The organism is Terasakiella sediminum (genome assembly GCF_033100395.1).
Taxonomy (GTDB): Bacteria; Pseudomonadota; Alphaproteobacteria; order Rhodospirillales; family Terasakiellaceae; genus Terasakiella.
The window spans coordinates 57,672-113,144 of sequence record NZ_JAWLVJ010000010.1 but is presented as its reverse complement, the minus strand read 5'-3'; the positions used below and the strand labels follow the sequence as shown (position 1 = coordinate 113,144).

Here is a 55,473-nt window from a genome sequence, read left to right as displayed (position 1 = left end):
CAAAAACTAAGGTTTCCTTCGATCCAATCTAAAAAAGCCCGCCTCAAACTTTGAAGCGGGCTTTTTTATTGTTTATTTTTTGAAATTAATGAGCAACCAGAGCCTTGGCTCGTTTACTCTTTTCCCCATGCCAGCTTTCAGGCTCGGTTGGCGCCACATGGTCATGATGAACGACAGTGCCGACATTTTCTTTGTCCAGCAAAACTTCACCGCCGTGGTTTTTCACATGCACGCCGCCACCCGACCAATGGGCCACATGCAGTTTATCATCCATTTCCCCGATAAAGAATTTGGTGCCACGAATGCCGATAGTCGCCGTGCGCGCCAGAACTTTCATGCCTTCAGGCTTGGCTTTGGCAATTTGACCAGACACGCCATCTAAAGCACCTGTCAGCAATTCGGTAATCACGTTGTCTTCCGCACCTTTGCCAAAGGTGTAATCAATTACAACAAAAGACGTCTTGGCCCCAAGCTGAAAACTGCCGTCATCAATCATGGTAATCTCAAGGCGACTTTCATCCCCGGTGGACAGGATATCCCCGATCAGGACTTTATCGCCGATATTCAGCACACGCACTTGTGCATTCTGAACCGCCAAAGCTGATCCTTTCATGCGTTTGACCGTGCCTGCCACCTGTTCATCGGGCAAAGCAGCCTGAGCCACAAAAGAAATCGCAACCAGACAGGCGATAATTACGAAGGACAGTTTTTTCATATCAATTGCTTTCTTCTACGTTGGCAAGCCAGATGGGGTCTTTGATTTTTTCAAGAAAGGCCGCGTGATGTGCCAGTTCTTCTTCAGATGCGTGGTGGGGGCGCGGTTCACGAAAGACCCGTTCGGTCTTGGCGATATCATCTGCGCCTTTGGCTTCTTTTGCCAGCAACAGACCAGGCTGGCGCCCACCAATCAATTCCAGATAAACTTCGGCCAGAAGTTCACTATCCAATAACGCGCCGTGCTTTTCCCGGTTAGAGTTATCAATGCCGTAGCGACGACAAAGCGCATCCAGGTTCGCAGGGGAGCCGGGGAATTTTTTACGTGCAACGATTAACGTATCGATCACATCATTTTCCATTTCCGCCAGGCCATGTTCTTTCAGTTCCCAATTCAAAAAGGGCACGTCAAAACCTGCGTTGTGGATGATCAGTTTGGAATCGCCAATAAAATCGATAAATTCCTGGGCAACTTCTTTAAAGATCGGAAAATCGCGCAGATATTCTTCAGACAAACCATGAACCCGAAAAGCCCCTTCGGGCATATCACGTTCCGGGTTGATATATTGATGATAAGTATTACCGGTGGGCATATGGTTCATCAATTCAACACAGCCGATTTCCACAATGCGGTGGCCCTGTTTATATTCAAAGCCCGTGGTTTCTGTATCGAGGACAATCTCGCGCATTTTAATCCGATTTCTTTAATCTGTTTCTGAACAAGGCATTGATTGTAGCATCCGGCATGGCATCGCGGGAATATTCAAATGTGCCGTCATCCAGGATTTCTGAAAAAGCAGTTTCCAACATAGCAAAACAACGGCGCATCAAAGATCCACCCGTTGAGACCCGTTTCACACCCAGATCGGCATATTCTTTCAACGTCAGCTGCTCGCCTTTAAGCCCCGCAACTATATTGATCGGCCCGTTGATTTCGCGCACCAAGGTTTCAATGTCGCTTTTACTTTTGGCACCGGGCACAAAGATACAATCAGCGCCTGCTTCCATAAAAGCATTGCCCCGTTCAATCGATAATTCAAGGGCGTTGGGCTGGTCAGTCAGATAGGTATCGGTGCGCGCATTGAGGACAAAATCAGGACCTGCTGCGTTTCTGGCCTCCATAATTGTCGCTACTGCCTCACTTAAGGGAAGTAATTCACTGATATTGCTACCAGGTAAATCTTCGATATTCGCCCCGACAACACCCATATCTTTCAATCGCTTGACGCTACCTGCAATATCGCCATAGCCACTTTCGATATCCGCTGTGACCGGAACATCAACGACAGAAACGATCTTTTCCACCGTTTCAAAAATCAGGTTTGGATCAACAACCGATCCATCAGGCAGACCATTGGAAAAAGCAATCCCTGCACTGGTGGTCGCAATGGCTTTGAACCCCATATTTTGTGCCAGATAGGCCCCACCTGCATCCCAGACATTGGGCAGCAAAAGCGGATCGTTCTGAAAATGTAAATCTTTAAAGAGAGACGCCTTATCCATCATGATCCTTTTTATGATCTGATTTGTTTGAGAATCTTTTTAACCTGATTTCGCGCAGAACGAAAGCCTGCACCTGAGAATATCACGTAATCCGCGCGTTTTCTTTTTTCAGCATCTGCCATTTGTTTTTTCAAAATAGCCTGAAACTTTTCCCGCGTCATTTGCGGACGTTTCAGGACGCGCTTTTCCTGAAGGGTTTTGGAAGCTGACACTACCGCCACCGCATCACATCGGTCCTGCCCCTTGGTCTCATATAATAAGGGAATATCCAGAACCACGATCGGTTCTTTGTGAAGCTGACATAATCGCAAGAATTTCTGTTCTTCAGCGCGCACCATCGGATGGAGAATGGCTTCCAGTTTTTTTAAAGCATCAGCATCTTTAAAGACATAGCTTCCCAGTTTTACCCGGTCCACTGCCCCTGTTTCATCCAGACAATCGCCAAAAGCATCATTAATCAACGCGGTCGCTGCGCCATTTGGGGCCATCAGTTTATGAACGGTCGCATCAGCATCATGCACAGGCACGCCAAAATCACGAAACAACTGGGCGGTTGCACTTTTGCCCATGCCAATAGAACCCGTCAGACCGAGGATAAACATTTAGTCTTCCAATACAAACTGACGCAGATCTTCATCCACTTCCGGATCGGTGCCAAACCAGGCTTTAAATCCAGGGCGTGCCTGATGCAGCAACATACCAAGCCCGTCTACATAGTCACAACCATGGGCATGAGCTTTTTCTAGAAGGTTGGTATGAAGCGGCGCATAGACAATATCATTGACCAGCGCTGATTTGGGCAGATCAAACAGTTCAATTTCCAACAAACCTTGCCCTGTCATCCCTAATGTCGTCGTGTTGGTCAGAAGATTTGTGCCCGCCAAAGCTTCGTTTCGTTCTTCCCAATCCACAACCGTGATAGGTGCATTCAGTTCACCTGCCAGATTTTCAGCACGCGCACGCGTCCGGTTGGTTAAGCGAATTTCCGGCACGCCAGCTTCCGCCAACGCAATCAGGATGGCGCGGGCTGCGCCGCCAGCGCCTAACACAACAGCAGGCCCGGCCTCAGCTTTCCAGCCAGGTGCGCCTTTAACCAGATTTTCGAAGAATCCATACCCATCTGTATTATCAGCATAAATTGATCCGTCTTCTTTAAAGATCAACGTGTTTGAAGCCCCGATTTTAGCAGCCCGGTCACTTACCTCATCCGCAATTTTCAGCGCATTTTCTTTATGGGGAACCGTAACATTAACACCTGCAAAACCTGCAGCCTGCAATCCATGGACGGCTTTTGCAAAATCATCTGGTTTGACAGCCAGCGGAACGTAAGTTCCATCAATGCCGTATTTTTCGAGCCAGAAACCATGAAGACGTGGGGATTTGGAATGGGAAATCGGCCATCCCATAACGCCTGCGAGTTTTGCTTTGCCGCTTAAAATCATATTTCACCTAAAATCCGAAATTTGCTTTATTGTTCAATCATATCCAGAGAGCGCAAAAAGTCCAGAGCAGCCAAAAGGGGCAGACCCAGGATAGTAAAATAGTCGCCCTCTATCCGATTAAACAACTGCACCCCAATAGATTCCAGACGATAACCGCCGACCGTGGTCAACACATCATCCCCCACCTGATCCAGATAGCCTTCCAGAAATGCATCACTGAAATCGCGCATTTCAAGTTCTGCGATTTGATAATGGGACCAAAGACATGTATCGCCTTTTAAAATGGCAACGGCTGAAATCAATCGATGGGTTTTACCGCGCAAAGCCTTTAACTGATCGCGTGCCTGATCGATGGTCGCTGGTTTATCAAAACGCTGCCCATTACATTCCATCATCTGATCTGCGCCAATGACCAATTGGTCGGGCCGTTTTTCTGACAGGACACGGGCTTTGGCCTCCGACAGACGCAGGGCTGTTTCGATAACAGAATAACCTTCTGCCTTGATGATATCTTCATCCAGATCGGTGGCTATGGCCTCTATCTCAAGACCCGCACCACGCAATAGATCAGCGCGTGATTTAGAAGCTGAAGCCAGAATGATAGTCATTTTTCATCCCAATTACTGTCTTCATAGGCCTGATCGCGTTTCATTTTCATATTTAAAATGGCGGTCGCGGTTTCTTCGATGGATTTTCGGGTCACATCAATCATTGGCCAGCTGTTTTTATTGCAAAGCTTGCGGGCATACTTCACCTCTTCCGCTACTTTATCCAAATCAATGTAGTTGGTATGAGCTGTTTCATTTAACATATTTAGGCGATTTTTTCGTACCTGAACCAAACGTCGCGGATCTTTCGTCAACCCCACAATCAGACATTTGGAAAATTTGGGATCTGTCAGATCAAACGGCAAGCGACATTCCGGGACCAGTGGCACATTGGCCGTGCGCAATCCTTTATTGGCAAGATAAACGCAAGTCGGCGTTTTAGAAGTGCGCGAAACCCCTAACAATATAATGTCAGCCTTATGAATTTCATGAGACGACTGACCATCATCGTGGGCCAGGGCGAAATGCATCGCTTCTATCCGATCAAAATACTGTTCATCCATCTCATGTTGAAGACCCGGTTTAAAAATTGCTTCTGCATGAAAATAATTTTTCAAAGACGCCATGATTGGGTCTAGCACTGCAATACAAGGCACACCTAAAGATTCACATCCTTTTTCTAACTGGGTACGCAGCCCTTTATCGACCATGGTAAAAATGACCACGCCTGGACGATCCTTAATGGCATTCAAAATTTTGGAAACTTGCCCCGCCGTTCGCACCAATGTCCAAACATTTTCTGTCACAGAAATCCCGGTAAACTGCGCGATACAGGCGCGTGCCAGGGTTTCGATGGTTTCCCCCGTCGAATCGGAGACCAGATGAATGTGATAGTTGTTCATAACTCTGCCAAACCTGGGGATAAGTCACCATTTTAATCACAAGCGCAAAATATACCCCTCTATTCCCGCTTTTTATCCGTTCCCTTATAGGGGGAGGGATAAGTCTTTGTACTTTGTGCAGGGTTGGGGACAAAAGCTTTTTTTTGAAAAGTTATCCCCACTATCCCCATTATTCATGTGAAAAAGAGCGACTCGCCAGAAATTTTAAATCGACTCCGCAGGCAAAAATTCCAAATCCACAGGCACGACTCCAAATCAGCCTTATTTAGGACAAAAACATCCGTCATATGGGGACAGCTTGTGGATGAAATTTGATCCCCGTTATCCACAGGCCCAACATCAACAACATCCTAAAGAAAATAACCTTTACTATTGTTATTGAACTGTGAATAACTCTTCGCAAACTTAAAAGGGATCAAAGGGAAGAACTGAAACATGGCCTCATCAGACAAACTGTTTTTACGCGCACTTAAAGGTGAAACAACCGAACGTCCACCGATCTGGCTAATGCGCCAGGCAGGACGCTATCTTCCCGAATATTTAGAAACACGCAGCCAATCGAAAAACTTCCTGCATTTCTGCTATTCACCTGATCTCGCAACCGAAGTAACTTTACAGCCTTTGCGCCGTTATGGATTTGACGCAGCCATCCTTTTTGCAGATATCCTGACAATCCCAGATGCATTGGGTCAAAAAGTTGAATTTGTAAAAGGTGAAGGTCCAAAGCTTGAAGCCATCCAGGATATGGAAGGGCTATCAAAACTGAGCATGGACGGGTTACATGACCATCTTGCCCCCGTCTATGAAACTGTCAGCAGGTTAAGTAAGGAAATCCCGGAAACGACAGCGCTTATTGGTTTTGCAGGGGCACCCTGGACGAATGCCACTTATATGGTCGAAGGCCAAGGATCCAAGACATATGAGACCATTCGATTAATCGCTTACAAAGATCCAGAGTTCTTCCGATCTCTAATCAATCTGCTGGTTGAATCGACAACGGAATATTTATCCAAACAAATCGAAGCCGGCGCCGAGGCTGTTCAATTGTTCGATAGCTGGGCAGGGGTTCTCCCGGAAGATCAATTTGATCGCTGGGTGATTGAACCGAATAAAGAAATCACATCACGCCTGAAAGATGCGTACCCTGACATTCCGGTAATCGGCTTTCCACGTGGTGCCGGGGAACTTTATAAAAAGTTTGTGATTGAAACAGGGGTTGACGGCGTCAGTATTGACCAAACCGTACCGCTTGAATGGGCCGCAAAAGAACTGCAGCCGCTTTGTACCGTTCAGGGCAACCTTGATAATCTTTGTGTGGTTGCGGGCGGCGAACAAATGGAAGCTCAAGTCGATAAGATTTTGAAAACAATGACCAATGGTCCCTTTATTTTCAATTTAGGCCATGGCATTGTGCCACAAACACCGCCAGAAAATGTCGGGCGTGTGGTTGAAATGGTTCAGAATTTTAAAAAATAAACGCTTAAGCAGGGAAGACCATCATGAAACTCGCTATTGTGTTGTTCAATCTAGGTGGCCCGGATAGTGTCGAGGCAATTGAACCTTTCCTATTTAATTTGTTTAATGACAAGGCGATTATTGGCGCGCCGCAGCCCATTCGCTGGATGCTCGCGCGCTATATTTCCATGAAACGTGCGCCGATTGCGCAGGAAATTTATGCAAATCTGGGCGGGAAGTCACCGTTGCTGGAAATGACCCAGAAACAGGCCGATGCATTAAAAGTGTCTGTTACTGAAAAATTTGACAATAAAGTTGAAGTTCAGACCTTTATTTCCATGCGTTATTGGTATCCAATGAGTGATGATTGCGCAGAAAAAGTAAAAGCGTTTGAACCGGATCACATTGTTTTACTGCCGCTTTATCCGCAATTTTCAACAACAACCAGTGAGTCATCCATTAATGATTGGCACCGTGCCGCCAAAAAGGCGAAAATCAAAGCCAAGACATCCACAATCTGTTGTTACCCGACAAATGAAGGTTTTGTAGATGCCATTGTTGAAAAACTCTGGCCGCAAATTGAACAAACCTGTTTTCTGGATAAGCCACGCGTTCTGTTTTCTGCCCATGGTCTGCCGAAAAAGATCGTTGATGGCGGCGATCCTTACCAATGGCAGGTGGAACAGACGGCTTTGGCTGTGATCAAAAAGCTTAATCTGCCTGCCCTTGACTGGTGGGTGAGCTATCAAAGCCGGGTGGGGCCACTGGAATGGATTGGGCCAAATACGGAAGATGAAATTATTCGCGCCGGTAAAGAAAAAGTGCCACTGATTATTGTGCCGATCGCTTTTGTGTCTGAACATTCAGAAACATTGGTTGAGCTGGATATCGAATATAAAGAACTGGCTGATAAAAATGGCGTACCGTCTTACATGCGCACACCGACCGTTCAGACGCATCCAAGTTTTATCAAGGGATTGAGCGACCTGGTCTTTGATCATATCGAAAATGAAGGATGTGTTCTGCCAGAAGGGAAAGAACGGATCTGTCCCAACAAACATAGCCGTTGCATTTGTAAAGGATAAGCCATGTTTGAAGATAGTTATCTTTGGTTCAAGGCCTTACATATCATTTCAGTCATTGCATGGATGGCGGGATTATTTTATTTGCCGCGCCTTTATGTGTATCACACCAATGCAGAAGTGGGATCGGAGCTGTCTGAAACCTTCAAAGTGATGGAACGGCGCTTGCTTCGCGCGATTATGAACCCAGCGATGATTTCATCGCTGATTTTTGGAATTTTATTGCTGGCAGAAATTGATGCCTGGGATCAGGGCTGGCTGCATGTGAAGCTAACCTGTATCGTTCTGATGATTGTGTTTCATATGTTTTTGGGGAAATATCGCAAGGATTTCCTCAATGACAACAATCAGAAGTCTGAAAAATTCTATCGTATGATCAATGAAGTCCCGACGCTTTTGATGATTCTGTTGGTTATCATGGTGGTGGTGAAGCCGTTTTAAGAAAAAGAGGAAGCAGTTTCAGACTTTCTTTTTTCTATTTCCCAGCAGCTGTATCCATATCGGCTTTTTTAGAAATTACACCTGCACAATCGGTCAGTGAAACATCGGCCAATTCTTTAGGTGGGTTTGCCAATCCACGTGACCCATTATAAACATAGATGCTTGTGAAATATTCAAGCTTTGTTTTCAGCGCTTTTTTAATCGCTTTGCGCACACCTTTATCCATTCCTGTGGTGTCTGCACGCCCTTTACGGTCTAATTCTGGCGGCTCGTTAAAGAGATATGCGTTGATATGATCGCGAATGCGCCGCGATTTTGTACAGGCGCGGTGCCCCAGCAGGAATTTGCGTGGTTCCCCATAAATGGTCAGGCGCGCATTATATTTACGGCTTGGGATATAAGTCTCAAAACTGCCGAGGAAAATAATATCGTTAATCCCCGCAGGGCCAGATCCCATGCGGCCACCGTTAACACCACCACCTTCAGATTTATCACCACTACCCCCGGTGCTTTCGTTGACCCCTTGCTGGATCTGTTGAAAACGTGATTGGGCATTTGCCTGGTCAAAAACAAAGACGGAAAGAACAAAGGCTGTTGCGATGGAAAGTGGCTTGATCATGTGTCTGGCTCTTATTTGGATTTCCCTTGAAAGGATAGTAAACTGAATGCGTGTCCTTAAAGCAACAGTAGAAATGAAAGAATTTTGCATCTCTTGACTTGAAGTCCGGTTTTACGCTACATACGTTTCATTCGAAGACATGATAGATGTGTCTTTGAAACTCCTTCCTTATCTTTTTCGGATCAAGCGGCGCATCCCTTATTCGAACGCCGATCAAATCTGAAAATTTATCAAATAAATCAATAAAGAAGACGAATTTTAAGCTTCGATATCTTTACTATATTTGACCTTATCTCCCACAAATCAAGTTGCAGATCACTTATGAATCTTCAAGAACTCAAAGAAAAATCACCCGCTGATCTTCTGGCCTATGCCGAAGAATTGGAAATTGAAAACGCCGGAAACATGCGCAAGCAAGAACTGTTGTTTGCGATTTTAAAAAATTTAGCTGAAAATGACGTCACCATTTATGGCGGTGGTGTTCTGGAAGTGCTGCAGGATGGCTTCGGTTTCTTGCGCTCCCCTGAAGCAAACTATTTGCCGGGCCCGGACGATATTTATGTCAGCCCAAATCAGGTGCGTAAATTCTCATTGCGTACAGGCGATACCATCGAAGGTCAGATCCGTTCCCCTAAAGATGGCGAACGTTATTTTGCCTTGCTGAAGGTTGAAAACATCAACTTTGAAGAAGCAGGTAAAGCGCGTCACCGTGTGCATTTTGACAACCTGACACCACTGTACCCGGATGAGCGTCTCAAGATGGAGATCGAAAATCCGGAAGCCAAAGATATGACACCGCGTGTGATTGACTTGGTTTCCCCAATCGGTAAAGGCCAGCGGGCGCTTTTGGTTGCGCCACCACGTACAGGTAAGACGGTAATGCTGCAAAACATTGCGCATTCTATCGCGGAAAATCACCCTGAATGTTACCTGATCGTTCTTCTAATCGATGAACGCCCGGAAGAGGTCACCGACATGGACCGTTCGGTAAAAGGGGAGGTCATTTCCTCCACCTTTGACGAACCGGCATCACGTCACGTCCAGGTTGCTGAAATGGTGATCTCTAAAGCCAAGCGTCTGGTGGAACATAAAAAGGATGTTGTCATCCTGCTTGATTCTATTACGCGTCTGGCGCGTGCTTACAACACTTGTGTACCTTCCTCCGGTAAGGTTCTGACAGGTGGTGTGGATGCAAACGCCCTGCAACGCCCAAAACGTTTCTTCGGTGCGGCACGTAACATTGAAGAAGGCGGCTCGCTCACCATTATCTCTACAGCGTTGATCGATACAGGGTCACGGATGGACGAAGTGATCTTTGAAGAATTCAAAGGGACAGGTAACTCCGAGATTATCATGGATCGTAAACTGGCCGATAAGCGGACATTCCCGGCGATTGATATCACCAAGTCCGGTACCCGTAAGGAAGACCTGCTGGTCGAGAAAGATACACTTTCCAAAATGTGGGTGCTGCGTCGTATTCTCGATCCGATGGGCACAACGGATGGTCTGGAATTCCTGCTGGATAAGCTGAAATATTCCAAAAATAACGATGATTTCTTCGATGCGATGAATTCTCGTTAATCAAGATCAAGTCATCCCGGCCATCGCGCCGGGATGTCTTTTTGTGTTTCACGTGAAACGATGAAGTAAAATGATGAAGTAAAATTATGACAGCTGTTTCCTACGTCATTACCGTTTTCAATAAAGAAGAATATCTCCCCGAAGTCATCCGCTCCTTGGAAGCCCAGGTGGATATTGATACCCGCGAATATATTTTTGTGGATGATGGATCAACCGATAATTCTGTTCAGGTGATTAAGGACTGCACCAAAGATTTGGATGCAACCACCATCATTATTGAACAGGAAAATCTCGGGGCATCCTGGGGGACAAATGCGGGGGTAGAAGCTGCCAGTCATGACTGGATCAAGTTGTGTGACGGGGATGATCTTCTGACACCGCATTCATCGACCTGGCTGATTGATGCCTGTGAAAAATTGAATGTGGATCATGCCTGGGGGCATTCAGCTTATTTTGAATGGCAGGGCGCGGAAGACCCGTTGACGCGTGCAGCGCCTTATCCAAAGATGGAAGTGATGGAAGATGGTCTGAAGTTTTTCATCCGCAATAACCCGGCCAATTCCACCTGCATGCTGTTTAAAAAGAAGTTTTATCAGAAGGTGGGGGGATGTGATCCTCGTCTTGTGTCGCCTGATCAAATGTTGTTCCTACGTCTGTTTGCCAATGGTCCGGGCGCCCGTGTCTTTGGTGATGTGGGCTTGTTGCCAGATGCCGCACCGGACCGTCTGAGTGCACAAAAAGGGCGATCGCGATATGAGTCCGTTTTGGCCATGTATTTCCTGATTATGGAAAAACCGGACCTGAATGCGGCTTATATTGACTATGCCTACAAGCGCGCAATATCGCGTGCAGAACGGTTCCATCGCAAAGTCTATGGGGGTTTGTTTAACCGTTTTCTCGTCTCCCACGTTCGCACCAAACTCTGGCCCCATGCCAGCCGGATCGAAGCCATCCGGGACTGTCTGGCTGCCTTTACCCCGGACGGTAAGATTGAACGCCCCCAGGATTGGAAACCGGGGGCGGGGAAGACGGGGAAAGCCGGGCCTGATTTTTAATTATTTTTTTGCGCTTTCAGATAGTCCAGGATCTCATCCGTATCTTTATCGACCTTGTGATTTAGTTCCAGGATCATCCGGTTGAGTTCTTTATTTTCTGAAGCGATATTTTTGATAGTTTCGTTCAGGTCTTGGTTTTGTTTGGATAACACTTCAATGCGTCTGTTTTGTTCGTGCAGCATATCGGTGGAAGCTTGGCGCACCACCTTGTCCAGAATGATGGAACCAAAATACCCAGCCAATGTTCCGAAAACACCGATGCCTGTCGCAGCCAAGGGGACAGCGGTGAGACGGCCGATCAGGCTGACGGGATAATAATCGCCAAAGCCGATGGTGGTGACAATCATAAAACAAAGCCAGACGGCATCCGCAAAAGACTTGATATTGGCATCCGGGTGACTGTTTTCCGCCCAAAAGAGCAGGGGGGAGCAGAGCGAAATTACCAGAGCTGTTACCCCGCCCAAGGTGATAAAGACGCTGACAAAATCCATTTTCGAAATAGAGAGATAGCGAAAACAGACACGGATAAAATGGAAATTCATGGCTTACTGACCAAAGACGGTTTTTAAAATCTCAGTGGTGCGCTTTGCCGGGTTTTCGCGAATAGCGGCTTCTTCCTGTGCCAGATAATGGAAAATTCCCCGAATGGCGAGGCTGGTTGTATGATCTACCAGATCAGCTTTGACATCCGGCACAAAGGGCATGGATTTATATTGTCCCATCAAACTGTCATAGGCCTGAATGGCACCCACATCTTTCAGGCTGCTTTCCGCAATGGGCTGGATGGCAGAACGAAGGTTTTGGGTGGAGACTTTTTTGAAGTATTCTGTTGCCGCATTTTGGGGGCCGTCATAGATCGCACGGGCATCAGACAGGCTCATGCTGGAAATGGCGTTTACGATGATGTTTTTGGCCTGTGGGGCAGCTTGTTCTGCTGCGCGGTTCAGGCGCAGCTCAACATCATCGGCCAGGGCAGACAGGCCAAATTTGTTCAGCAGTTTTTGCACTTGTTGTAGTTCATCGGGCAGGGGGATATGGATATTCTGATCCAGATTATATCCATCAACCGCCCCGATTTGTGAGACAACGCGTTCGGTTCCCACTTTCAAAGCTTCGCGCAACCCATCGATAATTTGATTTTCTGTCAGGGATGAAAGGCTGGTACCGCTTGATTTTTGTGTCTGTTTGTTGATGGCTTCAGTCGCTTTATTGACGATATTGTTGAGGTCAAAAGCCTGAGTAGAAGGGGCCGTCAAAAGGAGACCGCCTGCAAATAATGTATAAAGAACCGAACGCATTTACTTCCCTATTTTTTCTTAAGTTCCCATCGACGCGTAACAGGATCACATTTAATCCGTCCTGTTTCGCAGCTATTGAAAATATGTTTGAAAACAACGCCAGGACTGCCTTTGGTACCATTTGTTTTCAGAAAATAACTATGGCCCTTGGGGCGGTCATATTTGTTGTTCACATTGTCACAGTCGATAGCGTAAACATTGTCTGAAACTTTGTCCATGCGTTCCGGACCTGTATGACCTAATCTTCGGGTTGCAACGCGATTTTTGAGATTGGCAACTTTGCTGGCAGACATGGCCAGATCATCATTGGCATAATAAACAGCGACATTACGGGCTGCTTGTGTGATGAAATATCCAGAATTTCCTTTTTCCAGAGTTTCGTTTGCAACGTCTGGGGCGACCATGAAGATGTTGCGAAAGAGGGCAGGGAGCATACCTTTGTCATTTGCCCAGTTCTTTAACGTCAGTCTCAAAACCCGATTTCCCATAGAATGGGCCAAAATATTAATAGGGCGAAAACAGGTTCCGTTATTTTCTGATCGCCAATCCATGAATCGTTCAAGCATACGACTGAAACCAAAGGAACTCATTTCACTGGATTTTTGATCATCCCAGTATTTTCTTGCCATTCCCAGGCTTGCATCACAGGGCCAGAGCAAGACAACAACTTCATAACTGATATCCTCTTTTGAGGCAGCGGCAGCATCATTGAAAAGTTTTTGCAAAGCTTCAGCACGCGGAAAAACATCTGGTTCAGGCATATTGTTAAAGCCATGAATATATAAAATGATTTGTTGGTTAAGGTCCCCTCTTAGATTTTCAAGGAAAGTCTGGCTGCCGATTTCCGTATATTTTCCTTTGCCTGTACGTTCACAGAAATAAATTGATTGATCTGGCGTGGGGTCGCTTTCATCCAATGTAATGGGTCGCGTTTTTTCTGTCGCCGTCGGTTCCCAATTCTTGTCGCCATCAATTTGATAGTTTGTAATAAAATACATGTTTTCCCTCCAAAGTATATGAAGGGAGTAGATAGTTACGATTACATCTTTTGCAAGTATTGATGTGTGTTTTTCTTTTTGTCCTGTTTCACGTGAAACACTTTGTTTCCAAATGGATGTCTAATCAATTTTGTATTTCAGGCTTATCTTATCTGCAACGAGTGAAATTCAAACAAGGATGATGGATATGAAACAACGCACCATTGATCAAATTGTTTCCCCGATTGCCACCTCCGATGGGGCAGGGGTTAAAATGTTACGTGCCATCGGTACGCCCACTTTGGATCACCTTGATCCGTTCTTGCTGCTGGATTGCTTTGGATCAGAAGACGGCGCGGATTACATCGCGGGCTTTCCCGACCATCCGCACCGTGGATTTGAGACCGTGACTTATATGTTGGATGGCAAGATGCGCCACCGCGATAATGCCGGCAACGAAGGTTTGCTGGAAAGTGGCGGGGCACAATGGATGACCGCCGGGCGGGGTATTGTTCATAGCGAAATGCCGGAACAAACCGATGGGCTGATGAAAGGATTTCAGCTTTGGGTGAACCTGCCTGCCGATCAGAAAATGACGGCACCGCGCTATCAGGATCTGGCACCTGGTGATATTCCGACTTCCGATCTGAAAGGCATCGGCCATTTGAAAGTAATCGCCGGGGAAGCCTTTGGCGTGACGGGCCCAGTTTCTGAGATTGTCACCAAACCTTTGTTTATTGATCTGGATATGGAAGCCAATGCGTCGGTTGATATTCCAATTCCGGCCGGGCAGACGGCTTTCTTATATATTTTTGAAGGCAAGCTGCATCTGGATGGTGAAACGGTGGAGACCAATCGTCTGGTGATTTTGGAAGATGGCGATGTGCTGTCGCTTCAGACCGGAAATCAAAACGGGAGATTTATTCTGCTGGCGGCTGATCCGATCAATGAACCGGTTGCCCGCTATGGTCCGTTTGTGATGAATACCCAGCAGGAACTGCAGCAGGCTTTTGATGATTTTCGTGCCGGGAAATTTTAAATCTTAGATAAGATAAAATCAGGAAGGGAAAGGATGGCAACGTCCTTTCCCTTTTTGTCTGTCAGGGTTAAATCCATCTGATAGTGATTTGATGATTTTAGCTGAAAATCAGTTTTGAGATAATCACCATGCAGGGCAGGGCCGCTTACAGAAATCTTGTTGATTTCTGAAAAAGAAGATTGTAGCGGGACCTTTTTATCCTTGGCCCAAACATCGGGTCGTTTGGAACCGGGCGATAAAAACAGAAATGGCTGGGTCAGATCATCACTGCTTTTGGCATAAGGCAGGCTGAAGTCGTCGGGGAAGTACGGCGCGTGATAAAGGTGATGATCAAAGGGGAAGGGCTGATTATCCCGGATGGCAATGCCAAACGGGTTACCTTTGCCAAATCCCCGTTGATCAAATTGTAACGGGGCAACCGCATCCGATCTGGTTTCTGTGAGGTTATTGACCCAGAGAACTTCCAGATAACAGTTATCAAAACAGTAACAAATATTTTCTGTACCCTGACCCGGGTGTTTACGGCGATAGCTTTCTGTAAAGCCAAGGGCTGTCATCTTTTGTTCAATCGCTTCGGGATTATTCACGAAGACGAAGAGATGACAGATTTCAAGTTTTGTCATGATTAGATCAAGGTGCTGCCCGCGATGGCTTCTTCCATGCGCAGCAACTGAATTTTGGTTTCGATCCCTTCACCGCCGGAAAACCCGGTCAGTTTGCCGTTGGATCCAACGACGCGATGACAGGGGATAATGATCGGGATCGGATTTTTCCCACAGGCCCCGCCAATGGCACGTGGTGCACTGTTAATTTCTTTTGCGATATCGCCATAGGTGATGGTTTTCCCAAAGGGGATTTTCGCCATCACCTGCCAGACTTTCTTTTGATGTTCGGTGCCTTGTGGATCAAGGGGAAGGTCAAAATCCTGAAGTTTGCCACTGAAATAAGCGGACAGTTGTGCTTTGGCTTCTTTCAGCAAAGGGGTTTCGATGCCTTTGGGGGCTTGCCCCCATTCCACCACCACAATTTTCCCATCATCTTCAAACAAAGACAGGGTGCCGACAGGAGACATGATGGAGGTGCAGGTAATATCCATGGGGAAACTCTTTATCAGGATTCAATCGTAGTTATTTGTAACGCTGTGAAAACGAGATGGACAGAAAAAACTAAAGGGGATGTTTTTTACTAGGGAAGGAAATGCTTTTCTATAAGGGCAACTGACTAAGCGTATCTTCCAGACTGTCCACATCTGTCACCGGGGCAGAGCAGCTTCCCAAGCGGCAGACGTAAGCGGTGGCTTTGTCCTCTACCATGGTCTTGCCCGCTAGTGTATGACCGTCTGAAAAGGGTTTTTGACCATCTGCTAGTAGAAGTTTTCGCTGCGGCGATGGATAACCAGAAGCCTTATGTATCAAGGATTTGGTGTCTTTTTTGTCCCGCTCACCGATAATTGCGATGGTTTCCATTTTTTCAAACCGGATCAGCGCGGTGCAAAGGCCAGCCATTCCGAAGATTTCGTTGGGGTTTGCATTGCCAAAAGCGGTGATCAATTGATTGAATTTGTCTTTATAGGCACCTTGTCCGGTAAGATGATAGAGGTCCGCCAGCACATTGGCCATGATTCCATTGCCTGACGGGGTGGCATGGTCATGGATGGGTTTAGGCTGAATGTCCAATCCTTCAACCGTTTGGGTGCTGGCAAAGTTATAACCGCCAAGATCGCCATCCCAGAAATGTTCATCCAGATGGGCGACCCAGTCTTTCGCTTGATCAAGATAGGTTTCAAGCCCTGTCACTTCATAAAGAGCAAGAGTTGCAGAAGACAGATTGGCGTAATCTTCCAGATAGGCCGCAGAGACATGTTTGCCGTCACACCAGCTGTGATGCAGTACATCGCCTTTCATCATCAAGGTCGTGATCTGGGTCATGATGGTTTGAGCGGCTGTGATCCAGTCTTTGCGATCAAAAACCAGTCCGGCCTCACAAAGCGCTTTGACCATCATGGCGTTCCAGTCTGTCAGGACTTTATCATCGCGACCGGGGCGGATACGGCTGTTACGGGCTTCATACAGTTTTTGGCGACAGGCGTTTAACATGTCTTCACCTTCCTGTGTGGCAAAGTCCGTTACACGGCGCAGGATATTATGACCTTCCCAATTGCCATAGTCACTGACGTCATAGGCTTTTTTAAATCCATGGGCTTTATCGCCCAGAATTTCATCGATCTCAGCTTCAGACCAGACATAGAATTTTCCTTCCACCCCCTCGCTATCTGCATCAAGGGCAGAGGCCAGGGCAAAGCCATCCCCGCTTTCTACCTTCATTTCCTTGAAAGCCCAGTCGATGGTTTCTTCAATGGTGCGTTTAAACAGGGGGGAAGGGTGCTTGCGCCAGACCATGGTCAGCAGAGAAATCAACAGTGCATTGTCATAAAGCATCTTTTCAAAATGCGGGGCGAGCCATTCTTCATCTGTTGAATAACGCGCAAAGCCGCCACCCACATGATCATAAATTCCACCCAAGCACATTTTCTTCAGACTGAGGTGAATAAGGTCAGCGAGCTTTTGGTCCTTTTTGATCCAGCTTGTACGCCAGAGGAAATCCATCAAAACAGGTTGGGGGAATTTTGGGGCACCCTGTAAACCGCCATTTACCGGATCAAAGCTTTGGATGATATATCCAACAGCCGTTTTAATATGGGGCAGGGTGAGGCTGCCGTCGCCTTTGGGTTCAGATTCTGCGGCAAGATTATCCGCAATGGCCTGGACATTTTGGGCGACTTCTTCTTTTTGGGTGTCATAGATATCGGCAATGCTGTTCAGTACCTGGGTGAAAGACGGTCGGCCATAGGCTTCATCTTTGGGGAAATATGTCCCGCCCCAAAAAGGCTGTCCTGATGGGGTCAAAAACATGGTCAACGGCCAACCGCCCTGTTGACCCAGAATGGTCAGTGCTTTTTGATAAATGGCATCCACATCCGGATGTTCTTCCCGGTCTACTTTGACATTGATGAACAGGTCATTCATCACATCGGCTGTCTTTTGATCTTCAAACGATTCATGGGCCATGACGTGGCACCAGTGACAGGCCGCATATCCGATAGACAGCAAGATGGGTTTGTCGTCGCGTTTGGCCTGATCAAACACATCATCTGACCAAGGCTGCCAGTGCACCGGATTATCAGCATGTTGCAAAAGATAAGGACTGGTGAGCTGGCCAAGGAGATTTTGGGACATGGGACGCTTTCATTACTTATTATCCCTTTCAGATTTCGCTTTTTTCGCAAAAATAACAACCCTTTTTTCCGATGACGCTGGACCTTGAGACAAAAGCTTGTCACATTAGGGAAAAGTCGATGCCATCAGATCGGGACAAAGAGTATGAAAATCACCATCAATATTGATTGTACACCGGAAGAAGCCCGTAACTTCATGGGGCTGCCAGATGTCAAACCCATGCAGGAAATGATGATGAAAGAAGTCGAAGAACGCATGAAGGCCAATCTGTCTGCCATGGATCCGGAAACTATGTTTAAAACATGGCTCCCTGCCGGGATTTCAAATATGGAGCAACTGCAGAAAATGTTCTGGGCGCAGTTTGGTAAAAACGGCATGGGCAACAGCTCAGACGATTAAAGACGAAATCCATGAATTTTGATCAAACCATATATGCACTTGCCAGTGGGGCAGGGCGCTGCGGCGTGGCTGTTATTCGCCTCTCTGGTCCTCATGCGCTGGATGTATTGTGTAAACTTTCCAACAAAGACATTTTCAAACCGCGCTATGCCCATCGGGTAAATCTGGTTGATCCTTTGACGGGTGATCAGCTGGATGACGGTCTTGCACTTTATTTTCCCGGGCCCAACAGCTTTACGGGCGAAGACGTGGTGGAACTGCAAATCCATGGGGGGCGTGCAGTCGTGCAATCAGTGCAGGAAGCGTTGGCGAGCTTTGATGGTTTGCGTCTCGCCGAACCGGGGGAATTCACCCGTCGTGCCTTTGAAAATGACAAGATGGATTTAACTGCGGCTGAGGGTCTGGCGGATTTGATCCATGCGGAAACTCGTGCCCAGGCCAAACAGGCTTTGCGTCAGATGGATGGCGCGTTGGGGTCTCTCTATAATGACTGGGCCGATCGCATCCTTCATGTGTTGGCGCATTTCGAAGCGGTGATTGATTTTCCCGATGAAGATTTGCCGGAAGAGGTTGAACAGGGCGTACGCGCCAAGGTCGATGTCCTGAAGGGTGAAATCGAGGATCACTTAAAAGATGGTCACCGTGGTGAGATGCTGCGTGACGGTGTTCGCCTCGCCATCGTCGGACCGCCCAATGCAGGAAAATCCAGTCTGCTTAATCATTTGGCCAAACGCGAAGTGGCGATTGTGTCCGATATTGCCGGAACGACGCGCGATGTCATTGAAAGCCATCTGGACATTGGTGGCTATCCGGTGGTGGTGTCGGATACCGCAGGCATTCGTCATAGCGACGATGTGATCGAGGTTGAGGGCATTCGCCGTGCCCAGACCACCGCGCAGCAGGCTGATTTGAAAGTTGTCTTATTTGATAGTTCTGACTGGCCTGATCTGGATGGAAAGACGCTGGATCTGATTGATGAAGACTGCCTACTGGTCTTTAATAAAATTGATAAAGCGGACAAGCCGGACATCACGGACGTTAAAGGCATCACTCCTTTATATATGTCCGCCAAATCGGGGGAGGGGCTTTCGGACTTTTTCAAAGCCCTGGAAAAAGAAGTGGCGGAGCGCTGCATGATGACGGGTGCGCCGGCCTTGACCCGGGCGCGTCACCGCGAAGCTTTGGAAGATTGTGTTGAGGCGCTCAATCGATTTGACCAGATCGATCTGCCAGAACTGGCCGCAGAAGATTTGCGCATGGCGACCCGATCATTGGGTCGCATCACCGGGCGAATCGATGTTGAAGATGTGCTGGATATTGTTTTTAGCGATTTCTGCATCGGCAAATAAGATGTTTCACGTGAAACACCGGGACGATTTTCTGCAAATAAGGTGAATGGAAAAATCCAAATACCCTTTGTCGGCAGGTTATGAACGGGCTTATCCCCTCATTTATCCACAAGGCCAAAAAAGCTTCATTTTGTAAATTGACTTCATAAAGCGTGATACATACATTGCGCCCTATGAAGACATATGATGTGATTGTAATTGGTGGCGGGCATGCAGGCTGCGAAGCAGCGGCCGCAAGTGCGCGAATGGGGGCAAAGACCCTTCTTCTTACTCAAAGACTGGACGCGATTGGAGAGATGTCGTGCAATCCGGCCATTGGCGGATTGGCGAAAGGTCATCTGGTGCGCGAAGTCGATGCGCTTGACGGCATCATGGGTCGTGCCATCGATGAAGGCGGTATCCAGTTTCGTATGCTGAACCAATCGAAAGGTCCAGCCGTTCGTGGACCACGCGCCCAGGCCGATCGTAAACTTTATAAACAGGCCGTACAGGGCCTGATGTCTTCGCAAGAAAATCTGGACCTGATGGAAGGCACGGCGGAAGACCTGATCCTGTCTTCTGATGATAAGCGCGTTACGGGTGTCATTACCGGGGCAGGGGAAAGCTTGCAGGCAGGTTCTGTTATCCTGACGACCGGGACGTTCCTGAATGGTCTGATTCATATCGGCAAAGAAACCTGGTCGGCAGGTCGTATGGGTGATGAACCTTCCATTGGTCTGGCTGATACACTTGCCCGTTTAAAGTTTGATCTCGGTCGATTAAAAACCGGAACACCTGCACGACTGGATGGCAAGACCATTGATTGGAATGCCTTGCAGCGTCAGGATGGCGATACACCACCCCAGCCGTTTTCCTTTATGACCGACAAGATCACAACACCGCAAATTCCGTGCTACATCACCCGCACGACCGAAGAAACCCACGAGATCATCCGATCCAATATGGATCAGGCCCCGGTCTATTCCGGACAGATTCAGGGACGCGGCCCCCGTTATTGCCCGTCGATTGAAGACAAAGTAGTGCGCTTTGCAGAAAAGACCAGCCACCAGATTTTCCTGGAACCGGAAGGGCTGGATACGGATAGTGTCTATCCAAACGGGATTTCAACCTCTTTACCGGTTGATGTACAAATGGCCTTTATGCGCTCCATCCCTGGCCTAGAAAAAGTGGAAGCGTTAAAACCCGCATACGCCATTGAATATGATTTCGTTGATCCGCGCGAACTTTATGAGACGTTTGAAACTCGCAAAGTCTCTCACCTCTATTTCGCAGGTCAGATCAACGGCACGACCGGATATGAAGAAGCCGCAGCCCAAGGACTGATGGCCGGGGTAAACGCCGCGCTGAAAGCATCGGGTAGCGAGAAAGATTTCGTCTTTGATCGCGCCACTGCCTATATCGGGGTTCTAGCAGACGATCTGGTGACCAAAGGAACAAACGAGCCATACCGGATGTTTACCTCGCGGGCAGAATATCGATTAATTTTGCGTGCCGATAACGCCGATCAACGCCTGACACGTCTGGGCACCGAAATCGGTTGTGTATCTGCTGCGCGCGCCAAAGCTTTTGAAGAAAAGGCCGCAGCGATTGCAGCGGCCAAAGAACGCATGCAAAAGCTCAGTGCCACGCCGCAGGAGTTGGGAAAATACGGTATCAAGGTCAATATGGACGGCCAACGCCGCACAGCCATGGCTTTGCTGGGATATAGAGAAGCCCCGCTGACAAAGGTTCAGGAAATTTGGCCGGAACTTAATGATATTCAGGGCGCGGTTGCCGAACAGGTGGAAATTGAAGGGCGCTACGCCGGATATCTGGAACGCCAGGAAGCCGACATTCGTGCTTTCCGCCGCGATGAAAGTCTGAGTTTGCCGGAAGATCTGGATTATCTGTCTATCGAAGGCATGTCGATGGAAGTACGTAGCAAACTGGCTGAGCATAAACCCTCCACACTGGGAGCGGCGGCTAGAATCTCGGGGATCACACCGGCAGCATTGACGGCCTTGCTGAGTTACGTCAAGCGCAACAAATCAAACAAAGTTGCTTAAGCTTAATTTTTTAACCTTGTTTCACGTGAAACAGGGAGACGAGATCGAAAAAATAGGGTAAATTTGTAGCCAAGCTATATTTTAGGGGTAAAAATGGGATTTGCAGCACAACAAGATCAATGGAAGTCGCTTGATGTTTCACGTGAAACATTGGACAAGCTTCAGGCTTATGGTGATCTGTTGGTCAAATGGCAGGCCAAAATCAATCTGGTGAGCAAGTCCACACTGGATGATCTCTGGACTCGCCACTTGTTGGATTCCGCACAAGTTTTTCCCTATTTGCCAAAAGAGACAAAGACATTGGTCGATATCGGATGTGGGGCAGGGTTCCCCGGTCTGGTGTTGGCAATTATGGGCGTGCCGGATGTGCATATGGTCGATTCTGACATGCGCAAGATGGCCTTCGTGCGCGAAGCTGCGCGGGTGACTGAAACCCCGGTGACCATCCATAACTGCCGAATCAACGATGTAAAAGAAATTGAATTTGCAGATGTTGTCACATCACGCGCCTTAGCGACTCTGGAGAAACTCTTGGGTTTTTCTGAACGCTTGCGCAAAAGTGATGGGACCTGCATTTTCCTCAAAGGCCGAAAGACCCAGGAAGAGGTTTTAGAGGCCCAAAAAAGCTGGGATTTTGATTATCAAAGCCACGGGAGCCTGTCTGATCCAGAAGGGCAGGTCGTAATCATCGAAAGGATGACACGAAAATGACGGACCAAACGACTGTAGAAGTCACGCCGCGCATTATCGCGATTGCAAACCAGAAAGGCGGGGTGGGGAAAACCACAACCACCATCAATCTGGCAACCGCACTGGCCGCTGTCGGCAAAAAGACCCTTGTTCTGGACCTTGATCCACAAGGCAACGCCAGCACGGGCCTGGGGATCGACCATGATATGCGTTCTCGCAACGCCTATCATGTCATGATGGGTGATATTGAAGCCGACGGCGCCATTCAGAAAAGCAATATCCCGAATTTATCCGTCATTCCGTCTGGTCCTGACCTGGCCGGGGCTGAGATTGAAATCCCTGAACTGGATCGTCCGCAGTTTTGCCTGCGCGAATCGCTTTCAACCATCAAAGGCTATGACTATATCCTGATCGACTGCCCACCGGCTCTCGGGATGTTGACGATCAATGCGTTGGTCGGATCCCACGCTGTCATGGTGCCACTGCAATGTGAATTCTTTGCTCTGGAAGGAATTACCGCCCTGGTGAAAACCATTGAGCGGGTGAAAAAGAACTTTAATCCGAGCCTGGACATTCAGGGCATCGTTTTGACCATGTTCGATAAGCGCAATAATTTGAGCGATATGGTCGCAGACGATGTGCGAGAGTTCTTTGGGGAAAAAGTATATGAGACCGTGATCCCGCGGAACGTACGGGTATCGGAAGCGCCGTCGCACGGCAAGCCGGTCCTTCTTTATGATCACAAATGTGCAGGCTCTAAAGCCTATCTTCACCTCGCCAGTGAAGTTCTAAGACGCGAAAACAGGAAAGCAGCATAACAATGGCAAAAGAAAAGAAACGCAAAAGTCTGGGCCGTGGCCTGTCCGCTCTACTTGGGGATGAAACCGCAAGTGTTGTGGAAGAACAACCGCTTAACGCAGAAGCTTCAAGTGCTGCAGGCACAATAGGTGCCGAAGTGGTCCAACTTAATGCAGGAAATCAAAAAACGGTGCCTATCTCCTTGTTAATTCCGGGGAAATACCAGCCGCGCCATATTTTTGAAGAAGAAGCCATCGAAGGTTTGGCCGAATCCATTAAAGAGAAAGGGATTTTGCAGCCGATCCTAGTTCGCCCGCACCCAAATCACACGGGCGAATATGAAATTATCGCAGGCGAACGTCGCTGGCAGGCCTCTCAACGTGCCCAGCTTCATGAAGTTCCGGTCATCGTTAAAGAAATGGATGACCGGGATGCAGCTGAAATTGCTTTGGTGGAAAACCTGCAGCGCCAGGACCTGTCGCCCCTGGAAGAAGCCGAAGGCTATAACCGTCTGATGGAAGAATTCAGCCATACACAAGAAGCACTTTCAAAAGCGCTTGGCAAAAGCCGTTCCCACGTGGCCAATATGATGCGTCTTCTGGCTTTGCCGGATGATGTAAAAGGCTTTTTGGAAGATGGCTTGCTTTCGACCGGACATGCGCGTGCCTTGTTGAACTGTGATGCACCGGGGGATGTTGCAAAACAGATCATTAAAAAGGGCTTAAATGTTCGCCAGACTGAAAGCCTGGTAAAAACAGCAGGTGTAAAGGCCCGTCCAGCTGCGAAGAAAGAGAAAGATGCCGATACGGTTGCTCTGGAACGCGACCTGACAGACCTGTTAGGGGTTAAAGTCGGGATCTCTAGTGGGGTGAAAGGCGGAACCTTGACGCTGCAATATACAACATTGGAGCAACTGGATGATCTTCTTCACCGTTTGAGCCATGGCCATCACGGTAAAACAGGTCAGGATCAGGCAAATGATCTTGATCCGGTGAGTGAACAGGATGTGGAAGCGGAATTGAACAAGCTGTAAGCTTCCAGTTATCGCTGAAAATCAAAAAGGCCCACGCATCCGCGGGGCCTTTTTTTGTGGAATGGGCAGGGTTAAAGCTTTAGGCGATATTTCACTTCCCCCAAATCCTGCCCCCAACGGCGGGTGACTTCTTTGGCCTCGATCTTAAAGCCGCAAGATTCATAAAGTGTAGCGGCAGGTTCTAATCCTTCCAACGTATGAAGATAAATTGATTTAAAGCTGCGATCGCGGGCGAAGGCGATGGCCGTTTCCAAAAGCAGGCGACCAAATCCCTGGCCACGGGCTTTGGGGTCAAGAATGAACCATCTCAAATGCGCACCGTCTTGATTGGCGTGACTGCCGTCCAGAGTGATCGATCCATAAAATTTCCCATCTTTTTGCAAAGACCAAATCTGTGAATTGAGCGGTTGATGACTGTCCATAAAATCGCAGAGTTCACGCGCGACAAGAATTTCAAAACTCTCACCCAGGTTCCATCCATCTTGATAGGTTTGACCGTGAAGGGAGGAAACCCAGCCGACCAGGCCGTTTTGATAGCCGGTTTTCAGTGTAAATCCGTTTTTTATCGTCTTCATCGCACACCTTGCAAAAAAGCATTATCACCTGTATTTTTTAGTAGTATATCTTGCAAATTTTGGGCTATAAATAGGGAATGTTGCAATATCGGAATGCAAAAATGCAGAACTGGGATGATTTACGCTATTTCTTATCGGTCGCGCGTAACGGGAGCTTCTCTTCGGCAGCTGAGAGCCTGTTTGTAAATGGCTCTACAGTGGGGCGACGTATCGATCAGCTGGAACGTGACCTCAAATGTAAACTGTTTGATCGCCAACGCCATGGCATGACCTTAACGCCGGATGGTCGTCGTCTGCTGGATCACGTTCAGCAGATGGAAAAATCGGCCGATCAGCTGGAACAGACGCTCGCCGGATCGGATGAAGCTTTAAATGGCCGGGTCAAGATTTCGGTGACCGATGGCATTGGCTCTTTCTGGCTGACGCCCAATCTGGCGGATTTTCAAAAGGCCTATCCGCAAATCGGTCTGGACGTGATGAGTGAGGGACAGTTTGCTGATTTATCGGCCCGCGAAGCCGATATCGCAATTCGATTGAAAGAGCCGACCCAGAATGATCTGATCGTGCGCAAAGTCGGCATGGTCAAATTCCTTGTCTTTGCTTCGCCCGGCTATGTGGATAAATTTGGCACGCCTGCCGATTGGGCTGATCTGGAAGGCCACAAGATCGTGGATTACTTGGGGTATCAGGAAAGCCGCGCCCTTTCATTGTGGCAGGAAACGGTGAAAAACCACGATCAGGTCGCCTTTCAAACCAACAGCGCTATGAGTTTCATCAGCGCGTTAAGGGCGGGTATGGGTATCGGCATGCTGCCCCGGTTTTACAGCCATACGGTAACGGACCTTATGATCCTTGATCTACCGTGTGATTTGTTCGAGATGCCCATTTACCTCGTCACCCACGAACAAACCAGCCAAACCGCACGGATTCAGGCAGTCAAAGACTATATCGGCGGCCTGTTCGACCGCGATCGCCGCGCGTGGTTTAGTTAACGCCGTGCCCGGGCGGCCTGTGCAATGCGCATCAAGGCGCGCGACGTGATGGTTTCTGGTGGGTAGGCGGTGACCTTACAGTCGGCTTCGGCTTGTGTGATGACATCCAAGGCCATGGAAATACGCGGTAAATCCCAGCTGCCCAACTGTTTTTTGAAGTTGGGTGCCTGTTTAAAAATGATGGGCGGGCGCAGTTTGGCCATGGATTGATCGATGTTCAGACCTTTGGTCATATGGCCTTTGGCGAGGTGCAGTTTATGGAAGTGGCGTGCGAGCATGCGCAGGATCATGATGGGCTGGTTGCCTTCGTCAAAACACCGCAAAAGGGCGGTTTCAAGCCCCGCGTGGTCTCCGTTTGCTGCGGCCATAATGACATTGTCGAGTGAGAAAGCCCCGCTGTCACCCACACAAGCCATGGCATGTTCCATGGTCACCGTGGTTTCATCGCCCATATAGATGGCAAGTTTTTCCAGCTCGCCGCGGCTGACCTGACGGTCGGAGCCTAGATGGTTCAAAAGATAGCCCATGGCATCGCGATCCGCATTAAGTCCATGTTTTTGAAGGGTTTCACGCACCACAGCGGAGAGACTGCGTCCTTCATCGCCATAGCAGGGAAGGGCGGCAGCGATGGTTTTATCGCCTTCAAACAACTTTCTTAATGATGAACGTGGGCCCAGATCACCGCCTTCCAGCACGATCATGGCATCACCAATAGGATCGGTCAGATAGCCTTTAAAAGCGGCAGAGAGTGAATCTGCTGCATCCTGAATTCGGATAAAGCGTCTGCCCCCCATCATGGACATGGCAGCAGCTTCATCGGCAATAATGGCCGGGTCAGCCTTGACATCAGCGGCTTGCAGGATAACGGAATTAAAGGGATCGTTGATATCTTCCAGTACCAGCCCTGCAAGGGCTTTGGAGCGTTCAAACACCAATCCCTGATCTGGGCCATAGATTAGGATACAGCGGATATCGGGCGGTGGGTTTTTGATAAAACCATCCGCTTTTCCTGCCGTGATCTTCATGAAAAACGCCTTATTTCTTGGATTCTTCGCTCAGTAAATGCACAGCAACCCGGCGATGAATGTCAGTGGCTACGTTCTTAATGGCACGTACACGGGCATCACGTTTGGCAAATTCGGTCCCTGTGGGTGAAGTCAGAATGTTGTAACTGATGACCGACTGGCTGGTCCCTTCCAAGGGAACATTTCCATTCAAAACGAAAGCGGTTTCGACAACTAGGTTGGCGCGGGTTGCAAAATCATCCTTACCAATCCCAAGACCGGAGCTGCTCTCGTTATAATGCACGACAAGCTGATATTTCGGTTTCTTCAGGCGGCCTTTGGTATTGAACAGGGTTAGCAATTCATTGTGAAGCTGTTGGCCTTCACGGTCACGGATTTCCTGGACCCACACGCGTGAAAGTTCACTTTGCATTTGCGTTTTCTGCGCGGTCTGGCGTTTGCCATGAAGCGGCTGATAGCCACAGGCCGTAAGACCTGTGACGAGTAAAATTGCGACAAATGCTTTTAAAATCTGTGACTTAGGCAACAACATTGACGATCCGATTTGGTACAACAATAACTTTCTTTGGTGGGTTACCCCCCAGGACAGCTTGCACTTTTTCTGAAGCCAAGGCCAGTTTTTCAACTTCGCCCTTGTCCATATCCTTTGGAATTTCCAGCTGATCGCGGCGTTTGCCATTGACCTGGATGGGGACAATCACGCTGTCTTCCACGAGCAGGCTTTTGTCTGCAATCGGCCAGGAAACTTCGCACAGGATACTGTCGTGCCCCAGTTCAGCCCAAAGTTCAGCTGTGATATGAGGGATCATTGGCGCGAGCAGACGCACGAGATATTCATAGCCCTCACGCAAGACCCAGCTGTCATCACCTTCAACACCGTCCAGGCTGCCCAGTGTGTTGGTCAGTTCGCGCAGGCGGGCGACGGCCTTGTTGAAATGGAATTTCGCCAGATCATCAGTAACTGCCGCAATGGTTTTATGAACTGAACCGCGTACCTTTTGTGCTTCGGCAGATAGGTTTGCAGGTTGTTCTGACCCTTTGCCTGCAAAGGGCGCCTTGGGTTCGGTGATCAGACGCCACAGGCGATTGACATAACGCCAGGCGCCATCCACACCGGAATCTGTCCATTCCAGATCACGCTCGGGCGGACTGTCAGACAGCATGAACAAACGGGCAGTATCCGCTCCATATGTGGAAATGATCAGTTCCGGATCAACCACGTTTTTTTTTGATTTGGACATTTTGATGGAAGGCCCAACATTGACTGCACGGCCATCATCTTTATGAACCAGCTTGCCATCATCACCTGCAACCGCGTCAGACGGCAGCATCCATTTGCCATCGGCATCCTGATAGGTCTCGTGACAGATCATGCCCTGGGTCAGCAGGCCTTCAAACGGTTCTTCTGCTGACAGATAGCCGCATTTCTTCATGGCCCGGGTAAAGAATCGGGAATAAAGCAGGTGAAGAACGGCATGTTCTACCCCGCCGATATATTGATCCACAGACATCCAGTAATCAGCAGCGGCTTTATCAATGCCGTTTTCCGCTGTTGGTGAACAGTAACGGGCAAAATACCAGGAAGATTCAAAGAAGGTGTCAAACGTGTCTGTTTCACGCTGGGCAGGCTTGCCACAGCACGGACAATCAACATTTTTCCAGGTTGGATGGCGATCCAGCGGGTTGCCTGGCTGGTCGAAATCCACATCTTGTGGCAGTTCCACTGGCAGCTGGTCTGCGGGCACTTCGACAATGCCGCAATCATCACAATGGATCACCGGAATTGGGCAGCCCCAATAGCGTTGACGTGAAACGCCCCAATCACGCAGGCGATAATTGACTTCTTTTTTACCGATATCCAGCTCTGCACATTTGGCGAAGATTGCTTTTTTTGCCTCATCCACGCTCATGCCCGTCATGAAATCAGAATTGATCATGATGCCATCTTCGGTATAGGCCTCATTTTCAATCGCAAAATCATCTCCGGCATCTTTTGGGCGAACAACTGGAACCACAGGCAGATCGTACTTGCGGGCGAAATCCAGGTCGCGCTGATCCCCACTTGGGCAGCCAAAGATCGCGCCTGTGCCATATTCCATCAAAACGAAGTTGGCGACATAAACAGGCAGTTCCCAGCTGTCATCTAACGGATGTTTGACCTTCAGGCCGGTATCAATGCCTTTTTTCTCTGCCTTTTCGATGGCTTCCTCGGAAGTCCCCATTTTGTTGCATTCTTCAATGAAGGCCTGTAGATCGGGATTTTTGTCAGCCAGTTCAGCCGCCAGCGGGTGGTTGGCAGAGATTGCGCAGAAAGACGCGCCATAAAGCGTATCCGGACGAGTTGTGTAAACTTCCAGCGAATCGTCGCGACCTACGAGTTTCCAGGCCAGGCGCATCCCTTCAGAACGGCCGATCCAGTTTTCCTGCATGATGCGGACTTTATCGGGCCAGCGATCCAGCCCTTTAAGGGCGGTGCGCAGATCTTCAGCGTAATCGGTAATTTTCAGGAACCATTGGTTCAGCTTGCGACGTTCAACCGGAACGCCGGAACGCCAGCCACAGCCATCAACCACTTGCTCGTTCGCCAGAACGGTGTTTTCCACCGGATCCCAGTTTACCCAGCTTTCTTTGCGATAAACCAGATCGTTTTTCAGGAAATCCAGGAACATTTTTTGTTCGTGCTTGTAGTAATCCGGATCGCACGTTGCAATCTCACGGTCCCAATCATAAGAAAGCCCCATGGTTTTCAGCTGGGCGCGCATATCTTCAATGTTTTTATAAGTCCATTTGCCCGGATGAACGCCAGCGTCCATTGCAGCGTTTTCCGCCGGCAGGCCAAAAGCATCCCAACCCATGGGGTGAAGAACGTTAAAACCGCTGGCTTTTTTATAACGGGCAACCACGTCCCCAAGCGTATAGTTGCGCACATGGCCCATGTGAATGCGACCTGACGGATAGGGGAACATCTCCAGGACATAGTATTTTTCTTTAGAGGTGTCTTCGGTGACTTTAAAGGTGTCGTTTTTGTCCCAGTAAGACTGCCACTTCGATTCGGTTTCTTTAAAATTATAACGGGCCATGGTTTTCTTTATATATATATGTCATTCTCACACGAGCATGCCTGAGAATCTTTTAGGTGAGGAGAAAAAGGCCCTCATTTTTATAAATGAGGGCGACGTCAGGATTATTGAGTTGCGCTTTCGCTGCGAAGCTGGCGCGCGCGGGTCAGAATTGCATTTTCAATGTCGATAACGGCCTTCGGGTCCATCGGGACGGCTTGCCATTCGTTTGTCGCTGATTTCATTTGTCTGAAAGCGGCGACACGGATGCCGTCAGCGCGCAGGGCCTGACCAAGAATATAGACATTTAATTTGAAGCGTTCGTTATTTGCTGCACTCGGGCTATGCCAATCGGTCAAAACCACGCCGCCAAAGGGGTCGGCAGATGCCAATGGCATAAAGGAGATCGTGTCCAATGTCGCGCGCCATAAATAAGCGTTAACGCCAATGCCTGTGCCTTGGGTGCCGCGTTTATCTTCATCGCCACCAAATGTCAGGCCGTCACCGCCGAAAATAGATTCTTTCTGGGCGTCTCTTTTTTGCCATTTATCATTGGGGCGCTGGAATGTGTCCGGCCCGGTGATATTCATACCTTCACAGGCAGTAAGAATCCCAAGCATTAAAGTAAGGGCGAAAAAACGAGAGAGATATGACATCGTTTGCAGACCTGAATTGTGATTGCTTCTACTTCCAGAAAAGATATGCCTGCCATGGGCAGAAAAAGCAAGATATATAAGGGGAATTGCACAAGTCTGTGGGGATTGGGGAAAAGCCGATTGTGTTTTTTTTGCAACAGTGGTGAAAAAAGGACACAGGATTGTGTTTGTCGTGCTTGACCTTGGGGTTCCAAATACATTTAATACATCCACGCAAACGGTGTATGGGTACACCATATGCAAAAGTTGTTTTTAAAACTTAAACCTTTTAAGGGGATATCTAAATGAAAAAGTTTCTCGCGGGCACAACTGCTCTCGTAGCTGCTGCAGTCGTAGCAGGTCAAGCTCAAGCTGCTGATCCAATCAAACTGTCTTTGGGTGGCTTCGCTCAAGCATGGGTTGGTTACGCTGACCAAGAAACTGTTGGTACAAACGATTACGCCTCTGTAACTGTTCAACAGGACACAGAAATTTACTTCCGTGGTTCTACTAAACTCGACAACGGCCTGACTGTTGGCGTTGTGATTGACAAAGAAGCTGACTCTAACGCGACAGTACAAGATGACGTGTATGTGTCTGTTTCATCTGACGCTCTGGGTACAGTTCGTTTGGGTGCAACTAAAGGCGCTTCTTACGGTTTGTCTCACGCTTCTCCTGATGTTGGCATCGGCCACAACGATGGCGACATTCAAAACTGGATCGCTTCCAACATCACAAATGCTGACTTTGCGAACAACACTTTTACAAGTGGTGCTGATGGTCAGAAAGTTGTTTACCTGACACCTAACTTCGGTGGCTTCCAAGCTGGTGCTTCTTACGGTATTGTTCCTGAGTCTCCAACTGGTACTGTAAACGTTGGTGGTACAAGTACTACTTCTGATATCCAGTATAACGTTGGTGTTGCTTACAATGGTGACTTCGGTGGTGTATCTGTCGGTGCTGACGTAAACTACGAACTGATTGATAACGGTGGTACTAATGGTACTTCTGTAAACAACGAGTCAAAAGGTCGTGCAGGTTTGTCTATCGGCGTTGCTGGTTTCACTATCGGTGGTTCTTACATTGCTAAAAATAACGTTGGTGCTGTAAGCTCTAAAGATATGACTGGTTGGGATGCTGGCGTATCTTACGAAACAGGCCCATACGGTGTGTCTTTCTCTTACATGTCTTTGTCTCAAGACGACAAAACTGCTGGTTCTGTAGCTGCAGTTCAAGAAGACGAGAAAGACTCTTGGATGATTTCCGGTTCTTATGATCTCGGCGCTGGCGTAGCTCTTAAAGGTTCTGTCTTCGGTGCAGACTTTGACGACGCTTCTGCTACAGGCACAAACGCTCTCGACAACGACGGTTTCGGTGTTGTTGCTGGCCTGAGCATTTCTTTCTAATCTGAAAAGATATAGATAGAAGTCTTAAAGATTGGGGCGCTACCTTCGGGTAGTGCCCTTTTCTTTTGCGTTGCAATATTGCAACAGCGAATAAAAATCAGAGTTATTATCAATAAAATACTTTCCTCTCAAACTAAGAATGATTATTAATCTCTTTATGGTGTGTGTTGACTAATATTCTTAAAGAATGAGGAAAATAATGAAAAAGTTTTTAGCTGGCACAACAGCTCTTGTAGCCACTGCAATTGTTGCAGGTCAGGCACAAGCTGCAGATCCAATTAAATTGTCATTGGGCGGTTTTGCCGAAGCATGGGTTGGGTATGCTGACCAGGAAGCTGTTGGTGACAATGACTATGCTTCAGCAACGGTTCAACAGGACACCGAAGTACATTTCACAGGTTCTACAAAACTGGACAACGGCCTGACTGTCGGTGTTACGATTGAGATGGAAGCTGATTCAAACGCCACAGAGCAAGACGAGGTCTTTGTTTCTGTCGCATCCGACTCTCTTGGTGAACTGCAAATTGGTGTAGTACCGGGTGCTGCAAATGCTATGGGTAACATTGCACCAGAAGTTGGTATTGGCAACAATGATGGCGATGTTGAAAACTGGATTGCTTCCAACATTACAAATGCTGACTTTGCGAACAATACGCTGACTGCTGGTGACACTGGTCAAAAAGTTGTTTACTACACGCCAAACTTTGGTGGTTTCCAGGTGGGCACTTCCTACGGTATCATCCCTGAAGTTCCAGCAAGCACAGTAAATGTTGGTGGTACAAACACAGGTTCTGACATCCAGTATACCGTTGCTGTCGCATATAGCGGCGACTTTGGCGGCGTTTCTGTTGCTGCGGATGCTGGCTACGAGTTGATCGATAACGGCGGGACAAACGGTACATCTGTAAACAACGAATCAGTTGGTCGTGCAGGTCTGAATGTTGGCGTTGCTGGCTTCACCATTGGTGGGTCTTACATTGCCAAGGACAATGTTGGTTCTGTAAGCTCCAAAGACATGACAGGTTGGGATGCTGGTGTTTCTTATGCGACTGGCCCATACGGTGTGTCTTTCTCTTACATGTCGCTGAGCCAGGATGACAAAACTGCCGGTTCTGTAGCGGCTGTGCAGGAAGATGAAAAAGATACCTGGATGGTTTCCGGATCTTATGACCTGGGCGCTGGCGTTGCATTCAAAGGTTCTGTTTTTGGTGCAGACTTTGATGATGCTTCTGCAACGGGCACAAATGCTCTCGACAATGACGGTTTCGGCGTTGTTGCTGGTCTGGAAGTGTCCTTCTAATCTGATTTAGAAGAACGTACATGGAAAGGGCGTTTCCTTATAGAGGGCGCCCTTTTTCTATGTCAGGAGTGACCCGATCCCGGCAAAGCCGCAGGCCCGGCTTGTGATCAGCCGTTGTGCGGTTTTTGGGTTTATCCCCCCAAGTCCATATGTTTTCAGACCCTTGGTGCGGCTAAGTTTTTGAAAGGTCCAGGGACCCAGTGTTTTGCCACCCGGATGGCTTTGGGTCGCAAAGATGGGGGAGATTAGGACAGCATCCAGCCGGGCTTTTTGTGCTGCATTCAAGGCCCGTGCTGAATGGCAGGCAGCCGTGAAGATCAGGCTTGGCCTGGCCCGCCTGAGATACCCACATCCCGCAATTTTCCGAACGGTTTTTTCCGGGAAATGGACTCCATCCAACTGATGGCGAAGGGCGAGGGAAGGGCTGTCAGAAACCAAGATCTTGATCTTATGTTTGCGACATACGGGCTTGATCTTGAAAATAATGTTTGTCTTTTCCTGTTCGCTGAAATGGCGCACAATGACCGCTGACCCCTTGGGTAAAAGAGGGATAAAATCGCTTGGGTCTGGTAGTCGTTTCGCATCCGTCATAAGAAAGAGCGGGGGAAAATTGGCATCAGGTGCATTCAAGCGATTGAGCCGGAGGGCCAGCTCTGATAGGTTGCGGCTCATGAGACACCTTTTTATTCAATGATGGGGCCATTTATGGGTATCGCAGAAAATCTTGCGCAAGTGAAGGATTCTATTGCAGAGGCAGCCACACAGGCATCGCGCCAACCAACAGATATTGATCTGGTTGCGGTCAGTAAAGTCCATCCGGCCGAGACGGTGCGCGAAGCTTTGGTTGCCGGACAAAGGGTTTTCGGGGAAAACCGCGTGCAGGAAGCCCAGGGCAAATGGCCTGCCCTGAAAGAAGAATTTGATGGTGTACAGCTTCATCTGATCGGCAGTCTGCAAACCAATAAAGTCAAAGATGCTGTTGCACTGTTTGATGTCATTGAAACGGTGGATCGCCCCAAACTGGCCCGCGCTATCGCGAAAGAGCAGGAAAAACAGGGCAAATCGCTGGATGTCTATCTGCAGATCAATACGGGGGAAGAAGACCAAAAAGGCGGTTGCTTGCCTGCGGAAGCAGATGGATTTATCAAACTTTGTCGTGACGAGCTGAATTTATCGATCAAGGGGTTGATGTGTATCCCGCCTGCCGATGAAGAACCTAGTCTGCATTTTGCTTTTCTGCGTGAACTGGCCAAACGTCACGGTTTGAACTGTCTGAGCATGGGGATGAGTGGTGATTATGAAACGGCAATTCGTTTTGGGGCCACATCTGTGCGGGTTGGAACAGCTATTTTTGGGACCCGTCCAAAAAAACTATAGACGGATTTCCATCACTGTTTCTTCTGTGACAGATTTCAAGATTTTCAGCATAACATCCTGTGTCACGGCCACGCAGCCTTCGGTGGCTTCAAAATGGGGGCGTGCCAGATGGAAAAAGACAGCGCTGCCTTTATAGGGTACGGGCGGGTCGTCGTTATGGCCCATGACCACAATTACATTATAGATATGATCGTCGCGCCAAAGGACTTCGTGGCTGGCGACAAAGGGCAGGGTGACCGGGCGGTTATAGTCTGCATGGGTCGGATCATCGCACCAGCCGTCCTGTTTGGTAATTTCTGCGACGTTTAAGGTGGTCTCAGGGCGTTTTAGCCTGTCAGGGCGATAGAGAACGCGTTTCAGCTTAAAACGGCCCACAGGGGTTGCGCCATCGCCTTCTCGCTTGTCTTGCAGGACGCCTCCTTTACCCAGAGCACAGGCATAGGTGCGACCCTGCCACATCAGTTTATGATCGGCGAAAACGGTGATGACATTATCTGTGGACATTTATCAGCTCTTTGGCGGCACTTGCTGGGTATAACGATCCATATTCTGCGACATCATCTGGGTAAACCAGGCATTGTCCGTGGTTTGGTTTAACTGAGACGTCGTTGTCGGCATGGGTGCTGCAGGTTGCGGTGCTGCCTGTGCAGGCTGGATTGGCTGTTGCTGCTGTTGCAGGGATTGCGCTTCGGCCTGCATACGCTGTGTCTTAACGTCGCGGGCAAAGGCCTGCAGCGCACTTAAAGACTCATTGTGCGTCTCTTTTGCAAGGAAACCCGTATATTGTTTCGGTTGGTTAATTTGCTGAACAGAGGCCAATTCCGGGGTTGGTTGTGGCTGAACACGGGTAAAGCTGCTGACTTCGGCTGCAGGTGTGCGCGTTGGACGTTCCGTTGGGAAAGGGTGATCGGCTTCCAGCGGGGCGGACCAGGTTCCCGCTGAACCTGCGCCTTTGGAAGAGGTATTCGGGGTTGGCATGGGGGCGACTGGGATTTCCTGGGCAATATTCGGGTTCATGAAATCCTGCAGTTCGGCCATGCGCAGGCTTGCTTCACCCGCAGCAAAGGCATCGGCTTCACTTTTTGGAATGATTGGGGCAAAACCGGACGCCGCAGATGTTGGCGGGGCCCAGGGTTTATTATCGGCAACCATGGTGGGATTGTCCTCGGGGACTTCATCGCCGTCAAACCAGGCAACCACATGGTCGCCCATATCTTTTCCGGTATTATGTTCTAAAACCACGTTGAAGGTAGAAGCCGCCAATCCAATGGGGCCGCCATATAACGTACCGCCTGCAAGGCGCGCACCGGGATCAATTTCATCTCCGGTCAGGGATCGATAGGCTGTTGCGACCACCGGGATATGTTGTAACGGGTTGACCATATCGACGAAATCCCAAAAGGAAAATCCGTCGTCGCCAAAGAAGTTGAATTCACCGTCCCCTTTGGCATCCGGATTATTTTTATCCTGGCCTGCTTCCTGTGGTGACAGGGCGACCTGCGTATAATCTGTATTGACCATGGCTGCTCTTTCCAATGTCATTATCGCTCTCAATTATATTTTGAGAGTGACATTGCAGACTCCGTGCCAGAAAAATAAGTCAATTATATCAAATGTTTATATATGTGTTCTTGGGGGTATAGGTAAAAAATACCGCCCCTGCAGCCTCTGCGGTTACAGATAATGCCCACCTTTGGTCGCCTTGGCGAAAATGTAAGGTTCGTTATGTTTGTTGGTGGCAAAAGCATGTTCGACGCGTTCCACTACATCTACGTCACAAGATTTCAGAACGCTGACTTTTTCAGGGTTGTTGGTCATCAGGCGGACCTGATTAACCCCTAGATGGGACAAGATCTGTGCGGCTGGCAGATACACTCGTTCATCCGCATCAAAGCCCAGTTGTTCGTTGGCATCAAAGGTATCTACGCCTGTATCCTGCAGTTTATAGGCGCGCAGTTTGTTCACCAGCCCAATGCCGCGGCCTTCTTGGGCGAGGTAAAGAAGGATACCTGATCCATTTTCAGCAATGGCCTGAATGGCACCGCGTAACTGATCGCCACAGTCACAACGCAGGCTGCCGATCAAATCCCCTGTAAAACATTCTGAATGAATGCGGATCAGCACGGGATCATTGGGGTTTGGCGTGCCGATAATAATGGCGAAATGTTCAATGCCACCGTCTGAGGGGCGGAAAGCAACGATCTTGGTGTCTGGCGCGTCAGCCAGTGGAACTTGGGCGTCGCTGACAGCACGTAATGATCGGGCTGCTGTTTCTTCATAGCCAAAGATATCGCTGGCTTTCAGGATCAACAGATGTTCGTCCTTAAGCCATTGTTCAATGTTATCCGGTTTGTCGTCCCCTTCTAGGCGTACGGTGATGCAGGATGGGATGAGGCGCGCGAGTTTGGCGAGACCAATGGCTGCATTTTCCCCACTTTTTAAAGGCACATCATTGAATTTAATGTCGAAAAAGTCGTTCTTGGAAATCTGCGCCAGTGGATTAACCAACCCTTCAATCAGGTCTGGGCGCAGCGCCTTGCCCATTTCCACACAGACAGCCTTGTTTTTAAACTGTCCCAGACCCAGTGTATGAACACGTTTGGAGCTGAGAATCAGATGCGGCTGGTTGTTCGATAAGTCTTTTAAGCGCTGAATCAGCGTTTTTGTCGCCCCTTCAGACGCCAGGGCCAAGGTCAAAGCGCCTTGTTCACCTTCAATCACCACAATTTGTCCGCGGCGCAGATCGGAAATGGCACGATCAACAGCCAGCAAGGACGGGGTCTGGGCTGTGGTTTCAGTCTCAGTCAGGGTGATGGAAAGGCGATGGGGCATATTAAAAGCGCATATATAAAAATCCAAAGGTCCCCTTATTTAGGCGCAAAGTGGATTTTTCACAATAGTGTTATCTATGCGTGAGCCCTCTGTACGTAAGATTTTTTAGTTGTTATGGTGACTTAATACAGTTTTTTTGAGAAAGAGGCATCAAATGTCCAATGCAAAACGTGTCCTGATGGTTGATGATGACGATTCGCTGCGTCAGATGTTATGTGAACAACTTCAATTGCACGAAGATTTCGATGTGGTCGAAGCTGACGGGGCGACCTCTGCCCTGGAAGCGGCCAAGAAAGATACGTTTGATGTGGTGATCCTGGATGTGGGTTTGCCAGACATGGACGGTCGCGATGTCTGCCGTCTGATGCGCAAGCAAGGCGTGAAATGCCCGATCATTATGCTGACAGGGGCCGATACGGACGCCGATACTATCCTTGGTCTGGATGCAGGGGCCAATGATTATATCACCAAGCCGTTCCGCTTGGGTGTGTTACTGGCCCGCCTGCGTGCCCATCTGCGTCAGCACGAACAAAGCGAAGATGCGGTCTTTAATGTGGGGTCTTACAGCTTTCAGCCTGCTTCCAAACTGTTGGTGGAAGCAGAAACGGAAAAGAAAATTCGCTTAACCGATAAAGAAACCAATATTATCAAGTTCCTCTACCGTTCCGGGGGTAAAGTTGTGGGGCGCGATACGCTTTTGGATGAGGTCTGGGGCTATAATGCCGGGGTGACCACCCACACGTTGGAAACCCATGTGTACCGCTTGCGTCAGAAGATTGAAAAGGACCCCAGCAATGCCCAGATTCTGGTGACAGAACCAGGTGGCTATAAGCTGGTGCCATAAATTTTAACCGGGGGGCGAAATTGAAAGAATTTTTCGGACTGGGGGGCAGTCAAAAAATACCGGCACGGGTTCAGTCTGCAATCATTGAACAGCAGAATGCATCAGAACGGCTGGTTGGTTGGATTCAGTTGGCGGTGGTGGCGACTTTTGGCACGCTCTATGCCATTTCGCCCAAAACTTTTCATCCGGATGTGGAATTCGTTCCCGTTCCCTATGTTTTGTCCCTCTATTTTGTCTTCACGGTCATCCGGTTGATCTTAAGTTACAAGATGCGTCTGCCGGGCTGGGTCATTGGCCTGTCCATCGTGGCGGATATCCTGTTGCTGTTCGGCACGATCTTTAGTTTTCATCTACAATATATGCAGCCGCCAAGCTTCTATCTGAAGGTCCCGACTCTTCTCTATATTTTTATTTTCATTGCCTTACGTACTCTGCGGTTTGAAGCGCGTTATATTCTGCTCAGTGGTCTGGCGGCCGTTATCGGTTGGGCGATCATGGTCGGTTATGTGGTTGCACATGATGATATGGATACCATGGTGACCCGTGACTACGTGCAGTATATGACCTCGAACAGCGTTCTGATCGGGGCGGAATTTGATAAGATCGTTTCAATCATCTTAGTTTCCGTCATTTTGGGGTTGGCGGTGGTACGGGCACGGACCTTGCTGGTTCAGGCAGTTTCACAGACCCAGGCCGCGCAATCTCTATCGCGTTTTTTCTCTGATGACCTGGCTGATCATATTAAATCTTCGGAAAGCGATGCCAGCATTGGTGATGTGGTTTCGCGCGAAGCTTCTATCCTGAATGTGGATATTCGTGGCTTTACCCCGCTGACCAAACGATCCACCCCGAAAGAACAGATTGAACTGATCACGGAATATCATGCCCGTATCGTCCCTGTGATTTCAGGCTTGAAAGGCCATGTGGATAAATTTACGGGTGACGGCATCATGGCTTATTTCGGTGTTCTGGCCGAATCCGATACCCATGCCTTTGATGCGCTGAAGGCGATGGAAGAGATTATCAAGGCGTCGGACGTCTGGAACGAAGAAAGAAAAGCGGCCGGTCTTGACCCTGTCGTTATTCATGCGTCCTGTGCTTCCGGTCCCATTGTTTTTGGGGTGATCGGGGAAGAACATCGTCTGGAATATACCGTTATTGGGGATGCGGCCAATGTATCAGCCAAGATGGAAAAACAGACCAAGTTGGAAGGCGTGCGCGCCATTGCCACACGCGAGACCCTGGAATGTGCTTTAAGGCAGGGCTATGAGAGGGTCGAAGACCAATGGGAACTGCGTGAAAAGCGTGATGTCGCTGGTGTGGATCACCCGCTGGATGTGATTGTGCTGAAGGAATAGAACAACCCCACCGGACTCGTGTCCCGGCGCAGACCGGGACCTTTATCTATCTGAATTCACGAGGCCCCGGCCTGCGCAGGGGAATCAGGAAATTCTATCCAGTTTTGTCTCATAAAGTGATTTATTTTCGATATCGAAACAACAGAAAATAATTTCCTTGATTGAAGGCTCGTTTTTTGTAAAATCAGCGACATTTCCAACGATAAGTTTGGCCGCACGCTCTTTTGGGAAGCCATAAATGCCTGTAGAAATATTTGGAAAAGCAATAACTTGTAGTTTTTTCTTAAAGCAAACTCTTAGACAGTTAAAGTAACAGTTGAGCAAGAGCTGGTCGGCTTCATCCGGGCTATGTTGCGTCCAGATCGGGCCGACAGTATGGGCGATATGGCGGGCCTTCAGGTTAAATCCGGGGGTGAGTTTGGCTTCCCCTGTTTTACATCCCCCAAGGGTGCGACAATAGTCCAGAAGCGCGGGTCCGGCCGCGCGATGAATGGCGCCATCCACACCACCGCCGCCCAGCAAGGATGCGTTGGCGGCATTGACGATGATATCGACATCCAGCGTTGTAATATCACCTTTTAGGACGCGTAAAGTTGCCAAACCCTATCTCCCTATGTTCTAATCTGAATTAGAGTAATTAAAAATAAGACATGTTATACAGGGAAGTCGAACCTTTTGGGAGGTGACATGAGCGGACAGATCAATCAAGCCGGGCCTGCCTTTCTGGTAGAAGAAATGGCGCTGGCCCGCAAAGTGCACACAGATGATGTGTTTCAGTGGCTGGCGAAAGGCTGGGCTGACACCAAAGCGTTAAAAGGGGTAAGCATGACATATGCTGCCCTTTTTTTATTGGGTGGCCTTTTTATTTCCTTCGGGTTTTATCATCTGGATGTGCCCTATCTCATCCTGCCGTCGCTGTCGGGGTTTCTGCTGATCGGCCCGGCCATTGCCATTGGCTTTTATGAAGGCAGCCTGCGTCGCCAACGCGGCGAAGAATTTGGCTTGGGTCATGCGATCTTCGCCTTTAACCGCAATACTTATTCGCTGATGGCCATGGGGATTGCGCAAGTATTTCTCTTTATGGTGTGGATCAGACTGTCTTTTACCTTTTTTGCTGTGGCCTTCCCCGGTGTACAGCCGGAATGGGGGCCGATTCTGGAACGCGCGATTTCCATGGATGGACTGCATTTCGCCGTGATGATTGTTTGTCTGGGCGCAGTTTTTGCCACCATCATCTTTTTTACGGGGGCATTTTCGCTGCCATTGATGATTGATCGGCAAACGGTCTTGATTCCGGCCATGCTGGCCAGTGCCTATGCGGTTTACATGAATTTGCGGGTGATGGTGCTGTGGGCCTTTTTAGTGGTTTTGCTGATGTTTGCCGGATTAATTACCGGAATTGGTCTGATTGTGACGTTTCCTTTGGTGGGTCATGCCACCTGGCACGCATATCAACAGGTAATGGGATCTGACTGAATGAAAGATAATGTTGAGGGACCGACCAAAAGCTATTTGGTGGAAGAAATGGCATTGGTCAGGAAAGTGGAAACCGAAGATGTGTTTTCCTGGCTGGCGAAAGGTTGGACTGATACCAAATATTTAAAAAAGGTCAGTATGACTTATGCTGGAATTTTTCTGGTATTGGGGCTGATCATTTCCTTTGGCTTTCATTTTGCCGGACTACCTTATCTGATTTTCCCGTCCATTTCCGGTTTCCTGCTGGTCGGTCCGGCCATTGCGGTTGGTTTTTATGAAGGCAGCCTGCGTCGCCAAAATGGGGAAGAGTTTAAACTGATCCATGCTTTTTTAGGATTTCGGCGCAATACGCTTGCGATTATGGCCGTCGGGATTGCGCAGGTGTTTCTGTTTCTCGTCTGGATCAAGATGGCCTTCACGGTTTTTGCGGTTTCTTTCCCTGGTGTGATGCCGGAATGGGGCGCGATCTTTGAACGGGTCTTTTCCATGGAAGGGGTGAATTTTGCGATTTTACTGGCCGCTGAAGGCAGTATGTTTGCGTTGGGCATCTTCCTGACCGGGGCTTTTTCTCTGCCGTTGATGGTGGATCGCAAAACCATGATCATTCCGGCCATGATTACCAGCGTTTATGTGGTCATCAGGAATATCCATGTGATGATTCTGTGGGCGGTGATGATTACCGCCATTATGTTTACTGCGCTGGTCAGTGTGTTTGGGCTAATCTTTGCTTTCCCCTTGATCGGGCACGCCACCTGGCATGCCTATCAACAGATCATGCCGCGTGATTAATGTGACGTGCATTTGTCAGGATTATCTTCACATACATTTTTTGCTGTGTTGTACAGAATCTGTCCAGGATCAAGACTGTCTGTAAATTCCTGCCAAGTGCATGAACTTAAAGCAAAAGAAAAGGATAAAACCAATAACATCTTTTTCATGAATTGCTTCCTTTCAGTTTTTTAACTGTGTTTGTGGTGGAAAAGCCATCTTCCAGTTGGGCAAGGAAGACGCGCCCTCCATTTTGCTGGATCAGTTCAGCACCCACCACCTGATCAATGGTGTAATCAGCCCCCTTGATCAAGACGTCTGGCAGCAGGGCAGATAAGGTTTCCATTGGGGTATCTTCTTCAAAGATTACCACCATATCCACATCGCCCAGCGATGACAGCACGGTTGCGCGTGCCATCTCTGTCTGTACCGGGCGTTCTTCACCTTTCAGGCGTTTGACAGAGGCATCGCTGTTCAAACCAATGATCAGTTTGTCACATTGATTGGCCGATTGTTTGATCAGGGAAATATGTCCTGGGTGCAGCAGATCAAAGCAGCCATTGGTAAATCCGACTTTCAACCCTTGGCGTTGCCAGCGGATGACTTTGTCTTTTGCGCCTTCACGGCCCAGTATCTTGGCTTCTGCCTGGCTGATATCCTGATGATGTAGCGCATTGATCAATTCTTCTTGATAAACACTGGCTGTGCCCATTTTGGCGACCACAAGACCTGCTGCCACATTGGCAAGGTCTGCGCCGTCTTCCAGGGAAGCACTCAGGCCAATGGCCATGGCAAGGGTCGCAACAACCGTGTCACCCGCCCCGGATACATCAAAGACTTCGCGCGCTTCGGTCGGCAGATGGACCACATCACCGTCTTTGGTCACAAGGGTCATGCCGTCTTGTGATCGGGTGGCCAGTACATTTTCAATGCCACAGGTTTCAATGATATGCTTGGCGGCTGCGACTATAGAGCTATCACTGTCACAGGCCATTTGGCTTGCTTCTGACAATTCCTTACGGTTTGGCGTCACCAGCGTGGCCCCACGATATTTACTGTAATCCACACCTTTGGGATCAACAATTACCGGAATGTCTGCTTTTTTTGCCAAAGCGATCAGATTTTCAGGGGCATCATTTTCCAGAACGCCTTTGCCGTAATCCGACAAGACCATCACGTTAACAACGCCCAGGCTTTCTGCCACATCCAGCAAAAGGTCCTGATGCTGTTGATCATTTAAGGGCGCGACCTGTTCGTGGTCTGCGCGTAGCATCTGCTGATTTGATGCCATATAGCGGGTTTTCAGGGAAGTCGGGCGGTTGCTGTCCATGATCAGATTGGCGGTGCAATGATCATCCTCGTTCAACAGGGCAGCGACTTCACGCCCGGCGTCATCTTCACCGATCAACCCGCAGAAGCGTGCATTGGCACCAAGGCTCAGGAGATTGCGCACCACATTGCCGGCACCGCCCAGCATCGATTCTTCGCGTTCAATACGCATGACAGGAATAGGAGCTTCAGGTGAAATGCGATCGACGGACCCATAGACGAAACGGTCCAACATAATATCGCCGATACACAGGATTTCGATGTTTGAGGCGCGGTTGATCAGATCAACATGACGGGCACGGGACATAATAGTAATTCTTTGAATGACATGGCCAATAAAAAAGCCTTTATAGCGCGCCTTTTCAATCGGTGAAAGCGTTGGATGCACAGAGTTTACGCAAATTTTGAAATATTTGGAAATAAATGAAATTATTGCAGAAAAACCATCGCAATATTTATGTGTTTATATGAAAGGGTGAAACGGACATGCCTTTTGATCGGGCGTTTCAACAGGTCAGGTTTGAATTCCCCTTTAAACACGCCCTTATTGATTATTATTGAAACGTCCGAACTTTTTGTCCGTCGAGAAAAGACAATGAGGTTTAACGATGATTACTCAGATTGCGCAACAAGACGCACCTCAAGCAACGAATGAAGCCCAAGTTCGCGATTATGCTGAACGTCTCCTGCTTAGCATGGGGTACAATGATGCGATCTGTACGGCGATGGAATTTCAATGGTTCAATGTCGCAGAAGAACTGCGTTTTATGCAGGACGATTACCGCGGCGTTGCCTAACCATTTGAAAATCCAGTTCGATTAAAAAGGGTTCTTTTTTCTGTAAAGGAACCCTTTTTTGTTTCTCACAGGCTTGTAATGTAATCGAAACAAACATATGTGATAAGAATAAGCTCCTTAAAACAAGGATTTCATCATCCAGAATAAGGGATACGAGAAATGTATAGGACGCTCAGCACAAGCCGCAAGAATCGTTATACCCATCCGGACGCGGAACGTCGCACCAGTGAACTGGCGCACCTTCTGGTCAATGCTTTTGGTTATAAAGAAGCCAAGGAAAAAGCCAGACAAAGTCACTGGAGTGAGGTTGCTGAAACAATTCGTTTTATGGAAAGTGAGTCCCTGCGCCGTTTTTAGGCCGGGTTACACCATCTTTTCAAAATAAGCGATGGTCTTTTTAAGGCCTTCTTCTAATGGGATTTTTGGTTCCCAGTCCAGATGCTTTTGCGCTTTATCAATGATCGGTTTGCGCTGCATGGGATCATCCACAGGCAGGTCTTCAAAGGTCAGGGTCGATTTGGACCCGATCAGATCAATGACTTTTTCAGCCAGCTGCTTGATGGTGAATTCCCCCGGATTACCGAGGTTAATTGGCCCTGTAACCGTGTCATCCGCATTCATCATGCGCACAAAACCGTCAATCAGGTCATCACAGTAACAGAATGATCGGGTTTGCGAGCCATCGCCGTAAATGGTGATGGGCTCGTTACGTAGTGCCTGCATAATAAAGTTAGATACCACACGGCCATCATTGGGATGCATGCGTGGACCGTAGGTGTTAAAGATACGAGCGACACGAATGCTTACGTTATGCTGGCGGTGATAATCGAAAAACAGTGTTTCTGCACAGCGTTTGCCTTCGTCATAGCATGCGCGTGGCCCGATAGGATTGACATTGCCACGGTATTCTTCCGGCTGGGGGTGAATTTCCGGATCGCCATAGACTTCGCTGGTAGAGGCTTGGAAAACCTTGGCACCGACACGTTTGGCAAGGCCCAGAACATTGATGGCTCCATGCACACTGGTTTTAGTCGTGCTCACCGGGTCATGCTGATAATGGATGGGGGAAGCCGGACAGGCCAGGTTGTAGATTTCATCTACTTCCACATAAAGCGGGAAGGTGACGTCATGGCGCATGAGTTCGAAATAAGGGTTATCCAGCAGATGGCGGATGTTGTCTTTGGTGCCGGTAAAGAAATTATCGGCGCAAATGACATCATGGCCTTCTTTCAGGAGGCGCTCACACAAATGAGACCCCAAAAATCCAGCACCACCTGTCACCAAAATTCGTTTGCGCATATGCACGGCTGTATCTCCCCTAAGTGGACTAAAATCCATGTAGCATTCCTGAAAAGAAAAACATAGATGATTTTAATTTTTTATGAAGAGTTTTATCGCTATGTTACTGTACAAGAAAAAGAACGCGGCCCGGTGACGAGAAAGTAAAAACGCATGGCGCAGAAAAGAAGTGATGCTTTGGTGATGAAAGCAATTCGGGCTGATACCAACGGTCCGGAAAATAAACTGCTGGAAAACCTGCAATATCTGGAAAAAAAACCGCAAGGACAATGCGCCATTCATGTGCATATGTCCCGTCTGCAGCGCACCAACAAGAAACCGATTTATATTCGGATTGCGGAACGGGCTTTTGACCAGATCACTTTATCGCACACAGCTGAACTGTTCGTTCTGGGTAATTTCGATATCATCCTGACCTGTCCGGGCACGTTTGTCGGGCAGATTGATAAGGCGCTGGATAGTATTCGTATGCTCTTTAGCGCGGATCCATTGATTGATCAGCGCGATATCGCAGGTGAAGAAGTGCTTTCCAGTTGGTATGATCTGGAAGAAGATTTTGATTTCTTTAAAGAAGCTGTGGTGTCTGCGGCTTTGGCCGGGATGTCTGAAAAGATGGATACCGGCGGCTCAGCTATGGATGATGACAAGCTGACGCCGAAAAATCTGGATCAACTGGCCCGTATTTTCAAGAAACTGGATGCTCGTCCCTTGATGCGCCATCAGTCTGCGGTACAGATCGGGGCAAGCGGGCAGGGGCAATTGCTGTTTCGTGAATATTATGTCTCCATCGCTGATTTGCGCAAGAACGTTGCGCCCAAGGTAGACCTGCTGGCGGACCGCTGGCTCTTTCAGTTTTTGACCACCATTCTGGATCAGCGCGTGCTGCATATGTTGCGCAGCCAGTCCATGGATGATCTGCCGAAAAATATCAGCCTGAACCTGAACATCCAGACTGTTCATACCAAGGATTTCCAACTGTTTGATCAGTTTGTCGGCAATCAGGCCCATCGGGTTATTCTGGAATTTCAACCCGTTGATGTGTTTTCCAATATCTTTGCTTTTGAAGAAGTGCGCGACCTGTTACAGGGGCGCGGCTACAAGGTATTGATCGATACGTTACAGCCGCTGGTGCTGGATTATTTCGATCCCAGTATGTTATGCGCAGACTATTATAAAATCGCCTGGGGGGACAGGCTTGGGGGGTCTGCGACATCAGATGGACAAATGGAAATGCGAGAATTGATACAGTCCATTGGGGCGGAAAAAGTTGTGATTTCTCATGTGGATAGTGAAGATGCGGTGCGATTTGGCCTGCAATTAGGCGTGCAGCGCTTTCAGGGTTTCTTTGTGGATAAGCTGGTCGAAGCTATGACACAAAAGGCAGCCGCAACTGCACGGCGGAGAGGGTAAGACATGAGCACGCAAAATCAGGAAAGCCTGTTTTATGACTACATTCGCCGTCTGGAACATCACCGCCAGGGCCGCGAAATGGCGCATCTGCATCTCTCTAACCTGCGCCCGTTTAACCGCCGTGAACATCATATCCGGGTGGCCGCCGATGCGTTTGAAGGGATGGTCAAGGAATTACTGGGGCAAATCTTCGTTCTGAATAATTCCGACATCATCTTTATTTTCAAGATGGAAGCCATGGGCCAGGTGGAACAGGCCTTAGAGAAAGTGAAATTCTTGTTTGGCGATGATCCACTGCTGTCTGAAGAAGAAGTGGACGGTCAAGGGTTTGCCAGCTGGTATGACGTGGAAAGTGAATATGACACCATCGTCACTATGGCACGCAACATGGTGGAAGAAAGCAAAAATGCCAGCGGTGCCGGCGGTACCTCCCACGATGTAAAAGCCGCGCTTCTGGCCAAGCAGGAAGAAGGCGAGCGTATGTCACCGCGCACCCTGGATCGCCTGATTGAAGCCTTGAAAGCGGCTGATCTCACTAATATGGTGCGCCGTCAGTATGTGTGTCGGGTGGAAGGTGCGCAAAATGTGCCCCATCCAAAGTTTTCTGAACTGTTTATTTCAATCGCTGACCTGCGCGATACCTTATTGCCAGGTGCTAACCTGACGTCTTCGCCCTGGTTGTTCCAGCATTTGACGGAAACATTGGATCGCCGGGTTTTATCATTGCTTGGTAAAACCGAAGAGCGTGATATTACAGGGGATATCAGCATCAATTTGAATGTGGCGACCTTGCTGTCTCCGGAATTCATGAAGTTTGATGAAAATGTCATTGCGGCCATGCGGGGCAATATTGTTTTGGAACTGCAACAGTTAGATATTTTCAGCGATTTGAACGCTTATCTGTTTGCGCGTGAGTTCGTAAAACAGCGCGGGTATCGTATCTGTATCGATGGGGTGAATTATAAGACCCTGCCGTTTATTGATCGCGAACGTCTGCAGGCTGATATGATCAAGCTGATCTGGCACCCGGATATTATCCACGGCGGACATGATCTGACCGATAAGGTAAAGCGTCAGTTGCTGCTGAGCGATCCGAAACGGGTGATCCTGAGCCGTTGCGATAATGAAGAAGCCATTGAATTTGGGCGTGATATCGGCATTGATTTCTTCCAGGGACGACATGTAGAAGCCTTGATTGCGGAAGAAAACCGCCGTCGCAGCATGCGGGTGTTGAAAAAACGCGCCCAGGCTCATGACAAACAAAGCGGCACCAAGAAATCTCTGAGCAGACGGAAGTAATCCATGGAAAAAATCCTCGTCAGCGCCTGCCTTATGGGGGAAAAAGTGCGTTATGATGCGGGGGATTGCCTGATCGATGATCCGGTCATTCAGAAATGGCAGGCAGAAGGTCGATTGGTCCCACTATGTCCGGAAATGGCAGGTGGCTTGCCTGCCCCCAGACCGCCTGCTGAGCGGGATTTAAAGACAGGGCGTATTCTCGATAAAGATGGCAATGATTTTACCGAACCTTTTGAAAAGGGGGCGGAAATCGCGCTGGCACTGGTTCAGGAACATCAGATCAAATATGCTTTATTGAAAGAACGCAGTCCATCCTGCGGGGTCAACATCATTTATGACGGCAGTTTTACGTCGGTGAAAATTCCGGGTTCGGGCCTGACCGCCAGTCTGTTGAAAGAAAATGGTCTTCTGGTCTTTAGCGAGTTTGATCTTGATGGATTGAAGTCCGCTCTGGATATGATATAAGCCCGTTCCATGATTGCGTATGACACACAGATTCTGAAGGAAACCTTTAATCCGCTTTGGCTTTTGCTGGCAGCCTTGCTGCTGGATGCTTATGTCGGGGATATGAACCGTCTGTTCAATGTGATCAAACATCCGGTTGTCTGGATTGGCGATCTGATTTCTTTTCTGGATCAGAAACTGAATCGGGAAACGAGGTCGGAAACCAACCGGGCCATACGCGGCTTTGTGGTTGTTGTCTTCATGGTGTCCTTATGCATTGTCATCGGTATGGCGGTGTCGTGGTTTGGGCAGCATTATCCCCTTGGCTGGACTTTGGAATTATTTCTGACTGTCAGCCTGATTGCACAGCGCAGTCTGTTCACTTACGTGCGCCGCGTTGCGGTTGCCTTAAAAAACGAAGGCATTTCCGGGGGGCGTGAAGCCGTCAGTCATATCGTTGGGCGCGACCCGGACCAGCTGGATGATCATGGGGTGGCCCGTGCGGCCATTGAATCGCTGGCAGAAAACTTTGGCGATGGGGTGGTCGCCCCGGTTTTCTGGTATGTGCTGTTCGGCTTTCCGGGGCTTTTGGTCTATAAAGCGGTCAATACCATGGACAGTATGATCGGTCACAAGTCTGATAAATATAAATCTTTTGGCTTCACAGCTGCTCGTCTGGATGACATCTTAAACCTGATCCCGGCGCGTCTGGCAGGGTTCTGGATTTATTTCGGATCGTTCTTTATGGTCTCGACCACGCCGTCCAAGGCGTTCAAGACCATGTTTCGTGATGCTAAAAAACATAGATCACCAAACGCCGGATGGCCGGAAGGCGCGATGGCGGGCGCATTGGATATTGCGCTGGCTGGCCCGCGCAAATACCGCGAAGGTCAGGCTAATGATCCCTGGATTGGCACGGGCACAGCCCAAGTGACCCCAAAGCACATCAAACAGGCCTTGAAAGTTTATGTGGCGGCTTGTCTGGTTAATGGGGTGTTTGTGGCTTTGATCGCTTTTATCTAAGTGCCAATATCGTTCAACTGGCCTTGCAGTTTGGCACGGTCCTCCGTCAGCGGCAGGTTCACAAAAATGGAAATTCGATTGTTCAGCATGCGATAAGCTTCTGAAAAGGCCAGACGTTTTTCTGCTTCTGTACCTTCGGCTTTTATCGGGTCCGGCACTTCCCAGTTTGCAGTCATGGGTTCGCCATTAAAGGCCGGGCAATCTTCCACAGATGTTTCATCACAGACGGTGAAGATGAAATCCATCTCTTCGGTGATGGTATCCATGGCCTTTGGGGCCTGGCCGTCCAGCCCGTAGTTCATGTTTTTCATCAGATCGACGGTATAAGGGTGTATGTCTTTTGAAGGGTTGGACCCGGCGGAAAAAGCCTTAAAGCGACCCTGACCCAGACGATTGAGCAAGGCTTCGGCAATGATGGAACGTGCGGTATTGTGTTTACACAGGAAAAGTACGTTCAGCGGTTTGTCAGACATGATTATCCTCTTGTGGAACAAATTATGTCTGTAGATTCCTAAGGGGTCTCTGCGACTCTTTGATGACGCTTTTATGATAGATGGGCCGCAAAATTGCCTATTCTTCCCATTCCATTTCGCTGAAAACCTGCTGGGCATTTCGCCCGGCCAGTGACGAGAATTGCTTGAGGTATTTAAAATCGCTCTGGTCAACTTTGGGGGCGGTGATCATATCCCCGCCAGCTTCCAGGTGCTCTCTGATTTTCTGACGCAGGTTGACAAGATAATCATAGGTTTGTTTCGTTGCGGTCTTTAAGTCGGTTGCCGGGCCATGGCCGGGGATAATATGTTTGGGGGCAAGGGTCTTGATCCGCTCAAAGGCCGCAATCCAGTCTTTGGAATTGGATTGTTCGCCAACCCCTAAGATACGTTCCACATAAATGATATCTCCGCTGAACAGCGTGCCTTTCGATTTCACCCAGACAATACTGTCGCCCGGTGTGTGGGCAGCTGCCGGATGTTCAATCACAATTTCCAGCCCGCCAAAGGCCAAGCTGTGACTTTCATCAAAGGTGATATTGGCAAAACTTGGCACTGTACCCTCCAGCTTTGCCCCCAAAAACTGTTTCAGAGCAGACAGTTGCAGATCACTGCGTTCTTTCTGGTCTTCAACGGCGGCACGGCTGGCAATGACTTGTGCACCCAAGTCTTGCCAGTATCCGTTACCGAGCCATCGATGATCCTGCCCGCCGGTGTTGATGACATATTTGACAGGCTTCTGGCTGAAGGTCCGGATGGTGTCATGGATCTTCTTTGCGCCTTCGCGACTGCCGCCTGCATCAATCAAAATTAACCCGTCATCTGTGACAACCACGCCAAAGGTCGCGTTATTGGCGAGGTTGGTTTCGGATCGTTGTTCCGTTTCCCCGACTAAAGCGTAAATCCCATCGGTGACAGGCTGAATTTCCAAAGCAAAAGTCGGGGGCGTGGTGAAGAGAAGTATGAAGAAAAGAGGGAGAAAACGCATGGCAAACCTTTATATAAAATTTACCTAATATATCACAGTGTCAGAATAAGGGAATTGCCAATTGCGAAAATCAGCCACCCCCCTATATTCAAAGAAATATTTTTTGTTTAAAGGGAATGATCATGTCTGATGCTGATTTAGATAAGCACGCCAGTAAAATGGCGAAAAAGAAAGCTGCCCGTGACCGTATGATGGAAAAAAAGATCGATGAAAAAGGTCTGGTGATCGTTCATACCGGTAAAGGCAAAGGCAAATCATCTTCGGCTTTTGGTATGGCGCTGCGTTGCGTCGGTCATGGCTTCAAAGTCGGTGTCATTCAATTTATCAAAGGTGCCTGGGATACGGCGGAACGCCGCGTGTTTGAAGGTTTCCCTGACCTCGTGACCTTCAAGGCGATGGGTGAAGGTTTTACCTGGGAAACACAGGATAAAGAACGCGATATTCAGGCCGCACAAAAAGCCTGGGCAGCAGCCAAGGAAATGATTGAAAGCGGGGAATACCGCATGGTCATTCTGGATGAGATCAATGTGGCTATGCGCTATGACTATGTGGATGAAGCCGACGTTCTGGAAACTTTGAAAAACCGCCCAGATATGGTTCATGTGTGCCTAACCGGGCGTCATGCATCCGATGAATTGCTGGAAGCAGCAGAATTGGCCACCGAAATGACCCTGGTGAAACATCCATTCAGAAGCGGCATCAAAGCCCAGCCCGGTGTAGAATTTTAGCATTTTCTTTAGGTTTTACAGGCATTCTCTTGGCAGGATCATTTTAAAGGAATAGTTCCATGAAACGCTTATTGGCTGTTTTCGTTGCCGTTTTTACCTTGTTTGCTGCTGAAAAATCTGTCGCGGCAAATCAGGATGCCATTCAGATTTTGCTGGAAACAGAAGCCACAGCAAGACATGTTTTGGGGTCGAAACAATATAAAGAACTGAATGAAGCCTTCAACAAGGCTGTTGGCGTTGTCATCGTGCCACGTCTGTTAAAAGGCGGTTTCATCATCGGCGGTGAATATGGCAATGCTGTACTGCTGGCCAAAAAACCTGACGGAACCTGGAGCTATCCGGCCTTTTATACCATGGGCGGCGGAAGCCTCGGTTTGCAAATCGGCCTGAAAGACAGTCAGATCGTTTATGTCATCCGCACGGAATCCGGCCTGAATGCTATTCTGAATGACCAGTTCAAGGCGGGTGCGGCAGCTGGTGTGGTAGTTGGATCCTTCGGGGGCAGTGTGGATGGATCAACGACGACCTCTATGGGGGCAGATATTCTGGCCTTTTCACTGGATCGTGGCCTCTTTGGCGGCGGGGCGGTGGAAGGTGCTGTCTTTGCCAAGCGGGCTGACCTGAATGAAAGTTTTTATGCCCAAGCTGTTGAACCCCGCCAGATCGTATTGGATGGTGTGGTGAGCAATCCGGCGGCTGATTCTTTGCGTGCTACCCTTTCTGCCTTAGCCGAATAAGAATGACCAAAAAGACCAAAGCCCTGATGTTTCAGGGCACAGGCTCAGACGTGGGGAAATCCCTGTTGGTTGCGGGCCTGTGTCGCGCCTATGTGCGCAGGGGATTGAAGGTTGCGCCATTTAAGCCACAAAATATGTCCAACAATGCGGCTGTTACGGTGGAAGGCGGGGAAATCGGCCGCGCCCAGGCCTTGCAGGCACGCGCCTGTGGTCTGGATTTGACTGTCCATATGAACCCGGTCTTGTTGAAACCCCAAACCGACGTGGGATCGCAAGTGGTGGTGCAGGGCGAGGTCGTGGGTAATTGTTCGGCGCGTGATTACACCAAATTAAAGCCCAGCCTGATGCCAAAGGTACTGGAAAGTTTTGAAAAGCTGGGCGAAAACGTTGATTTGGTCTTGGTTGAAGGCGCAGGTAGTGCGGCTGAAGTCAATCTGCGTGCCTCTGATATTGCCAATATGGGGTTTGCTGAAGCGGCGGACATTCCCGTTATCCTGATCGGTGATATTGATCGCGGTGGGGTGATTGCTTCCATCGTTGGCACCCATGTTTTATTGCCAGAAGCTGAACAGAACCGTCTTAAAGGTTATCTGATCAATAAATTCCGGGGTGATGTTACGATTTTTGAACCTGCGCTGGATATCATCCGTGATAAATGCGGCCTTCGAAGCTTTGGAACGGTGCCATATTTCCCAAAAGCAGGCCTTTTACCTGACGAAGATGCCATGAGTTTGGATAAACGAGGGGCAGATCGTGATAAAGGTGCGATCAAAATCGCCGTGCCGCGATTGGCGCGCATCGCCAATTTTGATGATTTTGATCCTTTGCGCGCTGAAAAAGACGTGTTTGTGGATATTGTTGAAGCGGGTCGTCCCATCCCGGCAGATGCGGATGTGATCCTGCTGCCTGGGTCCAAAGCGACCATTGCCGATTTGGTTTTCCTGCGTGACCAGGGCTGGGACATTGATATTCACGCACATGTTCGCCACGGTGGCCATGTGGTGGGTTTATGTGGCGGCTATCAGATGATGGGCAGACGCGTTACTGACCCAGACGGCATTGAAGGAAATATTCGTGAGGTTGAAGGACTGGGATTGCTGGATATGGAAACCGTCCTGAAAGGTCCGAAAACCCTACGTGCTATTGACGGTATTTGCCTGAATAACGAAGAAAAAGTCAGCGGTTATGAAATGCATATGGGTGTTTCTGAAGGCCCGGCGCGCAAACATCCTTTGTTGAACCTTGAGGGGCAGGATGAAGGCTGTGTGGCAGAAAACGGTCAGTTGATCGGCAGTTACCTGCACGGCCTCTTTAATGAAGATGGTTTCCGTGCAAGGTATCTCGCTTCCATTCAGCAGGACCGACAGGTGAGTCTGTCTTATGAACAGCAAATCGATGAGGTTCTGGATTTGCTGGCGGATCATCTGGAAGAATATTGCGACCTCGATGCCTTGCTGGACCTGGCCTAAATGTTTCAGATCAGACTGTTTGAACCGGGCGATGAAGCGGCCATGATCACGCTGTTTCAACGTTCTATCCGCGAAGTGGCCTCCCTTCACTATACGCCAGATCAGATCAAGGTCTGGGCACCGGATGAGATTGATGTTGAGGCTTGGACAAAGCGCTGTCAATCCCGCCCCACCTGGCTTGTCTGGTCAGGGGATCAACTGGCTGGATTTGTTGATTTGGAAGCCGATGGGCATCTGGATTTGCTTTATGTTTCGCCTGATTTTCAGCGCGCAGGTGTGGCGAAACTGCTTTATCAACAGGTAGAGAAACAGGCAGTTTTGAACGGAAATTCAAAGATTTATGTAGAAGCCAGTCTGTCAGCACGTGGGTTCTTCGAACGTCAGGGCTTTTATGTGATTGAACAGCAGGAAGTGGAACGCGGGGGGCAGTTGTTAACCAATTTCCGGATGGAGAAGATGCTGTAATCTTATTGTCATCCCCGCGAAAGCGGGGACCCAGCCAGTCGATGGACATATTCTGGGTTCCCAATCAAGTTGGGAATGACATAAGAGGTCAAATAACCCCCTTCTTCGTATCCCACCAATTTTTATTATCAATGGCGCGGCGTTTGGTCTTGATGCCTTTTAGAAGATTACGTCCTTTCTGCACATTGACCACATGTTCCGGCAGGTTAAAATATCGTTGCACAAAGGCAACAACGTGGGCTTCCACCAGTTCACAGAGCGCACTGACCACTTCGTCCGGTAATTCACCACGATCCAGCACGGCCTTTTCCACATTCTGATCATCGCCATAAACCCGAACGATGGTGATCATGGTCTGATTGGTGAGTGAGGCACCGGGGTTTTCCAAAAGCCGGATGACAGCGCCTTTTTTACCTGAAGCCACAATGCGCCGACAGATGTTGGGCGAGACGATTTCCCGACCTGCAATGGCGCGGATTTTATCGGTCGCGCCACTATCGATGATATCTTCCAACACTCTATCTTCTAGTACAGGAGAAAGAGACAGAACAGGAATGGCAACCTCTGAGATATCATGGGCGAGCTTGCTTGCGATGGTGCCGGGCAGGTGGGGGGACCCGGCAACGGCTTCGGCAATGGCAGCGCGCACGTTGGTGATTTCATCTTCGACCAGTTTGGCGACAATTTCCTGGGCGATGGTGCGTTCGGTGGCAGACAGGTCCGGTTCGTTCAAAGCCGTCCCCATATCACGGGCCAGATCAACCCGGTGTTGTTCATTCATACGTTCGCGCAAGGCAGCGGCCCGTTTGGACAGGGTCTGTGTGGTCGGCGTGGTGCTAAACATTCTGGCCTCACATGCTTCTTTTTTTGACGTTAAAGTCATTCTAGGCTGCAAAATATCTTTTGGATGTGACGCCAAACACAGCTACAACAGAGAGATGGTACATCAAATAGATTTAATATACGGATTTGGCTGGCTGGGTTTTGGGTTGATCCATTCGTTGCTCGCCCGCGACGGGGTGAAATCACAGCTAAAACCCCTGTTGGGCACGGCCTATCGGCTGGCCTATAATATCTTTGCGGCCCTGCAGGTGATGGTTCTTTATGGAATTGGCTTGTGGCTTTATGGGGATATGGGTCC

At 48.8% G+C, this 55,473-nt stretch carries 61 protein-coding genes (2 of these 61 running past the window's edge); 32 read left to right on the top strand and 29 right to left on the bottom strand.

Annotated features, from left to right (window positions below; all coding sequences use genetic code 11):
* Positions 1–10 carry the 3' portion of a protein-export chaperone SecB gene (gene secB, locus RYZ26_RS09845; RefSeq protein ID WP_317683030.1) on the top strand. The gene continues 479 nt to the left of window position 1, outside the view, so 10 of the gene's 489 nt are visible here — the last part of the coding sequence; its start codon lies beyond the left edge, outside the window; its stop codon occupies positions 8–10.
* 75 nt (positions 11–85) lie between these two features.
* Here secB and RYZ26_RS09840 read toward each other — a convergent pair whose 3' ends face one another.
* The 7 genes from RYZ26_RS09840 to RYZ26_RS09810 are packed head-to-tail and all read right to left on the bottom strand — an operon-like array spanning position 86 to position 5,109.
* Positions 86–715 carry a FecR family protein gene (locus RYZ26_RS09840; protein WP_317683029.1) on the bottom strand — a complete coding sequence of 210 codons (630 nt, stop codon included), beginning with the start codon at positions 713–715 and terminating at the stop codon, positions 86–88.
* A 1-nt stretch (position 716) separates the two neighbouring features.
* A complete protein-coding gene (dnaQ, locus tag RYZ26_RS09835) occupies positions 717–1,403 on the bottom strand; it encodes a DNA polymerase III subunit epsilon (protein ID WP_317683028.1) in 687 nt (228 codons plus the stop codon).
* Position 1,404: 1 nt separating this feature from the next.
* Positions 1,405–2,220, bottom strand: coding sequence for an isocitrate lyase/PEP mutase family protein (locus RYZ26_RS09830; RefSeq protein WP_317683027.1), 816 nt, complete (start codon positions 2,218–2,220; stop codon positions 1,405–1,407).
* Positions 2,221–2,228: 8 nt separating this feature from the next.
* Entirely contained in the window at positions 2,229–2,819 is a 591-nt protein-coding gene (coaE, locus tag RYZ26_RS09825; protein WP_317683026.1) for a dephospho-CoA kinase, read from the bottom strand.
* On the bottom strand, positions 2,820–3,659 hold the full coding sequence (locus RYZ26_RS09820; RefSeq protein ID WP_317683025.1) for a shikimate dehydrogenase: 840 nt from the start codon (positions 3,657–3,659) through the stop codon (positions 2,820–2,822).
* A 26-nt stretch (positions 3,660–3,685) separates the two neighbouring features.
* A complete protein-coding gene (locus RYZ26_RS09815) occupies positions 3,686–4,267 on the bottom strand; it encodes a Maf family protein (protein WP_317683024.1) in 582 nt (193 codons plus the stop codon).
* A complete protein-coding gene (locus tag RYZ26_RS09810) occupies positions 4,264–5,109 on the bottom strand; it encodes a pyruvate, water dikinase regulatory protein (RefSeq protein WP_317683023.1) in 846 nt (281 codons plus the stop codon). The genes RYZ26_RS09815 and RYZ26_RS09810 overlap by 4 nt, the downstream gene beginning before the upstream one ends.
* A gap of 435 nt (positions 5,110–5,544) precedes the next feature.
* On the opposite strand from RYZ26_RS09810, the gene hemE reads away from it, so the two are divergent.
* Genes hemE through hemJ form a run of 3 tightly spaced genes read left to right on the top strand, consistent with a single transcriptional unit; the run spans position 5,545 to position 8,087 of the window.
* The gene (hemE, locus tag RYZ26_RS09805; protein ID WP_317683022.1) at positions 5,545–6,585 is read left to right on the top strand and encodes a uroporphyrinogen decarboxylase; all 1,041 of its coding nucleotides are present in this window, start codon (positions 5,545–5,547) and stop codon (positions 6,583–6,585) included.
* A 23-nt stretch (positions 6,586–6,608) separates the two neighbouring features.
* Positions 6,609–7,649, top strand: a complete 1,041-nt coding sequence (hemH, locus tag RYZ26_RS09800; protein ID WP_317683021.1) for a ferrochelatase — start codon at positions 6,609–6,611, stop codon at positions 7,647–7,649.
* Between the two features lie 3 nt (positions 7,650–7,652).
* Positions 7,653–8,087, top strand: a complete 435-nt coding sequence (gene hemJ, locus RYZ26_RS09795) for a protoporphyrinogen oxidase HemJ (protein WP_317683020.1) — start codon at positions 7,653–7,655, stop codon at positions 8,085–8,087.
* 34 nt (positions 8,088–8,121) lie between these two features.
* Here hemJ and RYZ26_RS09790 read toward each other — a convergent pair whose 3' ends face one another.
* Positions 8,122–8,706, bottom strand: a complete 585-nt coding sequence (locus tag RYZ26_RS09790) for a hypothetical protein (RefSeq protein ID WP_317683019.1) — start codon at positions 8,704–8,706, stop codon at positions 8,122–8,124.
* A 321-nt stretch (positions 8,707–9,027) separates the two neighbouring features.
* Here RYZ26_RS09790 and rho point away from each other — a divergent pair, with 321 nt between their 5' ends.
* Together rho and RYZ26_RS09780 are read left to right on the top strand one after the other, a co-directional pair.
* Positions 9,028–10,287, top strand: coding sequence for a transcription termination factor Rho (gene rho, locus RYZ26_RS09785; RefSeq protein ID WP_317683018.1), 1,260 nt, complete (start codon positions 9,028–9,030; stop codon positions 10,285–10,287).
* An 86-nt stretch (positions 10,288–10,373) separates the two neighbouring features.
* A complete protein-coding gene (locus RYZ26_RS09780) occupies positions 10,374–11,342 on the top strand; it encodes a glycosyltransferase family 2 protein (RefSeq protein WP_317683017.1) in 969 nt (322 codons plus the stop codon).
* On the opposite strand, the gene RYZ26_RS09775 is transcribed toward RYZ26_RS09780, so the two are convergent.
* Genes RYZ26_RS09775 through RYZ26_RS09765 form a run of 3 tightly spaced genes read right to left on the bottom strand, consistent with a single transcriptional unit; the run spans position 11,339 to position 13,557 of the window.
* Positions 11,339–11,884, bottom strand: coding sequence for an ion channel (locus tag RYZ26_RS09775; RefSeq protein ID WP_317683016.1), 546 nt, complete (start codon positions 11,882–11,884; stop codon positions 11,339–11,341). The genes RYZ26_RS09780 and RYZ26_RS09775 overlap by 4 nt on opposite strands.
* Before the next feature lie 3 nt (positions 11,885–11,887).
* On the bottom strand, positions 11,888–12,640 hold the full coding sequence (locus RYZ26_RS09770) for a DUF4197 domain-containing protein (RefSeq protein ID WP_317683015.1): 753 nt from the start codon (positions 12,638–12,640) through the stop codon (positions 11,888–11,890).
* 8 nt (positions 12,641–12,648) lie between these two features.
* Positions 12,649–13,557 (bottom strand): alpha/beta hydrolase, encoded by a 909-nt coding sequence (locus RYZ26_RS09765; RefSeq protein WP_317683014.1) that lies wholly within the window; start codon positions 13,555–13,557, stop codon positions 12,649–12,651.
* Positions 13,558–13,825: 268 nt separating this feature from the next.
* Here RYZ26_RS09765 and RYZ26_RS09760 point away from each other — a divergent pair, with 268 nt between their 5' ends.
* Positions 13,826–14,656, top strand: coding sequence for a pirin family protein (locus tag RYZ26_RS09760; protein ID WP_317683013.1), 831 nt, complete (start codon positions 13,826–13,828; stop codon positions 14,654–14,656).
* On the opposite strand, the gene RYZ26_RS09755 is transcribed toward RYZ26_RS09760, so the two are convergent.
* The 3 genes from RYZ26_RS09755 to RYZ26_RS09745 all read right to left on the bottom strand — a co-directional run bounded on the left by RYZ26_RS09755 (position 14,653) and on the right by RYZ26_RS09745 (position 17,892).
* A complete protein-coding gene (locus RYZ26_RS09755) occupies positions 14,653–15,279 on the bottom strand; it encodes a VOC family protein (RefSeq protein WP_317683012.1) in 627 nt (208 codons plus the stop codon). The genes RYZ26_RS09760 and RYZ26_RS09755 overlap by 4 nt on opposite strands.
* 2 nt (positions 15,280–15,281) lie before the next feature.
* On the bottom strand, positions 15,282–15,752 hold the full coding sequence (locus tag RYZ26_RS09750) for a methylated-DNA--[protein]-cysteine S-methyltransferase (protein ID WP_317683011.1): 471 nt from the start codon (positions 15,750–15,752) through the stop codon (positions 15,282–15,284).
* Between the two features lie 109 nt (positions 15,753–15,861).
* A complete protein-coding gene (locus RYZ26_RS09745; protein ID WP_317683010.1) occupies positions 15,862–17,892 on the bottom strand; it encodes a thioredoxin domain-containing protein in 2,031 nt (676 codons plus the stop codon).
* Positions 17,893–18,036: 144 nt separating this feature from the next.
* Between RYZ26_RS09745 and RYZ26_RS09740 the strand changes: the two genes are divergently transcribed.
* The 6 genes from RYZ26_RS09740 to RYZ26_RS09715 all read left to right on the top strand — a co-directional run bounded on the left by RYZ26_RS09740 (position 18,037) and on the right by RYZ26_RS09715 (position 24,206).
* The gene (locus RYZ26_RS09740) at positions 18,037–18,291 is read left to right on the top strand and encodes a DUF6489 family protein (RefSeq protein ID WP_317683009.1); all 255 of its coding nucleotides are present in this window, start codon (positions 18,037–18,039) and stop codon (positions 18,289–18,291) included.
* Between the two features lie 11 nt (positions 18,292–18,302).
* Positions 18,303–19,640, top strand: a complete 1,338-nt coding sequence (mnmE, locus tag RYZ26_RS09735; RefSeq protein WP_317683008.1) for a tRNA uridine-5-carboxymethylaminomethyl(34) synthesis GTPase MnmE — start codon at positions 18,303–18,305, stop codon at positions 19,638–19,640.
* A 173-nt stretch (positions 19,641–19,813) separates the two neighbouring features.
* Positions 19,814–21,685 (top strand): tRNA uridine-5-carboxymethylaminomethyl(34) synthesis enzyme MnmG, encoded by a 1,872-nt coding sequence (gene mnmG, locus RYZ26_RS09730; protein ID WP_317683007.1) that lies wholly within the window; start codon positions 19,814–19,816, stop codon positions 21,683–21,685.
* Between the two features lie 93 nt (positions 21,686–21,778).
* Positions 21,779–22,396, top strand: a complete 618-nt coding sequence (rsmG, locus tag RYZ26_RS09725; RefSeq protein ID WP_317683006.1) for a 16S rRNA (guanine(527)-N(7))-methyltransferase RsmG — start codon at positions 21,779–21,781, stop codon at positions 22,394–22,396.
* Positions 22,393–23,193: a ParA family protein gene (locus tag RYZ26_RS09720; protein ID WP_317683005.1), complete on the top strand. Its 801-nt coding sequence runs from the start codon at positions 22,393–22,395 to the stop codon at positions 23,191–23,193. The genes rsmG and RYZ26_RS09720 overlap by 4 nt, the downstream gene beginning before the upstream one ends.
* Before the next feature lie 2 nt (positions 23,194–23,195).
* Positions 23,196–24,206, top strand: coding sequence for a ParB/RepB/Spo0J family partition protein (locus RYZ26_RS09715; protein ID WP_317683004.1), 1,011 nt, complete (start codon positions 23,196–23,198; stop codon positions 24,204–24,206).
* Positions 24,207–24,277: 71 nt separating this feature from the next.
* Here RYZ26_RS09715 and RYZ26_RS09710 read toward each other — a convergent pair whose 3' ends face one another.
* Positions 24,278–24,781, bottom strand: a complete 504-nt coding sequence (locus tag RYZ26_RS09710) for a GNAT family N-acetyltransferase (protein WP_317683003.1) — start codon at positions 24,779–24,781, stop codon at positions 24,278–24,280.
* Positions 24,782–24,882: 101 nt separating this feature from the next.
* On the opposite strand from RYZ26_RS09710, the gene RYZ26_RS09705 reads away from it, so the two are divergent.
* On the top strand, positions 24,883–25,773 hold the full coding sequence (locus tag RYZ26_RS09705) for a LysR family transcriptional regulator (protein WP_317683002.1): 891 nt from the start codon (positions 24,883–24,885) through the stop codon (positions 25,771–25,773).
* Here RYZ26_RS09705 and holA read toward each other — a convergent pair.
* The 4 genes from holA to RYZ26_RS09685 form a co-directional block, all read right to left on the bottom strand.
* Positions 25,770–26,798: a DNA polymerase III subunit delta gene (gene holA, locus RYZ26_RS09700; protein ID WP_317683001.1), complete on the bottom strand. Its 1,029-nt coding sequence runs from the start codon at positions 26,796–26,798 to the stop codon at positions 25,770–25,772. The two genes, RYZ26_RS09705 and holA, sit on opposite strands and share 4 nt — an antisense overlap.
* Positions 26,799–26,808: 10 nt before the next feature.
* On the bottom strand, positions 26,809–27,330 hold the full coding sequence (locus RYZ26_RS09695) for a hypothetical protein (protein WP_317683000.1): 522 nt from the start codon (positions 27,328–27,330) through the stop codon (positions 26,809–26,811).
* Positions 27,317–29,878 (bottom strand): leucine--tRNA ligase, encoded by a 2,562-nt coding sequence (gene leuS / locus RYZ26_RS09690; protein WP_317682999.1) that lies wholly within the window; start codon positions 29,876–29,878, stop codon positions 27,317–27,319. Before leuS ends, RYZ26_RS09695 begins: the two co-directional genes overlap by 14 nt.
* A 104-nt stretch (positions 29,879–29,982) precedes the next feature.
* Positions 29,983–30,447 (bottom strand): DUF3576 domain-containing protein, encoded by a 465-nt coding sequence (locus tag RYZ26_RS09685; protein WP_317682998.1) that lies wholly within the window; start codon positions 30,445–30,447, stop codon positions 29,983–29,985.
* Positions 30,448–30,797: 350 nt separating this feature from the next.
* Here RYZ26_RS09685 and RYZ26_RS09680 point away from each other — a divergent pair, with 350 nt between their 5' ends.
* Together RYZ26_RS09680 and RYZ26_RS09675 are read left to right on the top strand one after the other, a co-directional pair.
* A complete protein-coding gene (locus RYZ26_RS09680) occupies positions 30,798–31,898 on the top strand; it encodes a porin (RefSeq protein WP_317682997.1) in 1,101 nt (366 codons plus the stop codon).
* A 199-nt stretch (positions 31,899–32,097) separates the two neighbouring features.
* The gene (locus RYZ26_RS09675; protein WP_317682996.1) at positions 32,098–33,198 is read left to right on the top strand and encodes a porin; all 1,101 of its coding nucleotides are present in this window, start codon (positions 32,098–32,100) and stop codon (positions 33,196–33,198) included.
* Positions 33,199–33,255: 57 nt separating this feature from the next.
* Here the strand turns inward: RYZ26_RS09675 and RYZ26_RS09670 are convergent, their stop codons facing one another.
* Positions 33,256–33,870 carry a thiamine phosphate synthase gene (locus RYZ26_RS09670; protein WP_317682995.1) on the bottom strand — a complete coding sequence of 205 codons (615 nt, stop codon included), beginning with the start codon at positions 33,868–33,870 and terminating at the stop codon, positions 33,256–33,258.
* 33 nt (positions 33,871–33,903) lie between these two features.
* Here RYZ26_RS09670 and RYZ26_RS09665 point away from each other — a divergent pair, with 33 nt between their 5' ends.
* On the top strand, positions 33,904–34,575 hold the full coding sequence (locus RYZ26_RS09665) for a YggS family pyridoxal phosphate-dependent enzyme (RefSeq protein WP_317682994.1): 672 nt from the start codon (positions 33,904–33,906) through the stop codon (positions 34,573–34,575).
* Here the strand turns inward: RYZ26_RS09665 and RYZ26_RS09660 are convergent.
* From RYZ26_RS09660 to ribA, 3 genes are all read right to left on the bottom strand, one after another.
* Positions 34,570–35,079: a L,D-transpeptidase family protein gene (locus RYZ26_RS09660; RefSeq protein WP_317682993.1), complete on the bottom strand. Its 510-nt coding sequence runs from the start codon at positions 35,077–35,079 to the stop codon at positions 34,570–34,572. The genes RYZ26_RS09665 and RYZ26_RS09660 overlap by 6 nt on opposite strands.
* A 3-nt stretch (positions 35,080–35,082) precedes the next feature.
* Complete coding sequence (locus RYZ26_RS09655; protein WP_317682992.1) at positions 35,083–36,117, bottom strand: hypothetical protein; 1,035 nt, start codon at positions 36,115–36,117, stop codon at positions 35,083–35,085.
* 132 nt (positions 36,118–36,249) lie between these two features.
* Positions 36,250–37,407, bottom strand: a complete 1,158-nt coding sequence (gene ribA / locus RYZ26_RS09650; RefSeq protein ID WP_317682991.1) for a GTP cyclohydrolase II — start codon at positions 37,405–37,407, stop codon at positions 36,250–36,252.
* 154 nt (positions 37,408–37,561) lie between these two features.
* Here ribA and RYZ26_RS09645 point away from each other — a divergent pair, with 154 nt between their 5' ends.
* Together RYZ26_RS09645 and RYZ26_RS09640 are read left to right on the top strand one after the other, a co-directional pair.
* Positions 37,562–38,251, top strand: a complete 690-nt coding sequence (locus tag RYZ26_RS09645) for a response regulator transcription factor (protein ID WP_317682990.1) — start codon at positions 37,562–37,564, stop codon at positions 38,249–38,251.
* Positions 38,252–38,271: 20 nt separating this feature from the next.
* Complete coding sequence (locus RYZ26_RS09640; RefSeq protein ID WP_317682989.1) at positions 38,272–39,609, top strand: adenylate/guanylate cyclase domain-containing protein; 1,338 nt, start codon at positions 38,272–38,274, stop codon at positions 39,607–39,609.
* Positions 39,610–39,693: 84 nt separating this feature from the next.
* Here RYZ26_RS09640 and RYZ26_RS09635 read toward each other — a convergent pair whose 3' ends face one another.
* Positions 39,694–40,209 carry an O-acetyl-ADP-ribose deacetylase gene (locus RYZ26_RS09635; RefSeq protein WP_317682988.1) on the bottom strand — a complete coding sequence of 172 codons (516 nt, stop codon included), beginning with the start codon at positions 40,207–40,209 and terminating at the stop codon, positions 39,694–39,696.
* 87 nt (positions 40,210–40,296) lie between these two features.
* Here RYZ26_RS09635 and RYZ26_RS09630 point away from each other — a divergent pair, with 87 nt between their 5' ends.
* A complete protein-coding gene (locus RYZ26_RS09630) occupies positions 40,297–41,085 on the top strand; it encodes a DUF2189 domain-containing protein (protein WP_317682987.1) in 789 nt (262 codons plus the stop codon).
* A complete protein-coding gene (locus tag RYZ26_RS09625) occupies positions 41,086–41,874 on the top strand; it encodes a DUF2189 domain-containing protein (protein WP_317682986.1) in 789 nt (262 codons plus the stop codon).
* Between the two features lie 145 nt (positions 41,875–42,019).
* Here RYZ26_RS09625 and rfaE1 read toward each other — a convergent pair whose 3' ends face one another.
* Positions 42,020–43,489 carry a D-glycero-beta-D-manno-heptose-7-phosphate kinase gene (gene rfaE1, locus RYZ26_RS09620; RefSeq protein WP_317682985.1) on the bottom strand — a complete coding sequence of 490 codons (1,470 nt, stop codon included), beginning with the start codon at positions 43,487–43,489 and terminating at the stop codon, positions 42,020–42,022.
* A gap of 301 nt (positions 43,490–43,790) precedes the next feature.
* Between rfaE1 and RYZ26_RS09615 the strand changes: the two genes are divergently transcribed.
* Positions 43,791–43,979, top strand: coding sequence for a hypothetical protein (locus RYZ26_RS09615; RefSeq protein ID WP_317682984.1), 189 nt, complete (start codon positions 43,791–43,793; stop codon positions 43,977–43,979).
* A gap of 159 nt (positions 43,980–44,138) precedes the next feature.
* Positions 44,139–44,336, top strand: coding sequence for a hypothetical protein (locus tag RYZ26_RS09610; RefSeq protein ID WP_317682983.1), 198 nt, complete (start codon positions 44,139–44,141; stop codon positions 44,334–44,336).
* Between the two features lie 6 nt (positions 44,337–44,342).
* Here the strand turns inward: RYZ26_RS09610 and RYZ26_RS09605 are convergent, their stop codons facing one another.
* The gene (locus RYZ26_RS09605) at positions 44,343–45,317 is read right to left on the bottom strand and encodes a UDP-glucuronic acid decarboxylase family protein (protein WP_317682982.1); all 975 of its coding nucleotides are present in this window, start codon (positions 45,315–45,317) and stop codon (positions 44,343–44,345) included.
* 114 nt (positions 45,318–45,431) lie between these two features.
* On the opposite strand from RYZ26_RS09605, the gene RYZ26_RS09600 reads away from it, so the two are divergent.
* Genes RYZ26_RS09600 through cbiB form a run of 4 tightly spaced genes read left to right on the top strand, consistent with a single transcriptional unit; the run spans position 45,432 to position 49,454 of the window.
* Positions 45,432–46,688: an EAL domain-containing protein gene (locus tag RYZ26_RS09600; RefSeq protein ID WP_317682981.1), complete on the top strand. Its 1,257-nt coding sequence runs from the start codon at positions 45,432–45,434 to the stop codon at positions 46,686–46,688.
* A gap of 3 nt (positions 46,689–46,691) precedes the next feature.
* A complete protein-coding gene (locus tag RYZ26_RS09595; RefSeq protein ID WP_317682980.1) occupies positions 46,692–47,987 on the top strand; it encodes an EAL domain-containing protein in 1,296 nt (431 codons plus the stop codon).
* Positions 47,988–47,990: 3 nt separating this feature from the next.
* Positions 47,991–48,452 (top strand): 2-thiouracil desulfurase family protein, encoded by a 462-nt coding sequence (locus RYZ26_RS09590; RefSeq protein ID WP_317682979.1) that lies wholly within the window; start codon positions 47,991–47,993, stop codon positions 48,450–48,452.
* Between the two features lie 9 nt (positions 48,453–48,461).
* Positions 48,462–49,454, top strand: coding sequence for an adenosylcobinamide-phosphate synthase CbiB (cbiB, locus tag RYZ26_RS09585; RefSeq protein ID WP_317682978.1), 993 nt, complete (start codon positions 48,462–48,464; stop codon positions 49,452–49,454).
* Here the strand turns inward: cbiB and RYZ26_RS09580 are convergent.
* Together RYZ26_RS09580 and RYZ26_RS09575 are read right to left on the bottom strand one after the other, a co-directional pair.
* Positions 49,451–49,927 (bottom strand): arsenate reductase ArsC, encoded by a 477-nt coding sequence (locus RYZ26_RS09580; RefSeq protein WP_317682977.1) that lies wholly within the window; start codon positions 49,925–49,927, stop codon positions 49,451–49,453. The two genes, cbiB and RYZ26_RS09580, sit on opposite strands and share 4 nt — an antisense overlap.
* A gap of 97 nt (positions 49,928–50,024) precedes the next feature.
* The gene (locus tag RYZ26_RS09575; protein ID WP_317682976.1) at positions 50,025–50,933 is read right to left on the bottom strand and encodes an MBL fold metallo-hydrolase; all 909 of its coding nucleotides are present in this window, start codon (positions 50,931–50,933) and stop codon (positions 50,025–50,027) included.
* 122 nt (positions 50,934–51,055) lie between these two features.
* Here RYZ26_RS09575 and cobO point away from each other — a divergent pair, with 122 nt between their 5' ends.
* From cobO to RYZ26_RS09555, 4 genes are read left to right on the top strand one after another with little or no spacing between them, the layout of a single operon-like run.
* Positions 51,056–51,661 carry a cob(I)yrinic acid a,c-diamide adenosyltransferase gene (gene cobO, locus RYZ26_RS09570; protein WP_317682975.1) on the top strand — a complete coding sequence of 202 codons (606 nt, stop codon included), beginning with the start codon at positions 51,056–51,058 and terminating at the stop codon, positions 51,659–51,661.
* Positions 51,662–51,720: 59 nt separating this feature from the next.
* Positions 51,721–52,398, top strand: coding sequence for a lipid-binding SYLF domain-containing protein (locus RYZ26_RS09565; protein WP_317682974.1), 678 nt, complete (start codon positions 51,721–51,723; stop codon positions 52,396–52,398).
* Between the two features lie 2 nt (positions 52,399–52,400).
* On the top strand, positions 52,401–53,867 hold the full coding sequence (locus RYZ26_RS09560) for a cobyric acid synthase (protein WP_317682973.1): 1,467 nt from the start codon (positions 52,401–52,403) through the stop codon (positions 53,865–53,867).
* Positions 53,868–54,332, top strand: a complete 465-nt coding sequence (locus RYZ26_RS09555) for a GNAT family N-acetyltransferase (protein ID WP_317682972.1) — start codon at positions 53,868–53,870, stop codon at positions 54,330–54,332.
* Between the two features lie 88 nt (positions 54,333–54,420).
* On the opposite strand, the gene RYZ26_RS09550 is transcribed toward RYZ26_RS09555, so the two are convergent.
* Positions 54,421–55,176 carry a DUF2336 domain-containing protein gene (locus RYZ26_RS09550; protein WP_317682971.1) on the bottom strand — a complete coding sequence of 252 codons (756 nt, stop codon included), beginning with the start codon at positions 55,174–55,176 and terminating at the stop codon, positions 54,421–54,423.
* Positions 55,177–55,270: 94 nt separating this feature from the next.
* On the opposite strand from RYZ26_RS09550, the gene RYZ26_RS09545 reads away from it, so the two are divergent.
* Positions 55,271–55,473, top strand: partial view of a methyltransferase family protein gene (locus RYZ26_RS09545; protein ID WP_317682970.1) — the 5' end (the start) only. Its footprint extends 400 nt past the window's final position; 203 of the gene's 603 nt are visible here — the first part of the coding sequence; it begins with the start codon at positions 55,271–55,273; its stop codon lies off the right edge, out of view.

Coding starts and splice junctions, on each gene's coding strand:
- RYZ26_RS09840 (WP_317683029.1), bottom strand. CDS start 715: ATGAAAAAACTGTCCTTCGTAATTATCGCCTGTCTGGTTGCGATTTCT.
- dnaQ (WP_317683028.1), bottom strand. CDS start 1,403: ATGCGCGAGATTGTCCTCGATACAGAAACCACGGGCTTTGAATATAAA.
- RYZ26_RS09830 (WP_317683027.1), bottom strand. CDS start 2,220: ATGATGGATAAGGCGTCTCTCTTTAAAGATTTACATTTTCAGAACGAT.
- coaE (WP_317683026.1), bottom strand. CDS start 2,819: ATGTTTATCCTCGGTCTGACGGGTTCTATTGGCATGGGCAAAAGTGCA.
- RYZ26_RS09820 (WP_317683025.1), bottom strand. CDS start 3,659: ATGATTTTAAGCGGCAAAGCAAAACTCGCAGGCGTTATGGGATGGCCG.
- RYZ26_RS09815 (WP_317683024.1), bottom strand. CDS start 4,267: ATGACTATCATTCTGGCTTCAGCTTCTAAATCACGCGCTGATCTATTG.
- RYZ26_RS09810 (WP_317683023.1), bottom strand. CDS start 5,109: ATGAACAACTATCACATTCATCTGGTCTCCGATTCGACGGGGGAAACC.
- hemE (WP_317683022.1), top strand. CDS start 5,545: ATGGCCTCATCAGACAAACTGTTTTTACGCGCACTTAAAGGTGAAACA.
- hemH (WP_317683021.1), top strand. CDS start 6,609: ATGAAACTCGCTATTGTGTTGTTCAATCTAGGTGGCCCGGATAGTGTC.
- hemJ (WP_317683020.1), top strand. CDS start 7,653: ATGTTTGAAGATAGTTATCTTTGGTTCAAGGCCTTACATATCATTTCA.
- RYZ26_RS09790 (WP_317683019.1), bottom strand. CDS start 8,706: ATGATCAAGCCACTTTCCATCGCAACAGCCTTTGTTCTTTCCGTCTTT.
- rho (WP_317683018.1), top strand. CDS start 9,028: ATGAATCTTCAAGAACTCAAAGAAAAATCACCCGCTGATCTTCTGGCC.
- RYZ26_RS09780 (WP_317683017.1), top strand. CDS start 10,374: ATGACAGCTGTTTCCTACGTCATTACCGTTTTCAATAAAGAAGAATAT.
- RYZ26_RS09775 (WP_317683016.1), bottom strand. CDS start 11,884: ATGAATTTCCATTTTATCCGTGTCTGTTTTCGCTATCTCTCTATTTCG.
- RYZ26_RS09770 (WP_317683015.1), bottom strand. CDS start 12,640: ATGCGTTCGGTTCTTTATACATTATTTGCAGGCGGTCTCCTTTTGACG.
- RYZ26_RS09760 (WP_317683013.1), top strand. CDS start 13,826: ATGAAACAACGCACCATTGATCAAATTGTTTCCCCGATTGCCACCTCC.
- RYZ26_RS09755 (WP_317683012.1), bottom strand. CDS start 15,279: ATGACAAAACTTGAAATCTGTCATCTCTTCGTCTTCGTGAATAATCCC.
- RYZ26_RS09750 (WP_317683011.1), bottom strand. CDS start 15,752: ATGGATATTACCTGCACCTCCATCATGTCTCCTGTCGGCACCCTGTCT.
- RYZ26_RS09745 (WP_317683010.1), bottom strand. CDS start 17,892: ATGTCCCAAAATCTCCTTGGCCAGCTCACCAGTCCTTATCTTTTGCAA.
- RYZ26_RS09740 (WP_317683009.1), top strand. CDS start 18,037: ATGAAAATCACCATCAATATTGATTGTACACCGGAAGAAGCCCGTAAC.
- mnmE (WP_317683008.1), top strand. CDS start 18,303: ATGAATTTTGATCAAACCATATATGCACTTGCCAGTGGGGCAGGGCGC.
- mnmG (WP_317683007.1), top strand. CDS start 19,814: ATGAAGACATATGATGTGATTGTAATTGGTGGCGGGCATGCAGGCTGC.
- rsmG (WP_317683006.1), top strand. CDS start 21,779: ATGGGATTTGCAGCACAACAAGATCAATGGAAGTCGCTTGATGTTTCA.
- RYZ26_RS09720 (WP_317683005.1), top strand. CDS start 22,393: ATGACGGACCAAACGACTGTAGAAGTCACGCCGCGCATTATCGCGATT.
- RYZ26_RS09715 (WP_317683004.1), top strand. CDS start 23,196: ATGGCAAAAGAAAAGAAACGCAAAAGTCTGGGCCGTGGCCTGTCCGCT.
- RYZ26_RS09710 (WP_317683003.1), bottom strand. CDS start 24,781: ATGAAGACGATAAAAAACGGATTTACACTGAAAACCGGCTATCAAAAC.
- RYZ26_RS09705 (WP_317683002.1), top strand. CDS start 24,883: ATGCAGAACTGGGATGATTTACGCTATTTCTTATCGGTCGCGCGTAAC.
- holA (WP_317683001.1), bottom strand. CDS start 26,798: ATGAAGATCACGGCAGGAAAAGCGGATGGTTTTATCAAAAACCCACCG.
- RYZ26_RS09695 (WP_317683000.1), bottom strand. CDS start 27,330: ATGTTGTTGCCTAAGTCACAGATTTTAAAAGCATTTGTCGCAATTTTA.
- leuS (WP_317682999.1), bottom strand. CDS start 29,878: ATGGCCCGTTATAATTTTAAAGAAACCGAATCGAAGTGGCAGTCTTAC.
- RYZ26_RS09685 (WP_317682998.1), bottom strand. CDS start 30,447: ATGAATATCACCGGGCCGGACACATTCCAGCGCCCCAATGATAAATGG.
- RYZ26_RS09680 (WP_317682997.1), top strand. CDS start 30,798: ATGAAAAAGTTTCTCGCGGGCACAACTGCTCTCGTAGCTGCTGCAGTC.
- RYZ26_RS09675 (WP_317682996.1), top strand. CDS start 32,098: ATGAAAAAGTTTTTAGCTGGCACAACAGCTCTTGTAGCCACTGCAATT.
- RYZ26_RS09670 (WP_317682995.1), bottom strand. CDS start 33,870: ATGAGCCGCAACCTATCAGAGCTGGCCCTCCGGCTCAATCGCTTGAAT.
- RYZ26_RS09665 (WP_317682994.1), top strand. CDS start 33,904: ATGGGTATCGCAGAAAATCTTGCGCAAGTGAAGGATTCTATTGCAGAG.
- RYZ26_RS09660 (WP_317682993.1), bottom strand. CDS start 35,079: ATGTCCACAGATAATGTCATCACCGTTTTCGCCGATCATAAACTGATG.
- RYZ26_RS09655 (WP_317682992.1), bottom strand. CDS start 36,117: ATGACATTGGAAAGAGCAGCCATGGTCAATACAGATTATACGCAGGTC.
- ribA (WP_317682991.1), bottom strand. CDS start 37,407: ATGCCCCATCGCCTTTCCATCACCCTGACTGAGACTGAAACCACAGCC.
- RYZ26_RS09645 (WP_317682990.1), top strand. CDS start 37,562: ATGTCCAATGCAAAACGTGTCCTGATGGTTGATGATGACGATTCGCTG.
- RYZ26_RS09630 (WP_317682987.1), top strand. CDS start 40,297: ATGAGCGGACAGATCAATCAAGCCGGGCCTGCCTTTCTGGTAGAAGAA.
- RYZ26_RS09625 (WP_317682986.1), top strand. CDS start 41,086: ATGAAAGATAATGTTGAGGGACCGACCAAAAGCTATTTGGTGGAAGAA.
- rfaE1 (WP_317682985.1), bottom strand. CDS start 43,489: ATGTCCCGTGCCCGTCATGTTGATCTGATCAACCGCGCCTCAAACATC.
- RYZ26_RS09615 (WP_317682984.1), top strand. CDS start 43,791: ATGATTACTCAGATTGCGCAACAAGACGCACCTCAAGCAACGAATGAA.
- RYZ26_RS09610 (WP_317682983.1), top strand. CDS start 44,139: ATGTATAGGACGCTCAGCACAAGCCGCAAGAATCGTTATACCCATCCG.
- RYZ26_RS09605 (WP_317682982.1), bottom strand. CDS start 45,317: ATGGATTTTAGTCCACTTAGGGGAGATACAGCCGTGCATATGCGCAAA.
- RYZ26_RS09600 (WP_317682981.1), top strand. CDS start 45,432: ATGGCGCAGAAAAGAAGTGATGCTTTGGTGATGAAAGCAATTCGGGCT.
- RYZ26_RS09595 (WP_317682980.1), top strand. CDS start 46,692: ATGAGCACGCAAAATCAGGAAAGCCTGTTTTATGACTACATTCGCCGT.
- RYZ26_RS09590 (WP_317682979.1), top strand. CDS start 47,991: ATGGAAAAAATCCTCGTCAGCGCCTGCCTTATGGGGGAAAAAGTGCGT.
- cbiB (WP_317682978.1), top strand. CDS start 48,462: ATGATTGCGTATGACACACAGATTCTGAAGGAAACCTTTAATCCGCTT.
- RYZ26_RS09580 (WP_317682977.1), bottom strand. CDS start 49,927: ATGTCTGACAAACCGCTGAACGTACTTTTCCTGTGTAAACACAATACC.
- RYZ26_RS09575 (WP_317682976.1), bottom strand. CDS start 50,933: ATGCGTTTTCTCCCTCTTTTCTTCATACTTCTCTTCACCACGCCCCCG.
- cobO (WP_317682975.1), top strand. CDS start 51,056: ATGTCTGATGCTGATTTAGATAAGCACGCCAGTAAAATGGCGAAAAAG.
- RYZ26_RS09565 (WP_317682974.1), top strand. CDS start 51,721: ATGAAACGCTTATTGGCTGTTTTCGTTGCCGTTTTTACCTTGTTTGCT.
- RYZ26_RS09560 (WP_317682973.1), top strand. CDS start 52,401: ATGACCAAAAAGACCAAAGCCCTGATGTTTCAGGGCACAGGCTCAGAC.
- RYZ26_RS09555 (WP_317682972.1), top strand. CDS start 53,868: ATGTTTCAGATCAGACTGTTTGAACCGGGCGATGAAGCGGCCATGATC.
- RYZ26_RS09550 (WP_317682971.1), bottom strand. CDS start 55,176: ATGTTTAGCACCACGCCGACCACACAGACCCTGTCCAAACGGGCCGCT.